This is a genomic window from Paenibacillus sp. FSL H8-0168 (genome assembly GCF_038592955.1).
Taxonomy (GTDB): Bacteria; Bacillota; Bacilli; order Paenibacillales; family Paenibacillaceae; genus Paenibacillus; species Paenibacillus polymyxa_B.
On record NZ_CP151948.1, the window covers coordinates 5,107,501 to 5,165,171 of the forward strand.

40 protein-coding genes and 2 pseudogenes (2 of these 42 only partly in view) are annotated in these 57,671 nt (G+C 42.5%); 8 read left to right on the plus strand and 34 right to left on the minus strand.

The annotated features are described in order from the left end of the window. The 11 genes and pseudogenes from ligA to rfbC all read right to left on the minus strand — a co-directional run. On the minus strand, positions 1-321 hold the 5' end (the start) of the coding sequence (gene ligA, locus MHI21_RS22685; protein ID WP_165177555.1) for an NAD-dependent DNA ligase LigA. It extends 1,695 nt beyond the left edge of the window; only the first 321 of its 2,016 coding nucleotides appear in the window; its start codon is at positions 319-321; the stop codon falls past the left edge of the window. 90 nt (positions 322-411) lie between these two features. Continuing rightward, positions 412-2,736 (minus strand): DNA helicase PcrA, encoded by a 2,325-nt coding sequence (gene pcrA / locus MHI21_RS22690; RefSeq protein ID WP_069290489.1) that lies wholly within the window; start codon positions 2,734-2,736, stop codon positions 412-414. 41 nt (positions 2,737-2,777) lie between these two features. Continuing rightward, on the minus strand, positions 2,778-3,488 hold the full coding sequence (locus MHI21_RS22695; RefSeq protein WP_342418942.1) for a heptaprenylglyceryl phosphate synthase: 711 nt from the start codon (positions 3,486-3,488) through the stop codon (positions 2,778-2,780). A 126-nt stretch (positions 3,489-3,614) separates the two neighbouring features. Further along, positions 3,615-4,487 carry a phosphatidylinositol-specific phospholipase C/glycerophosphodiester phosphodiesterase family protein gene (locus MHI21_RS22700; RefSeq protein WP_342418943.1) on the minus strand — a complete coding sequence of 291 codons (873 nt, stop codon included), beginning with the start codon at positions 4,485-4,487 and terminating at the stop codon, positions 3,615-3,617. A gap of 106 nt (positions 4,488-4,593) precedes the next feature. Continuing rightward, positions 4,594-5,994 carry an undecaprenyl-phosphate glucose phosphotransferase gene (locus tag MHI21_RS22705; RefSeq protein ID WP_061831729.1) on the minus strand — a complete coding sequence of 467 codons (1,401 nt, stop codon included), beginning with the start codon at positions 5,992-5,994 and terminating at the stop codon, positions 4,594-4,596. Further along, the gene (locus MHI21_RS22710; protein ID WP_342418944.1) at positions 5,991-6,899 is read right to left on the minus strand and encodes a glycosyltransferase family 2 protein; all 909 of its coding nucleotides are present in this window, start codon (positions 6,897-6,899) and stop codon (positions 5,991-5,993) included. The genes MHI21_RS22705 and MHI21_RS22710 overlap by 4 nt, the downstream gene beginning before the upstream one ends. Before the next feature lie 649 nt (positions 6,900-7,548). Further along, positions 7,549-8,190: a glycosyltransferase family 2 protein gene (locus MHI21_RS22715; RefSeq protein WP_238807875.1), complete on the minus strand. Its 642-nt coding sequence runs from the start codon at positions 8,188-8,190 to the stop codon at positions 7,549-7,551. 15 nt (positions 8,191-8,205) lie between these two features. Then, positions 8,206-8,493: pseudogene (locus MHI21_RS22720) on the minus strand (glycosyltransferase); the annotation flags it as partial. A gap of 158 nt (positions 8,494-8,651) precedes the next feature. Next, entirely contained in the window at positions 8,652-9,524 is an 873-nt protein-coding gene (rfbD, locus tag MHI21_RS22725) for a dTDP-4-dehydrorhamnose reductase (protein WP_165177567.1), read from the minus strand. A 1-nt stretch (position 9,525) separates the two neighbouring features. Continuing rightward, the gene (rfbB, locus tag MHI21_RS22730) at positions 9,526-10,545 is read right to left on the minus strand and encodes a dTDP-glucose 4,6-dehydratase (protein ID WP_165177570.1); all 1,020 of its coding nucleotides are present in this window, start codon (positions 10,543-10,545) and stop codon (positions 9,526-9,528) included. A 27-nt stretch (positions 10,546-10,572) separates the two neighbouring features. After that, complete coding sequence (rfbC, locus tag MHI21_RS22735) at positions 10,573-11,118, minus strand: dTDP-4-dehydrorhamnose 3,5-epimerase (RefSeq protein WP_342418945.1); 546 nt, start codon at positions 11,116-11,118, stop codon at positions 10,573-10,575. Positions 11,119-11,201: 83 nt separating this feature from the next. On the opposite strand from rfbC, the gene MHI21_RS22740 reads away from it, so the two are divergent. Beyond that, positions 11,202-13,076, plus strand: a complete 1,875-nt coding sequence (locus MHI21_RS22740; protein ID WP_341162964.1) for a hypothetical protein — start codon at positions 11,202-11,204, stop codon at positions 13,074-13,076. A gap of 59 nt (positions 13,077-13,135) precedes the next feature. Here MHI21_RS22740 and MHI21_RS22745 read toward each other — a convergent pair whose 3' ends face one another. From MHI21_RS22745 to MHI21_RS22780, 8 genes are all read right to left on the minus strand, one after another. Further along, positions 13,136-14,239 (minus strand): acyltransferase family protein, encoded by a 1,104-nt coding sequence (locus MHI21_RS22745; protein WP_341162963.1) that lies wholly within the window; start codon positions 14,237-14,239, stop codon positions 13,136-13,138. Positions 14,240-14,298: 59 nt separating this feature from the next. Then, positions 14,299-15,027, minus strand: coding sequence for a sugar phosphate nucleotidyltransferase (locus MHI21_RS22750; RefSeq protein ID WP_061831721.1), 729 nt, complete (start codon positions 15,025-15,027; stop codon positions 14,299-14,301). A gap of 13 nt (positions 15,028-15,040) precedes the next feature. Next, positions 15,041-16,177, minus strand: coding sequence for a hypothetical protein (locus tag MHI21_RS22755; RefSeq protein WP_341162962.1), 1,137 nt, complete (start codon positions 16,175-16,177; stop codon positions 15,041-15,043). Positions 16,178-16,246: 69 nt separating this feature from the next. Then, positions 16,247-20,083, minus strand: coding sequence for a glycosyltransferase (locus MHI21_RS22760; protein ID WP_342420238.1), 3,837 nt, complete (start codon positions 20,081-20,083; stop codon positions 16,247-16,249). Between the two features lie 42 nt (positions 20,084-20,125). Next, on the minus strand, positions 20,126-20,539 hold the full coding sequence (locus tag MHI21_RS22765; protein WP_013312205.1) for an adenylyltransferase/cytidyltransferase family protein: 414 nt from the start codon (positions 20,537-20,539) through the stop codon (positions 20,126-20,128). Further along, on the minus strand, positions 20,536-22,074 hold the full coding sequence (gene asnB / locus MHI21_RS22770; protein WP_341162961.1) for an asparagine synthase (glutamine-hydrolyzing): 1,539 nt from the start codon (positions 22,072-22,074) through the stop codon (positions 20,536-20,538). The genes MHI21_RS22765 and asnB overlap by 4 nt, the downstream gene beginning before the upstream one ends. Before the next feature lie 13 nt (positions 22,075-22,087). Then, positions 22,088-23,395: an ABC transporter ATP-binding protein gene (locus MHI21_RS22775; RefSeq protein ID WP_028542103.1), complete on the minus strand. Its 1,308-nt coding sequence runs from the start codon at positions 23,393-23,395 to the stop codon at positions 22,088-22,090. 10 nt (positions 23,396-23,405) lie between these two features. Further along, the gene (locus tag MHI21_RS22780; protein WP_235306448.1) at positions 23,406-24,194 is read right to left on the minus strand and encodes an ABC transporter permease; all 789 of its coding nucleotides are present in this window, start codon (positions 24,192-24,194) and stop codon (positions 23,406-23,408) included. 150 nt (positions 24,195-24,344) lie between these two features. On the opposite strand from MHI21_RS22780, the gene MHI21_RS22785 reads away from it, so the two are divergent. Beyond that, on the plus strand, positions 24,345-26,801 hold the full coding sequence (locus tag MHI21_RS22785) for an O-antigen ligase family protein (protein WP_342418946.1): 2,457 nt from the start codon (positions 24,345-24,347) through the stop codon (positions 26,799-26,801). An 84-nt stretch (positions 26,802-26,885) separates the two neighbouring features. Here MHI21_RS22785 and galU read toward each other — a convergent pair whose 3' ends face one another. Beyond that, on the minus strand, positions 26,886-27,767 hold the full coding sequence (galU, locus tag MHI21_RS22790; RefSeq protein ID WP_342418947.1) for a UTP--glucose-1-phosphate uridylyltransferase GalU: 882 nt from the start codon (positions 27,765-27,767) through the stop codon (positions 26,886-26,888). 188 nt (positions 27,768-27,955) lie between these two features. Between galU and MHI21_RS22795 the strand changes: the two genes are divergently transcribed. Further along, on the plus strand, positions 27,956-28,987 hold the full coding sequence (locus MHI21_RS22795; RefSeq protein WP_076294076.1) for a glycosyltransferase family 2 protein: 1,032 nt from the start codon (positions 27,956-27,958) through the stop codon (positions 28,985-28,987). Between the two features lie 14 nt (positions 28,988-29,001). Continuing rightward, positions 29,002-29,439 (plus strand): GtrA family protein, encoded by a 438-nt coding sequence (locus MHI21_RS22800; protein WP_257785374.1) that lies wholly within the window; start codon positions 29,002-29,004, stop codon positions 29,437-29,439. Between the two features lie 136 nt (positions 29,440-29,575). On the opposite strand, the gene MHI21_RS22805 is transcribed toward MHI21_RS22800, so the two are convergent. The 4 genes from MHI21_RS22805 to MHI21_RS22820 all read right to left on the minus strand — a co-directional run bounded on the left by MHI21_RS22805 (position 29,576) and on the right by MHI21_RS22820 (position 36,347). Beyond that, a complete protein-coding gene (locus MHI21_RS22805; protein ID WP_342418948.1) occupies positions 29,576-32,086 on the minus strand; it encodes a DUF3656 domain-containing protein in 2,511 nt (836 codons plus the stop codon). 419 nt (positions 32,087-32,505) lie between these two features. Continuing rightward, complete coding sequence (locus tag MHI21_RS22810) at positions 32,506-32,946, minus strand: GNAT family N-acetyltransferase (RefSeq protein ID WP_165177605.1); 441 nt, start codon at positions 32,944-32,946, stop codon at positions 32,506-32,508. Between the two features lie 193 nt (positions 32,947-33,139). Beyond that, complete coding sequence (locus MHI21_RS22815; protein WP_103047476.1) at positions 33,140-35,053, minus strand: stalk domain-containing protein; 1,914 nt, start codon at positions 35,051-35,053, stop codon at positions 33,140-33,142. Positions 35,054-35,102: 49 nt separating this feature from the next. Beyond that, entirely contained in the window at positions 35,103-36,347 is a 1,245-nt protein-coding gene (locus MHI21_RS22820; protein ID WP_053326213.1) for a trypsin-like peptidase domain-containing protein, read from the minus strand. 359 nt (positions 36,348-36,706) lie between these two features. Here MHI21_RS22820 and MHI21_RS22825 point away from each other — a divergent pair, with 359 nt between their 5' ends. Then, positions 36,707-38,332 (plus strand): nitrite/sulfite reductase, encoded by a 1,626-nt coding sequence (locus tag MHI21_RS22825; protein WP_165177609.1) that lies wholly within the window; start codon positions 36,707-36,709, stop codon positions 38,330-38,332. Between the two features lie 112 nt (positions 38,333-38,444). Here MHI21_RS22825 and MHI21_RS22830 read toward each other — a convergent pair whose 3' ends face one another. The 3 genes from MHI21_RS22830 to uvrB form a co-directional block, all read right to left on the minus strand. Then, positions 38,445-39,656, minus strand: a complete 1,212-nt coding sequence (locus MHI21_RS22830; protein ID WP_165177611.1) for a hypothetical protein — start codon at positions 39,654-39,656, stop codon at positions 38,445-38,447. A gap of 410 nt (positions 39,657-40,066) precedes the next feature. Continuing rightward, positions 40,067-42,928 carry an excinuclease ABC subunit UvrA gene (gene uvrA / locus MHI21_RS22835; RefSeq protein WP_165177613.1) on the minus strand — a complete coding sequence of 954 codons (2,862 nt, stop codon included), beginning with the start codon at positions 42,926-42,928 and terminating at the stop codon, positions 40,067-40,069. A 172-nt stretch (positions 42,929-43,100) separates the two neighbouring features. Further along, positions 43,101-45,092: an excinuclease ABC subunit UvrB gene (gene uvrB, locus MHI21_RS22840; protein ID WP_061829965.1), complete on the minus strand. Its 1,992-nt coding sequence runs from the start codon at positions 45,090-45,092 to the stop codon at positions 43,101-43,103. 208 nt (positions 45,093-45,300) lie between these two features. Between uvrB and MHI21_RS22845 the strand changes: the two genes are divergently transcribed. Together MHI21_RS22845 and MHI21_RS22850 are read left to right on the plus strand one after the other, a co-directional pair. Next, complete coding sequence (locus MHI21_RS22845) at positions 45,301-46,128, plus strand: flagellar motor protein (protein ID WP_342418949.1); 828 nt, start codon at positions 45,301-45,303, stop codon at positions 46,126-46,128. After that, positions 46,112-46,927, plus strand: a complete 816-nt coding sequence (locus tag MHI21_RS22850; protein WP_160789173.1) for a flagellar motor protein MotB — start codon at positions 46,112-46,114, stop codon at positions 46,925-46,927. The genes MHI21_RS22845 and MHI21_RS22850 overlap by 17 nt, the downstream gene beginning before the upstream one ends. Positions 46,928-47,163: 236 nt before the next feature. On the opposite strand, the gene MHI21_RS22855 is transcribed toward MHI21_RS22850, so the two are convergent. Beyond that, positions 47,164-47,391: an aspartyl-phosphate phosphatase Spo0E family protein gene (locus tag MHI21_RS22855; RefSeq protein ID WP_023990607.1), complete on the minus strand. Its 228-nt coding sequence runs from the start codon at positions 47,389-47,391 to the stop codon at positions 47,164-47,166. Positions 47,392-47,649: 258 nt separating this feature from the next. Next, on the minus strand, positions 47,650-49,071 hold the full coding sequence (locus MHI21_RS22860) for a DNA-binding protein (protein ID WP_342418950.1): 1,422 nt from the start codon (positions 49,069-49,071) through the stop codon (positions 47,650-47,652). A 256-nt stretch (positions 49,072-49,327) separates the two neighbouring features. Between MHI21_RS22860 and MHI21_RS22865 the strand changes: the two genes are divergently transcribed. Beyond that, complete coding sequence (locus MHI21_RS22865; protein ID WP_342420239.1) at positions 49,328-49,699, plus strand: helix-turn-helix transcriptional regulator; 372 nt, start codon at positions 49,328-49,330, stop codon at positions 49,697-49,699. Positions 49,700-49,797: 98 nt separating this feature from the next. On the opposite strand, the pseudogene MHI21_RS22870 reads toward MHI21_RS22865, so the two are convergent. The 5 genes and pseudogenes from MHI21_RS22870 to MHI21_RS22890 all read right to left on the minus strand — a co-directional run. Beyond that, positions 49,798-51,194, minus strand: a pseudogene (locus MHI21_RS22870) (helix-turn-helix transcriptional regulator). 192 nt (positions 51,195-51,386) lie between these two features. Further along, the gene (locus tag MHI21_RS22875) at positions 51,387-55,451 is read right to left on the minus strand and encodes a glycosyl hydrolase (RefSeq protein WP_342418951.1); all 4,065 of its coding nucleotides are present in this window, start codon (positions 55,449-55,451) and stop codon (positions 51,387-51,389) included. Positions 55,452-55,752: 301 nt separating this feature from the next. Further along, positions 55,753-56,136: a hypothetical protein gene (locus MHI21_RS22880; RefSeq protein WP_023990615.1), complete on the minus strand. Its 384-nt coding sequence runs from the start codon at positions 56,134-56,136 to the stop codon at positions 55,753-55,755. A 273-nt stretch (positions 56,137-56,409) separates the two neighbouring features. Continuing rightward, a complete protein-coding gene (locus MHI21_RS22885) occupies positions 56,410-56,967 on the minus strand; it encodes an rRNA adenine N-6-methyltransferase family protein (RefSeq protein ID WP_023990616.1) in 558 nt (185 codons plus the stop codon). Between the two features lie 177 nt (positions 56,968-57,144). Then, on the minus strand, positions 57,145-57,671 hold the 3' portion of the coding sequence (locus MHI21_RS22890; RefSeq protein WP_342418952.1) for a PDZ domain-containing protein. It continues 790 nt past the right edge of the window; only the last 527 of its 1,317 coding nucleotides appear in the window; its start codon lies beyond the right edge, outside the window; its stop codon occupies positions 57,145-57,147.

Consider the following 57,671-nt stretch of genomic DNA (forward strand, 5'->3'; position numbering starts at 1 on the left):
GTTCTTGGTATTGTAATCATTGACCAGCTTCACGACACGCGCGTTCCATGCACGCAGTTGTTCCATATTCTGAGCTTTATCAAGGCTCCATAATGGGGCAAGGTGGCGATGCGGTGTGAACCCTTTGAGTAACTCCCCGCCCACACGCTGTGTCGGCGAATCCGGCAGCACAAGACCGCTCGTCTGTTCAAGCGCTACCAGCTCGTCATAAAGCACATCATATTCTTTGTCGCTGATCTTGGGTTCATCCAGTGTGTAGTAATGATAGTTATATGTGTTCAGTTCAGCAACAAGCTGCTCCATCCTGTGCATTGGGTTCATGCAGGCGTATCCCTCCGGGAACTTCATCAGGGCAGAGATCCTAAGCCAAGCTGCCACTCATGAGGTTCGAGATTTAATGATGTTTGAGATTTATTCTACTTTTGTAATCGGTGCAAAGCCAGCTAACAGTCGTTTAACCCCTACTGGAGCCGGGAAAGCAATTTGAAGCTCCATATCATTGCCCGTCCCTTTTACAGCTACAATAGTTCCAATCCCCCATTTACCATGCTGTACCTTGTCTCCAGCAGCAAAAATGGAGGGACCTCCTGCCGAAGCAGCCGGAGTGGGTTTCGTGGATGAAGATGTCGTTACTGTTACTCGGGGTGACGCGGAAGCGGACGAACCACTACGGCTCATCGTATCAAACGAGCGTTCTCCACCAAAGTTGCTGCCACTACCTTTATTCAGTCCGCGCCCACCATAAGATCCGCCTACATTGCCTGAACGACGGTAGCGGTCACGTTTGATGATCGTATCCTCTTTTAACTCGTCCGGAATCTCTTCGAGAAAGCGGGAAGGCGGGTTAGCTGTGGTGCGGCCAAACAGAGTGCGCATCTGTGCGCATGTAAGGAACAGTTGCTCCTCTGCACGGGTGATCCCGACATACGCCAATCTGCGTTCTTCCTCCAGCTCTTCGTTATCCAGAAAGGCACGACTATGAGGGAATACTCCCTCCTCCATACCGACAATGAATACGATGGGAAACTCCAATCCTTTGGCGCTATGCATGGTCATCAATACAACCGCATCGCTTTGCTCTTCTTCATCGTCATTCATGGAATCAATATCGGCAATCAGCGCAAGGTCGGTCAGGAAGGAGACGAGTGACTTGTCTTCCGCTCCTTTTTCAAATTCCATGGTTACCGACAGGAACTCATCAATATTCTCCAAACGTGAGCGCGACTCGAGTGTATTCTCGTTTTGCAGCTCCAAGCGATATTGGGTGGTTTCCAGCATTTTTTCTGTTAACTCGGTAACCGACAGGTAGTCTACCATCCGACTTAAACCTTCGATCATATCGTAAAACTCTACCAACGCATTGCGCGTACGTCCTGCAAAGCCCAAATCGTCTACAACTTGAAGGACACGGAAAATTGAAACTCCACGTTCTGCTGCAGCTGCCTGCAATTTGCCGACGGTTGTGTCTCCGATGCTTCGTTTTGGCACATTAATGATTCGGATCAAGCTAATGTCGTCGTCAGGATTGGAGAGCAGGCGAAGATACGCCAGCAAATCCTTAATTTCCTTCCGATCATAGAACTTGATACCGCCCACGATCTGGTAAGGAATATCGGATTTAATCAAAATTTCCTCGACAACCCGAGACTGAGCATTCGTACGGTACAAAATGGCATGATGGCTATAGGTTTTGCCCGCATTAATATTCTTATGAATTTCGGAGGCGATAAAGTAGCCCTCATCATGCTCAGAGTCAGCACGATAAACTTTAATCTTGGCTCCGCCTTCTTTGTCAGTCCATAGTTTTTTCGGCTTGCGGCCTGTATTTTGACCAATAACTTCGTTGGCAGCATTGAGAATATTTGAGGTGGACCGGTAGTTCTGCTCCAGCAAAATGGTGCGCGCTTCCGGGTAGTCCTCTTCAAAATTCAAAATGTTGCTAATATCCGCCCCCCGCCACCGATAGATGGATTGGTCACTGTCACCTACTACGCAAATCCGGTGATGCTTGTCGGCCAGCATTTTGCACAGCATGTACTGCGCACGGTTCGTATCTTGATATTCATCAACATGAATGTATTGAAATTTCTTCTGATAGAAATCCAGTACCTCAGGTACTTCTTTAAAAAGCTGAATCGTTGCCATGATCAAATCATCAAAATCAAGAGAGTTGTTATTTTTGAGTCGTTGTTGGTACTTGGTATATACCTTCGCCACAATCCCCTCAAAATAGTCGCCAATCTTGCGTTCATACATTTCGGGAGTGACCAGTTCATTTTTAGCCGTACTCATCATAGACTGAACCGCTTTGGGTTCAAACTTTTTGGTGTCTATATTCAGATCCTTCATGCAGCTCCGAATGACAGACAATTGATCCGTAGAATCCAAAATGCTGAAATTCGAGGTGAATCCAATCCGCTCGATATCCCGACGTAAAATACGCACACACATCGAGTGGAAGGTGGATACCCATACATCTCTTCCCTGTGGGCCAATCAGCTTGGATACGCGATCCTGCATCTCACGCGCGGCCTTGTTCGTAAAGGTAATCGCCAAAATGCCCCATGGAGCCGTCTTGCGGGTCGCGATGAGGTAGGCTATTCGGTGCGTGAGCACCCGTGTTTTACCACTGCCTGCGCCAGCCATAATCAGCAGCGGACCATCTACCGCCTCCACAGCCTGACGCTGAGGCGGATTAAGACGAGCTACCGCCTCGTGTATATCTATTGATTGCATGCGTGCATGCTCCTTTCTCTGAGCTTCCATAAATTCACGTTCTATACTTCCAATTTCACAGCTACCGTCTCCAGCGCTTTCGCCAAGTCACGATAAATGATGTTTCCTACTACAATGGTGTCACAAACGGCAGCCGCTTGTAACGCGGTAGATTTATCCACGATACCTCCCCCGTATAGGACACGAGAGCGCTCCGTACTGCGATGTATTTTCTGCACCAGCTCCATATCTCCAAAAGCACCGCTATATTCCACATATACAATCGCTAGATGCATGAGCTTGTCAGCAATCTGTGCATATGAGGCGGCTGATGTAGCACCCAGCGAAGTATCTGCTCCGGTAAGCTTAGCGACCGTAGAATCACCGTTCAAAACAATATATCCTTCCGCCACAAGCAAATCCCACGGGATCATATAACCAAACTGTTCAATCGCACGTTGGTGCTGCCCTAGAATCCAATTACTGTCAGTAGTATTCAGTACCATGGGAATCATATATAGATCAAACCCTGGCACTACAGCCTCCAGATCGGACACCTCAAGCACACACGGCACCTCATAACGCCGAACTCGTGACAGCAAATCCACCGTATTTTCATAGGTAATACCTGAGGAACCTCCTACCATAATCGCATCCGTACCAGACATACACACGGCGTCAAGCGCACCATCATCCAGTTCCTTGTCAGGATCAAGCTTAAACACATGCCTCCATGATTGAATTGAATCTGCCAACACACATTCCTCCAGCATTCATTGCTTTTGTCATGATCCAGGCTAGCCGAATTCCAATATCCAAAAGCGTTCTATGCTAAGTCTATGATAGTGCTTAAAAGGTGTCAATGTTCGTATCAAATGGGAACACCTCGTTCAGACAACTCATGGTCGTAACGCATACAACCAACTGCGTTCACTAAGTTCTTTTTCCGTTAAAATATCTGTATAGAAACCTCGCACACCCATCTGTTCATACTCAGCCGCATCCTTCAACTCATTAATGGTATTTACGTAGCACACTGCTCCTGCCTGACGCAAACTTTCCACTAAAGCACCACTCACCCGATTCTCTGGTAAAGTTACTGCCGTTATATCATTTTGTTGTACAAATCGAATGATCTGGTCGTCCTTATCTTCTGTGGCATAGAGCGTATAAATAATGGATGGGTAAGGATAAATACTTCGTAACGTTCGCAACATTTCTTCATTATAAATTTGAGGAACTATACGGGACAAAAGCTCGGGATTTTTCTCCTGTGCCTGACGGGTCAGTTGCGCAAACAACTGTTTGATTTGGACAGGGTCCTGTTCTTTCGTATCGGTCACAATATAAGCATCCGGGTATGTTTCCAATAAATCCAATACATCCTTCCAATCTACTGGGGTATAGGAACCGTGTATGGGGGTGTTCTTGAATTGATGATAGCTCCAAGGTTTTCCGCCCTGTTCCGTAGCAACTGCATGTTCCTGTTGCATTTGCTCTGTAAAAGATTCTGTCCATTCATGGCGCGCCACCAATTGTCCATCCGATGTAAACATCAGGTCGACCTCGAATACGCGGCTGCCTTTTTTATAATTTTCCACAAACGCTTCACGCGCATTAGTATAGGCCAAACCATCAACGGCTCCCATGGCATGCGAAATCACACGGTGCATGGTAAAGCCAGTATGTTCTTCTGTAGATTTTCCTTTGTATGCCAGTAAAAATGTGCCGATTAACATTAAAAGAATAACCGAAACAATCAATCGTTTCATGGGGTGTCACATCCTTTTCGTACAGGTCAATACCCCACATACGCATGCTCAAAACAACTGCCAGACGCAAAAGCACCCTCCGGCTAAACCGAAGGGTGCTTCTGTATTAATACGCGTTCTTGAAACCGTTGCGAATCGTGCGGAAAATAATTTTAATATCGAATAAGAGCGACCAGTTCTCAATATAGAAGATGTCATGCTTAATCCGTTCCTCAATAGATGTATCTCCACGCAACCCGTTGCTCTGTGCCCAGCCTGTGATTCCAGGACGAACATGATGCTTCACCATGTATTTTGGAATTTCCTCACGGAACTGATCCACATAATAGGGGCGTTCTGGGCGTGGACCAACGACACTCATATCACCCAGCAGAACGTTGAAAAATTGAGGCAGCTCGTCGAGACTCGTTTTACGAATAAAAGTACCAAAACGTGTGCGTCTTGGGTCATTAGCAGTCGTCCAGCCCGTATCTTCAGTTCCAGGAGGCAGCACCTTCATCGAACGAAATTTGTACATTCGGAAGGTGCGACGATTCAAGCCCACCCGCTCCTGCTTAAAAATGATGGGCCCTCTGGATGTGATCATTACACCAATCGCCACTGCCAGCATGATCGGAGACGTCAGAAGAATCGCGAATAAAGAGAATAAAATATCGAATAGACGCTTAAACAATCGATTCCCCGCCACATCCAGTGGAATATCCCGTACATTAATCATCGGCATACCTGCAAAGTTATCAAAGTACGGACGAGCCGGCAAATAATCAAAAAAGTCAGGGATTATAAGCGTGCGTACTCCAGCCTTTTCACACATGTTGATAATCTTGGGGTACTTATCATGGGCATCCAGCGGAAGCGCCAGAATGACCTCGTCAATCATCAGACGCGACAGCGTAGCCTCCAATTGATCTAAGCCTCCAAGAATCGGGCGGAAATGCGCCGCTTCCTCTTCACTCCAATGCCGCTTATCATCCAGAAAACCCACTACCTCGTATCCTAGATCAGGATACTGTCCAAGATTATGATAAAATCGTTGGCCTAGAGTACCCGCCCCGAGAATAAGCATGAACTGCTTGTTGTACCCTTTTTGACGGAGAGCTTTAAGAACTTGCTTCAAAAAGAACCGGTAAAACAAAATAAGCAGCACATTCCCAACCATATAGATCGCTAGATAGGACCGCGAAATGTCGATTTGCTTCACGAAGAACATCACACTCAACAACACGAACAGGCCAACAATATGAATTTGGGTGACGCGGAATACGTCATCTGCAAATCGTTTTTTGCGTTTGGGCGAATAGAGCGAGAATAACATCCCCAGCACTACGGCAATCAGGCCGTAGATTAAGCTCCAGCCTCCATATACTTGAATAGGAAGCGGTTCTTTATAGGTGATCCATTCACTTTCAAATTTGAAAAACCAAGCGATCAGAAAGGACAACTGAATGACCGCGAAATCCGCCACAATATATAATTGGGTTAAAAAACGCTGATTTCTGCGTATCATGCTTTCACCTCAGTACGAGATTGTTCCCCGCTGTCCGGCTTGACCGGTGCGGACAACTTATTTTTCAGAAAGGCCATTCCAAATTTTACGATAATTCCCGCATATACAGCCATATTGGTGATCCAACTGTATTGCTGTTTATAATGCTTACGATGAAATACCCACATAGCTCTATGAAACTCATAAATAATTTTCAAAGGACGACGGCGAGCGCTGCCCCCTTTGATATGAATAATATATGTGCGCGGGTAGTAGTAAATGCCCCACCCGGCTTGCTTAATCCGGTAACACCAATCAATATCCTCACCATACATAAAAAAGGTTTCGTCCAAGCCACCAACCTGGTCAATTGTCTCCCGGCGCACCAGCATAAAAGCACCTACCAGTACATCTACAGGATACTCATCGTCCGGGCTTAGATGCCCAAGCTGATATTGATTGTACTTCGGGTTATCCGGGTAACGCTTCGACCAGCCGAAAGCGTAGTAAAAAGAAGCTGACGGCGTTGGAAAGCCACGCTTACAAGCCTTATCTAGCGAGCCATCTGGCAAGATGACCTTACAGCCCGATGCTCCCATCTCCGGATGCGTATCCATAAACTGAATCATTGTATCCAGCGTGTCCGGTTGCACCAACGTATCGGAGTTCAATAACAATACATAACGCCCGCTGGCTACTTCCATCCCCTGGTTGTTCGCCTTGGCAAAACCTGTATTATTCTTATTGGCTATCAACGTAATCTCCGGGTATGCAGCACGAATAGCCTCAACAGATCCGTCACTAGAGTGATTATCAATCACAATCACTTCATATCGGTACTGCGACTTTGACGCATACACCGATTGCAAACAATCCAGCGTCAATCGACACGTATTATAGTTGACGACCAGTATGCTTACATCCATATTTAAAACGCTCCTGACAAATTCAGTAATCTATTCTACTATCGCCTATTATAGCATACCGCGCAGACCACGGGGCGCAAAAAAGCACATAACTTGTAACCTTACATAGTTAACAGAATTTCAAAAAATTCGATTCCAGTCGCTCCAAAGTGCAAATATAGACAAACGAAACCATTTCGATCTATATATTGTTCATTGGAAGTCGTTTATTAGATTTTTGTAAAATCCTCGGTTGAGGTCTAAAATTCATCGTGGTAAGATATACATGGAAAAAGGGCTGGTGCCAGCCAGCCCCTGCGCAACCAACGCTCCAAGAGCGGACGGTTTTGGAACAATCAGGCCGAAAATAGACCCTTCCTTGCGGGGGCGGTCTATTTTCGTTTGTTAAACTCTAACAGTGTGACGATTAACGCCCCGAACGTCAGCATTAAACTGAGCGCCTCAAACACTGTCACAGGCTTCACCCCCCTCCTCGGGAGAGTTAGCCGACCGCCCTTGGCAGCTCTATCGGTTGCACGTTTCAATTATACTATATTTTTCCATAAAGGAACACGCATTCGATGGTATTTTATCTAGTATTCATTTGCACCTTTGACTATTTGACGCTTATATATGGAAAAAAGTTTCAATATTTTTTCTTTCCATACCTCTATAACTTCCTCAATACAAAAACCAACTTATAAATCCAGTTGTCCAACCGTGACTGCCTGTAAAATGGAGACTGCCAAATATATTTCATACGAGAAAACACACCCTTTTGGTAGCTGTCCAGGAATTGATCCATATCTCTATACATTTGAGGAGACATGTCTTGTCCATAAAGTTGAATAAATTGTTGGGCTTGTTTGCTTAAAATATAGCGATTTTTTCCTTTTGCAAATCTACTTAGTCTTTTCCTCCACTTGCTAACCCAGCCATCCGTAGAACCTCCCAGCACATTGTTTTGATGCTGCCGATACCAAATGTACGGATCGGGGTCAAAAACAACCTCACCAAAAGAGGAAGTGCATAAGTAAATCCACCAGTCATGCATGATAATATTATCCAAAGAAGTCGGAATTCTCTTTTTCACGAGCTTGAGTGTTTCTTTATTGATCACCATGGTACAACCTACACATACATTCTCAATGAGAGCATTATAGAAGGATACAGGTCGGGGGATGTAAGCTGGCCATACTTTGAGTGGTTCCAATGTTTGAGAGACCATTTGAGTAGCAGAACAGTACATCAGCGGTCGGCTCCCATCCTGCTCCCTGAGATGAGCCACAGCCTGAGCAAGTTTATTCGGCATCCACACATCATCCTGATCACAAAAAGCGTAATAGTCGAATGTCTCAGACGATCTTTGAATCAGATCAAAAAAGCTTTTAATAACCCCTACATTGCTCTCAAGGCATAAAAAAATCTGTTGAGGATAACGTTGCTTCAGCGCGCTCAACTTGGCAACCGTATCATCTGTCGAGCCATCATCACGAATTAGAATCTGAATTTCTACGTCTTTTTGATTGATGAGACTTTCTATCTGCTCATCTAAGTAAGCTGCTCCGTTATATGTAGATAATAAAATTTGTACGTTAGGTCTGTTCAGAGTAATGACCTCCTTCTTTTAAAATGTGCAATAGAGGGACAATATGTTGCATCTGCTTATACATTATAATGCTCATCGTCCTTAATCAACATAGGCCTTAATATAATAAAATCTCCCAATCATGAACTGATGGGAGATTGTTGATATTTATAATAAGGTTTTATTTACTCGGATGTACTAAGACACTCCTGCAAAAAATCACGCAATCCCTCACGCCAGTCGCGCAAATCATTCAATCCATTGGTTCGGATCGCTATATGCTCCATAACAGAGTTGCGTGGCCGCGCTGCAGGTCTGGGGAATTGCTCTGTGCTGCATGGTTCCAATTTCGCTGTGATCTTGGCATCTAATATTTCCGCCGCATCCTGTAAAATAGCTTGCGTAAATTCATACCAGGTACAGGAACCACTATTGGATGCATGGTATATGCCGTACTTCTCCGTTTGAATCAATTCCGCCAAAAAACGTGCCAGATCCACCGTATAGGTAGGTGAACCCTTCTGATCATTCACCACCTGGAGAAGCGGCTTCTCCTGTCCAAGCTTCAGCATCGTTTTAACAAAATTGTTCCCGTACAATCCATATACCCAAGATGTACGAACAATAAAATACCTAGAGGAAAGTGTTTGGGTCAATACCTCCCCCGCCCGTTTGGACTTCCCGTAGATACTCTGCGGATTGGTATTATCGTACTCATGATATGGCTGTTTTGCCGTTCCATCGAACACATAATCTGTGCTGATATAAACCAGCTTGGCTCCAACCTTTTCCGCAGCCATTGCCATATTACGTGTACCTGCCGCGTTGACTTGATAAGCCCCGTCTACATCAGTCTCTGCTGCATCCACAGCCGTATACGCTGCACAGTGGATTACGGCATCAGGTTGGTACTGTTCCACGATCTTCACAGCCTGCTCCAAATCCGTGATATCCAGCTGTTCCCGATCGTATCCAAGAACATCATGTCCTTGGCCCTGAAAAACGTTTACTACATCTTTACCAAGTTGACCGGATGCTCCAGTAACCAGCACCTTCATTTTACGCATCCCCCAAGCGGGAACCGTACTGTTTAGCATAGTATTGTTGGTATTCGCCGGATTGAATACGAGTCCACCATTCTTCGTTGTCTAAATACCAGCGAATCGTTTCTTTAATGCCTGTTTCAAAAGAGTGCTTTGGCTTCCAGCCCAGCTCATTCATGGTCTTCGTTGGATCAATGCCATAACGGCGGTCATGTCCTGGACGATCCTGCACATACGAAATCAGAGATTCCGGCTTGCCCAGCTCCTCTAATACTGTTTTGACGATATGCACATTTGTCCGCTCGTTATTTCCCCCGATATTGTATACTTCACCCAGTTTACCCTGATGAATGACTAGATCAATTGCGCTGCAATGATCCTCTACATACAACCAGTCGCGAATGTTCAAGCCATCCCCGTATACAGGTAGCTGTTGGTCGCTCAATGCACGTGAGATCATTAGCGGGATCAATTTTTCAGGAAACTGATATGGACCGTAGTTGTTAGAACAACGTGTGATGTTCACTGGTAAACCGAAGGTTTCATGATATGCACGAACTAGCAGATCGCCGCCTGCCTTGGATGCAGAATAAGGACTATTAGGCTGCAACGGAGTTTCCTCCGTAAACAATCCTGTTTCTCCCAAAGATCCATACACCTCATCTGTTGATACCTGTACAAACTTGGTCACGTTATATTTCTTGGCTGCATCCAGTAGCACTTGCGTACCCAATACGTTTGTTTTCACAAACACTTCCGGTTCCAAAATACTTCGATCCACATGTGACTCCGCTGCAAAATTAACCACCACATCAATCCCCTGCTGCATCAGTTGGTCAATCGCTTGTGCGTCGGTAATATCTGCTTTGATGAAGCTATGCTTGGGGTTATTTTCAATGGATTTCAAATTTTCCAGGTTACCTGCATAGGTAAGAGCATCTATATTTACAATTTCATAATCTGGATGCTGTTTTAACATGTACAATACAAAGTTACTGCCTATAAATCCGGCCCCGCCGGTGACAAGAAGTTTCATACTGACCTCCTAAATCTTATTATTCCTCTAATCAAAATTAATGTCAGCGTCGGCCAGTGCCGGATGCTTCTGATCCTTCTCTGAAAGAATAGCATGAGAAGTTGGCCAATCAATCCCTAGTGCTGGATCATTCCACAGAATTCCACGATCATTTTCAGGTGAATAATACTCGTCTACCTTATACAGCACTTGAGTGTTCGGAACAAGCGTACAGAACCCATGAGCAAAACCCTTGGGCACCAGTAGCTGACGTCTATTATGTTCACTTAAGATTACCCCAACCCATAGACCGAATGTTGGAGAACTTTTACGAATATCCAAAATCACATCGTAGATAGCTCCAGAAAGCACACGAATGAGTTTGGTCTGTGCTTTAGGATTAAGCTGATAATGCAAACCACGAATCACACCAGCTTCTGCAGACAAGGATTGGTTATCTTGAATAAAAGCATGGTCTATTCCGTTTTCTTTCATGATCTGTTCATTGTAACTTTCCATAAAAAAACCACGGTGATCACCATGAACCACGGGTTCAATGATTTTTGCACCTGAAAGTACTTCCTTTATTATCATTCACGAAACCTCCAACATCTTGAGTATATACTTTCATTTATGATTACTATAAAATTAATAAGCACACTATATTGGGAGGGAATATGCTTTTGAATTTATCGAGAGTTAATAAAAATTTTGTTTGGTCCTATTTGGTTTTGACGTGGCTACTTATCCCGATTCTAATACTGTTTAAAGTCGATTCTTACTATATTTCCATATTATTCGGTCTAAATATTGCACAGTCGTTTGTCATAGGTGCTACATACATTTTACACATTAGTGGTATCTTAACATATGCCAAGAAAGAAATAATGGTGCAGTACCTAGCTTTTGGCGGTTATCTAGTTGGAATAATATTCATTTACGCCTTCCTTCAAAGGGAACATTTCATTTATTATTGGGACTTTTCAGCCTATTGGAATACATCCATACAATTTAATAACCTTTTAAGTACAGATTTTATAGCAGCTTCTAAACAAATCTATGCAAGCATTTTAAGAGATGATTATTCCGTTTTCCCAACAATCTTTCTCTCTTTACCATTAAAGTTCTTAGGTACAAGCTACATGAGCTATGTCTTGGCAATCTATACCTGCTTCTTGTATCCTTCTTGTTTAATACTTTTCTTATTATGTATCAAGATTGCTGATCAAATCCAGTTAAACACAAAATTGAACATTTTCATGATCTTTGTACTTACATTTACCTTTCCAATTATGATAGCTCCTATGTTAGGTGGATATCTGGATTCTATAGGACTTATTTTTATTTGCTTGTCGCTTGTTATCTTATTTAATAATGACTTTGAACGCTTAAATTTAAAAGCAGTTTTACTCTTAGCTGCTTGCTTGGTATTACTAACATTCACAAGAAGATGGTATGGGTTTTGGATCGTATCTCTTTTTGGCTCGATCAGTATCGCTTTTTTGCTCAAATGGATTCTAGAAAAAGAGTTTCGCTTCAAGCAGCTCTTGCAGGTTATTTTAAATTTTTTCATTATAGGATCTTCAAGTGCATTATTTCTTATTATATTCTTCAATGAATTTATTCAAAGAGCCCTAACCAATAACTTTAAAAACGCCTACTCAGCTTATTATTTTGGTGACGTCTTAAGTAACTTACAGAATTTATTTTATCATTATGGTGCCTTCATTTTTCTGATAGCTCTTGTTGGTTGCATAGGCTTGTTATTTATTAGTAAAACTAGGTATATATCAATCTTTCTAGTTACAAACTTGTTTATTACGTACTTTCTTTTTACAAGAATTCAAAGCTTAGCTTCTCAGCATTATTATCTTCTTACCGTGAACGTATTAATTTTATTTATTTGTGGCGTTATTCTTATTCTAAACTATTTGTCCAAGATAAAATATGCAAAAAATGTTTTCTTAGTTATTCTAGTTTATTTAGTCGCTTGTAATTTCTTGGTAACGTTCACTAATGTAAATGCACGTCCTGTTACCTATTTTTCTTCTTTATTCAGTGACTTTAAACAAACACCTAGAGTAAGAACAGATATACCTGTTTTAAAACAATTAACGACTTATCTTAAGGAAATCTCATCAGAGCAGCATAAAGTATATGTTCTGTCTAGCTCTGGAATTCTTAATGATGACATACTCAGACAGATTGAAATGCCTGACAATAGCAACGCTCTTCCATTTATGAATCTGACCCATCACGTTGATTTAAGAGATGGTTTTCCAGTGTCGTTTTTTGAGTCCGATTATGTCGTGATCGCATTACCTACACAATACCATTTAGGTGAAAGTGGTCAAAAAGTTGTAGGTATACTCGCAGAAGAGGTTATGAACGGATCTCTTAAAAATAATTATAAACCTTTAAAGAGCTATGCCCTTGATAATAACGTTAAAGCCATAGTCTTGAAAAAGACATCATCCATCACGAAGGAAAAAGTTGAACTAATACGTTCACAATTCAAAAAAATATACCCTGATAATCCAGATCTTTTCTAATTCAATACAGATGTCGATGCATACAAAAAAGCCCTCGATTTTTATTCGAGGGCTAATCGTTAAACAATCTTACTGGCAATTGTTGCTGTTTTATTAGAACTACCAGAACTAAATTTTTTGCCAATCAGGAAAGGTAAGAATCTATTAAATAGTTCAATAAAAAGAATACAACTTAAGAAGACAAGCAAGGTAGAAATAACAACAAATGAAATTCCATCTAAATACATATTTGTTGTAACAGAAAACTTCTCGTAAAAATTCACATTCTCCCAGAAGCTAAGTATTAATCCATGCAGACCAAATATAATTAAAGAGTTTTTACCAAAATAGGACAGTAAACTAGATGACTCAATTTTTTTGGATAAGTATATATAAAATATTAAACTAGCCAATACCGACAGATAAAATAATACAAAATTATGTCCATAGTAATTTCCTGACATGCCTGGTTTATCATTTATTAAAAATAATAAAAGACCCAGAAATCCCGCTGCGTAAGCAAAATATGGTTTGTTAATTCTAATTTTTTCAATAAAATATTGTTCATTCAATTTGAATATATAACCACAAATAATTAAAGAGGCTGCATTAATTGACGTGCCAAATGACCAAGGAAGTGCATGTGTGTCAAGCTTGCTTAAGAATGCACCAAGTATGGTTAGCAATATCCAAAATATATACATATAACTTCTTTTGGACGAAATTTTCAAGACCAAGTACGAAATGATCTGGGCTAAGAAGAGACAAGGTAGAAACCAAAGAGACATGTTTAGAATACCTAAGTGATCTCCATCTGCATATAAAAAAGTTTCAATAACAACCATTGGATCGAGCGTTCCGACAATCCCCATCCAATGCATCCAACCAAAATACAGTAGTGAGCATATATACAGAGTCGTATATGGTAAAAGGATTGTTTTGATTTTAGACCACAAAAAACTACTAAACTTATACTTCTGAAAATTAGAAGTAAACCCAGAAGCAAAAAAGAAAAGAGGCATATGGAAGGAATAAAAATAGCCTATAATAAAGCTCTTATCCATCATTTCATTACCTTTAAAACCATGGGGCACCAAATGTGAGAATACTAAAAAAATAATCGCCAATCCCTTTAGTACATCCACCCACTTTATTCTAGTTGGAAGAGCTTTTACAATTTGCATTTAAATAGACTCGCTTTCTTAATTATTTAGCATAAGGTATCTTTAGTTCTATGATAATACTAAGAAAACAGCTCATAACCCATTTCACTTACTAATTTGTTAGCAAGCATCAAAGAACTATGTGTTCCCGCATCAGTCCACCAGTTCTCTAAAATATCAAATGTAAGTTGATTTCGTTGAATATAAGCGTTATTAACATCTGTTATTTCATATTCTCCTCTTGCTGAAGGAGTCAAGGTCTTGATGATATTGAATACAGAGTGATTGAACATATAAATGCCCGTAACTGCATAATCACTCTTAGGAACCTCTGGCTTTTCTTCAATATTTACAATGTTATCGCCTTGTAGTTCTGGTACTCCATAGCGATTAGCATCAGGCACTTTATGAAGTAATAATTTCGCTCCTGATTCTTGAAGTTTGAATTTTTCAACAAACGATGATATATCATCTTTAAAAACGTTGTCCCCCAAAATAACAACCATCTTGTCATTGCCAACAAAATGCTCAGCTAAAAGCAAAGCCTGTGCAATCCCCCCGGCTTCATCTTGCACTTTGTAAGTCAGAGTAACTCCAAGGTCGACACCACTTCCTAAGAGATTGACCACATCTCCCATATGTTCTTTTCCAGTAACGATTAAAATATCATTTATATTCGCCTTTTTGAGTTTATCAATAGAGTAATATATCATCGGATATTTACCAATCGGCAACAAATGTTTGTTTGTAACTTTAGTAAGGGGGTATAATCTAGATCCAGTCCCTCCAGCTAATATAATCCCTTTCATATCTAAGTTCCTCCTATTGAAGCTCTTTTATAAGCAGCCCCATAATGGTTTTTGCACGAGCTTCCCAATTATTATGGACTACGAAGTTTTCCAGTTGCTCTTGATCATAAAAAGGGCGTTGTAGGGTATCTATATCCATTAGACATTTTCTTATTTCCTCTAAACTATGATATAGATAAATCCCTTCCTGATTTAAGAGCCTTGTTTCTTCGCTATCCACCGCTAATATCACTTTATTAAAACTCAAATACTCATAAACTTTTACTGGATTGATCGTATCAATTCTATCCGAATTCCTCAAAAAGGGGTATAAACAAATATCAAAAGCATCAATAATTGCACCAATTTCTGATTTAGGAACAGTCTCATAATATTTAATCCTATTATACTGTTCAAAATTATAATTCAGGTTATTTCTCCCAACCAAACATACAACAAATTTCTCATCAAAATCAGTAATAGCCTTAACCGCTTCTACATCAAACCAGTGGTCAATCGCTCCCACATAGCCAAAAATATAGTAGCCCTCTTGCTTTAAACGTCTCATTTCATCAGCAACCAAGCTATCTACATTTATGTTTAGTATAGCTGTATCCACAGCATTTTTCACTAAATAAGATTGTCTACACAATGTTTGAGAATGCTTATGCAAATGATTACTTGTAGAAATAACCAGATCCGCCTTGGCAAGTAATTCAAGTTCCCACTTTTCGAGTAATTTCTTCATTAATGCATTGTTAGTTAGAAATACATAGTCGTCCATTCGATCAAACACAATCTTCTTATTATTATTTGATTTAATAAGAGGATAAAAGACTGGACTTCCTAACCAAATGATATCTGCACTGGAAACTAGATCTTTCAACTGTCTTTTTTCAAACCATTGATTCAAATGGAATATGTCTAAGCTTTCAAAGCTTCTAGGGAATCTCAGACTGCCCGAAGGCCTGAATATTTGAAGACTATCATTAATGACTTGATTTCTTCTCTTATAATCTGAGTTCTGCCTTACAATACTATTAAGTATGCTAATGGAGGGTTCTACAAAGGTGATCTGAACCCCCGGCATTTTAGCAAGCTCTTCGGCCAAATGTTGCGGACGTTGTTTTAAATCATTCCAATAGATTGGAGAGAAATATAAAATTTTCATTTAACCGCTCCATACTAATAAAGGCGCCCCTTATTTTTTATAAAAGAGGCGCCTTTAAAGTTTTATTAATTATCTATATGCTCTTGCCAACTGTTTTCGGGAATTTATATCGTTTTCCTTCATTTGTATTAATTCTTCATACGCTTCAACTGTGTATTGTTTATACAGAATATCAATTTCAACGTCTCGATTTTTAGTCGGAATCTTCTGCAAATGATCTAATTCAGCTTTAACAATTTCGAGGTGATTCTTATCTGCCTCAATATCCGATTCCATCGGCGCATACAGATCCTTTTGCAATTGGTAATTAGTCAAAATACTGTTTCGCATTGTCTTTCTAACATGCTCAACAGTATATCGGGAGGTGTCCACATCATGAATGACCTTCATTTTAGGATTAAGACCAACCTTATAGCCGATTTCTCTCATAGCAAAAGATACAACAATTTCTTCTCCTCCAGCGTAATTGTTTCCTTTACGCCCATAGGCGCTTCTAAAGCCCCCAATTCGCATTAGCGCAGCATGTCTAACCGCAAAATTGGCTCCATAAGGGAACTCCCACTGAAAATTAGAATCGATAATTTCTTCGCCTTCCACTATAAGCTGGCTCCAGTATGCTTCAGTACCTGGTTTAACCACTTCAGGCCGTTCCTCATGTAAATTGAGTATGATATTCCCACCCATGACCCCGATATCGGGACGATCTGAGAACCCTCTGATGGTTTCCTCAAGCAAGTTAGAGTTTGCAATAGCGTCATCATCAATATAGAGTATGACCTCTCCTTCTGCCCCAAATAAACCAACATTACGTGCAAAGGAAAGACCTTTTAATGGAGCCTCCATATATCGCAGGAAGGATTCGTCAATATTATAGGTTGCTCTGAAATCACGAACCAAATGATGAATCTCATCATTCAAATAATCATTATTTACAACGATAATTTCATAGTCTGCTTTATCCAACGACTGTTCTATGACAGATTTAATCGCATTCGATAGCTTTTCACTCCGCTGGTAAGTACAAATAATAACTGATAATCTCTTATTATAAGCGGGTTCACTTTCAATGACCGCCTCAATACGGTACAAGTGATCGTTCTTAACCTTCGTATTTATAAGAGAGAACAGAACTTCCGTATCCTGTGCAAAAAAGTCATAATTGCTATCTGTTTCATTATTCATTTTATCCTTTATTTTCAGATCCCACGGATAGTCAGCTACAAATGTATCTGTTGTATGCTCTGATTTATCTATAAGCAGTGCATACATAGACGATAAAGCATTAGAATCAATAAATTCAAAATCATGGACTTCGCCTGTTTTTATATATAAATAGCAAATAGGCGTTGCCAAATTAAGACCAATAATCGTATTCACTTCATCTCTTCCAACCACAGTATGTCCTTTAGCAAGAACATACTTCTTAAACTCACCAACTTCAGTAGCATCTCCCTCAATGATCCATACTAATGGGGTCAGATAAAAATCTCTTCTAAAATCATCAAGTACCATGAGTTTATATCTGTTAGAGGTGATGCCCAGTTCTTGATCTAAAGCGGTCAGTGACTTATCATGCCAGCGATAATCATATATAGGCTCATCGAACGTCACATGTTTGAGCTCAAATAGAGAGTTCACTCTCATCCAGTAATCATAATCTTCAAGGGTATGCTTATAACTAGAATAGTCACCCAATAACTGGGTTACCTTGGCCCTATACATAAAAGCTGCACCAATCGTATTGTTAGGATATACGTTTAACTCCAATGCAGACTTAGGCAGCATAACATTGCCACTGAACTGTGGTTCTTCATACCAGCCATGGTTGGAAATCACTTGACCAGCAGAGTCGATTAACCTCATGTTCGCATATACCATACCAATATTTTCATCACTTTTAAGATCAGCTACCATCTTCTCCAGGAAATTTTCAGGGAGGATATTATCTGCACTTGTCCACGTATGATATTCACCCTTGGCTAGTTTAAAACCTCTGGATAATGTTCTTGGTATTTTACGATTTTCCTGATGAACTACTCTGATACGATGATCTGCTTTAGCATACTCATCAATAATTTCTGCCGTTGAGTCTTTTGAACCATCGTTAATAATAATGAGTTCAAAATACTTGTAAGATTGCTGCAGAATACTATCAATAGCTTTTGATACATAATCCTCACCGTTATATACAGGAAGGACGACCGATATAAGATCCTTCTCAAATTTAATCTCGAACTTATCAAGCTCCAGAGAAAATGAGTTATCTTTAGATACTTTATAATTGTAAAATTTATACTCATACCAGGTTAATAACTGATTGTAATTCCCTTCATCTTTGCGTAGATCAATCGGCTGATCCCCCGCGTTCGTTCTTTTAAGCTTATGCGACACTTTAGATTTTATCTTTTTCAGTAAGATAGTGGTGCCATAACTTTTCCATACTCTATATCCCTTAAGAACATATATCATTTTGGACTTGTGTAAGATATGTTTAAGTTTATTCGCCATTTTCCACCTTTTAGAGTTATAAATATTGTGAATCTCTGTAGACAGTCTTCCATTATATTCTTCCAACTCACTGAACTGGGTGTTCAATTCATTATATTGACCAAATAGTTGTCTATATTGATGATTTAATATATCCAAGTTGTTTTTTTCATTATTATAATCCTGTGTAAGTTGAACATATTTCTGTTCTAATTCGTCTTTCTTTTCAGACAGAGATTTAAAATCTGCTGACATGCTACTTATTACATTTTCCTGATGATCTCGCGTTTGAATCAATGTGTTAATCTGATCCATATGCTCAACAATGTGTTGTTTTTGCTGCTCTATTTCTTGGCTTTGAGCATGATTATGAGCTTGTAATTCATTAAATTCATTATTCAGGCGTGTATGCCCTGCTCTATAAGCATGGTCCACGTCATCTTTTAGAAATCTGCTAATTACATCCATACACTTATCTATCGTCTCTCTTCCTTTAACCGGAAACATCTCTAAAGTAAATTTCCTTCTTTGTTGTATTAGTTGTTCATCTAAGATTGCATTAAGTAAGGTTTGTTTAATATTGCCGTTATCGCTCACAAAAGGAACAATGTTTTGCTGAACTATTTGTTCTTCCAAAGGTAAAATCCCCTCGAAAGATTCTGTTTGGGGATGTTGGAATATTACAATTGGAGTGTCCGTAAACAGCGCATCAAATATAGCCCCAGAGCCGTCAGACAATATCACATCAGCTTCCTCTATTAAATGAACAAGAGAAGCCTTGTGATCAAGCACATTAGGAACATGAGACTTAACTAGACTAACCCGATCATGCTCCAAAAAAGAAGTGCCATGATGCAATTTCACCTTCATATTAAAGGTATCTGACATTTCTTCAATATGGTTCATAACAAGCTCAATAGACGACTCATTCCCATACGTAGGCAAATAAAGCAAATTATATTTATCCGTTTCGCGCTTCTTCCTTTGAAATTTGGCGTATTTAATCATTCCTACGATTTCAGTCTGAGTGTACGCTGCCAGAACCGAGGAATCATACAGCCCATTACAAAAGATAAAATCGAAATTTCGACTCCATGTGTCTAAATTCCAGTTTGGCTTAGCCATTCCATACTGATATCTAAACTTATAATCGGACTTAACTTCCAAATAATAAGGAAGATAAGGATAAAAAGCTATTTTATATGCCTTGTCAGGTACAGAGCTTGTTAGAGTCACTTTTATACCATTGTTCTTCAAATAATGATAGGTATCTAAGGACATGTCTCCCCAATCTTCTTCTTCAATGTGAGGGACATAAATATCACAAACGATCTGCTTTCTTTCACACTCCTCAATTAAAGGCTTAATCGTTTCATATAAAACTAGATTGTGAATGACAAAAGCTATAGATCTGTTCATATTCACTGCAAAACCTCTTCCTTTCAGGCAAAAATCTTATACTTATTTTCTTAATTTCAGTAATGTCTCATTCAGTAAAGTCGATGATGTACTCTTCGTATAGGGAAAATAAATAATTTTCACTCCAACTTCCTTAAACTGCAACTCATACTGGTCCCAACGTTCATTTTGAAACCAATCATCACCAACGAACATTACGTCATATTTTAATTTTTGCCAAACCTCAAATTTATCCATGGAGTCCTGAGGAATTACAGTATCAACAAAGCTGATGTTTCTGACAATCTCAATTCTTTCCTCAAAAGGAATTACTGCTTTTTTATACTTATAGGAAACTAACTCATCTGTTGTCACGCCAACAATGAGTTTATCACATAGTGATTTAGCATTTCTCAACAAATTCAAATGCCCAATATGAAATAAATCGAAGACTCCGGAAGTATAGCCGATAATCATAAGATTTCTCCTAACGTAGTTAAATTGAAGTTAAACCATTTGTCGAATGTCGTTTTCCCTTCAATTTTCTCAGAAGATAGGACTCTTTCAAGTTGAACAGGAAAACCCACCTTTTTTCTGTTTACAATCTCTGCAGGGACAATATCTTTAAAAATTCTCTTGAGAGGAGCCTTAACAACCCCATCCTTCATTTTGTACATAGAGTTTACACCTGCAAGCCTTTCAATTAATCTATAGTCCAAGAAAGGGGATCTTGCTTCTACGGAATTTAACATTGAGGCACTATCCAGCCTTTTAAGTAACCCTCTCAAGTGGGCTTGCTGGAAGAATGCAGCTACGATTTTTTGAGGTGACTTTAACTTCATGAAAGGTGCTAAAGCGTCTTCTACAATCTCTATATCATCTTCAGATCCGTAGGTGTAGAGTTCACTAAAGGCTCGGATATCAAAGTCTGTAGCGCTACTAGCCCATCTGAAAATACGGTCATACCCAAAGAAAAGCTCATCAGCGCCTTCTCCGCTTAATATGACTGTATTTTTAGCAGATGCTTGCTGAGTCATATGATACAGTAACACTTCGTTGGGCACAGACAGAGGCTCTTTTTTTACAGTTATAAGCTCTCGAGCTAATGATAAAAAGTGATCAGGTTCAAACAATATCGGATGATGAATGGTATTGTATCTTGTTGCTGCGATTTCAGACCACTGAAACTCATTATAATCTTCAAAACCAACAGTCCAAGTATGCTCTACTTTGGCAAGTGCGGTAATAATCGTGCTGTCCAATCCCCCGCTTAGGTAACTTCCAATTTCAACATCTGCGATCTTACGGTACTCTACTGCAGAGCGAATTAGAAACTCAAGTTCCTCATCGGAAGGAGGTTCTTTTTCAGAGTAATCAATTTCCCAATATTTAATAAATTCGCCATTCTCGTAATAATATCCTGGTGGAAACTCTTTTATTTCATTATAGATAGTACGATCATTAAAAAAGCATCTCATCTTTTTATATTGTCTTACGGCTTCTTGATCTATAGAAATGTTGTGGACTAATGGGAGCAATGGAGCAATTTCAGAACTGAAAATGAACTCTTCCCCATATCTGTTGTAATAAAGCGGTTTTACTCCCATACGATCTCGTGCTACAAAAAATGATTTCTGCTGGACGTCTAAAACAATAAAACTGAACATTCCATTAAGCCAATTCAACATTTGGGGACCATATTGAATATAAAGCTTCAATAAAAGTTCAGTATCTGAGTTTGTTCTCATTCGAATTGAATAATTGGAGGCTAATTCTTTATAATTATAAATCTCTCCGTTAAATATAATCACATATCTTCCGTCATCAGAGAAAAAGGGCTGATCACTTCTCCGATCCAAATCTAAGATACTTAATCTGTTATGCCCCAGCATAAAGTTTTCACTCTGATATACACAAAGTGGGGCCGTAGGCCCCCGGTGTTTCATTATATTTAAAGAATTAAGAAATACTTCTTTATTTATGGCTACATTAGAAAACAAAATCCCACACATTTTATCACCAGCCTTAATTAATGACTTGCAAATCTATTGTGTTATCTACAAATATTAATCCTGGTACGTAATTATTCTCTGGCTTAGGAACCTCAAAAACAGCTGCTATACTTACGCTATCCAAATAAAGAGGCTCAAAAGGCTTAGGCTTCAAACCAATAGAAATGGTGTATTTACCACTTTCAGATAACAGATTACGGAAATTAAAGTTAACCTCCAGAATGCCTCCCGCTTGCATTTTCGGAACTAATTTTGCTTTATTATAGATATTCATGCCAAACACATCGACACCAGTATGGTTTCTAACCATGTAGCCAATGGTTCCCTCAGAATCTATATCTTTATAATATTGTGCCAATAAACGCAAAGTAACCATTTCGCCAAAAGGGACCTGGTTAACAACTTCTCCATTGACTAACAAGTCCGCTCTTATAAAGCGCGCATCTCCCGTTCCAGAACGAAACTCATTGGCACGTTTTGCAAAAGCAGGGTCCTCTTCTAATAGCAACAGCGAACTCTTTTTATCTGTTTCAGAATTAACAAATACATCCAAGGATTGAACACGTTTCATATCTGCAATTTCCTGGTTAACAATGTTTTCATAAATTTGTGCTACACGTTTCACTGGACCAATTTCGACCATGTGTCCTTTATCAATCAGCAGCGCTGTATCACAAAAACTTTTAATGGTATCCATGGAATGTGAGACAAATAAAACCGTACTTTTTTTGGAGAGCTCCTTCATTTTGGTAATACATTTTGCCTGAAAATAAATATCTCCAACAGACAAGGCCTCATCCACAATCAAAATATCTGGATCAACATTGATAGCTACTGCAAAGGCTAAACGGGCAAACATACCACTGGAGTACATTTTGACTGGTTGATTAATGAAGTCCCCAATATCCGCGAAGGATACAATAGATTCAAGTTTACCATCCATCTCTATTTTGCTATACCCCATAAGGGTTCCGTTCAAGTATATGTTTTCCATTCCTGTTAGATCCGGATTAAAACCCGCGCCCAATTCCAAAAGAGCAGCAACTTTCCCATTCACTTTAATGCTTCCATTGGTGGGAGTAATCACGCCTGTGATCATCTTTAAAAGAGTCGATTTTCCAGAACCATTTTTACCAATAATACCAATCGCTTGTCCTTTATTTATGGAAAAGGACAGGTCACTGATGGCCTTAAATTCAGAATGATACTTTTTTTTAAAGGGATGAACGGCCTCTTTTAATCGCTCATTGGGATTATCATATATTTTATATATTTTAGTGACATTATTAACTTCCACAGCAACTGATTCTGTTTGATTCATCATTTTCTCCTCACAATACATCTGCAAAATGAGATTTCATTTTCTTGAAAATTTTGATTCCTATAGTACCTGCGATAATCACAATAGCCCAAAAGTAGATCGTCATTGATGGATGCTCCCAGAACCATTTGTGATCAATAAAAGTATCACGATATCCTTCGACGATATAAAAAACAGGATTTAGTTTAAAGAAAAACTGATACTTATCTTCAACAATATTTAAATTCCAAAAGATCGGCGTAAGCCAAAAGAATAGCTGAATAAATACCGCAACAACTTGACCAACATCCTTTACAAAAACAACTAATGTCGCTGTTATGTAAGAAATGGACAAGGAAAGAAAAATCGTGGCTAATAAATAATAAAGGATTTGAATGTTATAAATCGTAAATTCAACATTGTATATTTTAAACATAATGAAAAGAACAATGATAAAAAATACATGTACAAAAAGAGCAGACAAAATTTTCACCATCGGCAGCAAACCAACTCGGAAAACAATCTTCTTTACCAAATAATTGTTTTCTATAATACTATTGGTTGCAGTTGCTAAGCTTTCAGAAAAGAATAACCAAGGCACCATTCCTGTTAATAACCAAAGTATAAAGGGAGTATCTCCAATAGGTACATTTTTAAAACCAACCTGAAATACGACCCAATAAACAAGTATAGATACCATAGGATGTATAAAAGCCCAGAGTACCCCCATAAACGAACCAAGGTATCTAGATTTAATATCTTTTTTAGACAATTCCCAGAGTAACTTTAAATTTTTTGATAAGTTTTCAGTTAAATTCATACGAGTGTGTCACGACCTTAAACATGGTTTGGTAAGTCTCTTACAATCAAGCAGTGTAAAAAATTGGTAGATTCTTTGTTGCGATATGGCTCTAACAGCTACGATATGCTAAAATGTTGACGTATCTACAAGAAAAGGAGATTGTAAACCTTGTCGAATCCAGTATACGGGAAACAGGCCAAAACGTCGACCCGTGACGATAAAAGGCCGGCTATGTTTTGGGTGTTAATTGTTGGCATGATTTTGTTTTTAGCTTGGGCTCCCTTCCAGGCTGCACTTTTTAATGGGCAAATGCTCGATTTTGAAAAGCCTCTCTATTGGGCTGTTATCATCGCCTCGATTCTGTTGATCCTGGCAATCGTATCTTATTATAAAAAATTCAAGCTGGAAGAGCAAAGGGATTGGCTGGCTGTATTAGTACTGCTGCTTCCCCTGTCTTATGTGCTTTCACTGACTTCAGCAGCTTCGCATTACCTGGCCATGAATATGGTGGTGGTACAGTGCATATATGCCGCTCTGTTTATCATCTCAATCTATCTACTCCAGGATCGCTTAGGCAATAAGATTATTCACAATCTGATTATGACTGTTGCTTATGTCATTGTAGGCTTTGGCTTTATTAACTGGTTCGGACAGTGGGTAATTGCTGGCAAGATGGTAGGCTGGTTTACCCAATATGTATATCAGTATCGTTATACCAATGCAGTTATGACAGATACAAATGGTCTCCGGCTGACATCCGTGTTTCAATATGCGAATACATATGCGGCCTTTCTAATGGCTTTTCTATTCGCTGCCGTTTTTTGTTTAATGAAATCAAAATCATGGTATGGCAAAGCTACTCATGGTTTCATGTTGGTGCCCATTCTGGTCTCGCTGTTCCTGACCTTATCACGGGGCGGTCTGGTTATGCTGCCAGTCGTGTTCGTCCTGCTCTTGCTTTTCCTTAAACCTGCACGCCAAATTATATGGATTTTGCATTGCGCCATTGCTGGTGTAGCGTCAATATCTATCTTGTCGCCGATTACAAATATGGGATTACAACTCAATAAGACCTACAACGGCGGAGAGGCTGCCAAGGCTTGGGGATTACTTATTGGAGTCTCCCTTGCTGTAGCTGTTGTACTGTGGCTTGTTGAACGTTATCTGGCGCCGAAGTTGGAAAGTGCCCTCACAGGCTGGACTTCCCGTAAGTTATCCAACCTGTGGCTGCCTGTCGGATCAGTTGTCGTGATTGGCTTGCTGGCTTTTCTGTTTATTGGAACTGGCCTGCGCAGCGTACTACCAGAAAACGTCCAGGTCCGGTTTGAAAATATCAATTTCCGGCAGCATAGTGTACTAGAACGACTTGTATTCTATCAGGATGCTGCCAAATCGATTAAAGATCATCCTGTTATTGGCACCGGCGGCGGCGGTTGGGCTACTTTATATGAGAAATACCAAGACTATCCTTACACAAGCCGTCAGGCCCATAACTTCTTCATGCAGTACCTGGTTGAAGTTGGTATTCTCGGTTTTGTAATTTTCATGTCATTTATCTTATTTATTTTCTACAAATATATCCGTAACTATATTAGACAAAATGATGAAGAACGGGATTCTCACTTTCTGTATCTCATTTTGGCGCTCTCGATCTTACTTCATAGCTTGCTGGACTTTAATCTGAGCTACGTGTTCATGGGCATACTGATATTTATGAGTCTTGGTGGTATGGCCGCTGCTATGGACAGCAAACCTCTTAGACGCTTGTCCATGAGTACTTCTGGTTTCCGAATCATGTATAGTGCAGTCATCGGCATTCTAAGCATTGTGGTGCTTTTTGCAGGTCTCCGCTTCGTGCAATCGGCCAATGCTGCCACATCTGCCAAACAGATCATGGCGGTCAGCACATCTTTTGAGGAAATCCAAAGTGCCATTAATAAGGATCTTGAACTTCGTCCTACGCACCCAGATTCGGTTATAAGATTGGCTGCACTGTACAAGAATGTGTATGATCAAACGAAAAAAGAGGAATTTTATAATGCTGCAATAGAGGTACTTAATACGGGCCTGAAGGCAGAACCGTATAATAAAATCATGTATAACTCCAAAGTTAACCTTTTAAAAGCAAAAGGTGAGCATGAGCAAGCCTTCAGTATTTTGGAAAATAACATTTCCAACTTCAAATGGGACAATGACTGGTACAACATGTTGATTACTCAAGCTTACTCTATTGGTGATAAGGCACGTGAACAGAAGGACACCGCCAAGGAGCAGAAATATTTCCAAGCAGGCCTTGCTGCTTACCAGCAGGTTCTGGATGGGGTAGCTCATATTAAAACGGTTCCACCTGAAATTCAGTTGACACGTACTTTTGAGGTAACTCCAGGTATTGCGCTCAGCACTGGCAAAATTGAATTCATGTCAGGCAAGCCTGCAGAGGCTGCAAGCATCCTCAAAAACGGCTTGAAAGACGACCTGAGCGACGCTACAAATCGTGAGATTGCTCGATATTATATCGTCGCTCTGCAAAAGCAAGGGCAGGATGACAAAGCATTGTACGATAAACTAATAAAAGCTGATCCGAAGGAGAAAGAGCAAATTGCTCAGTTGAAATCGGAGAAATAGTAACACAAAAAGAGACTATCAGATGATGTTATATCATTCGATAGTCTCTTTTTTATTTTGAGAAAGAGAGGTTTGGTGAGGTGTTTATTTTTGTTGGTCAATCTTTTCAATAACCTGTCTCATATAAGCCAGAACTTCATCCTTGATTTCGCTATGCTGCAGAGCATAATGAATAGTAGTTTCAATGAATCCCAATTTCTCGCCAACGTCATGGCGATTCCCGTCAAATTCGTAGGCCAGGATCGGATTCTTCTCTCCCAGTTTGGACAATGCGTCCGTCAACTGAATTTCACCGCCTACTCCTGCGGATTGTTGACCTAGTATATCAAAAATATCGGGCGTCAGGATATAACGTCCCATGATCGCCAAGTTGGAGGTTGCTTCTTCCTTCTTTGGCTTTTCTACCAATCGTTCCGCCTCAGAGATTTTGGAAGTAATTGCATGACCTTCAACTATGCCGTAACGATGTACCTCGTTCCAATCCACTTGTTTTACACCTACAACAGAACGCTGATACTCATCGAACACGTCTATCATCTGTTTGAGGCACGGATTCTCAGACTCAACGATGTCATCCCCTAAAAGGACGGCAAAAGGTTCGTCACCGATAAACTTACGTGCACACCAGATGGCATGCCCCAACCCTTTAGGTTCCTTTTGACGAATATAGTGGATATCTGCCATCTCCGATGGTTTACGCACTTCATTGAGCAGATCCCATTTTTCCTTCGCAGTCAAATTATGCTCCAGCTCAAAGGAGTAGTCAAAATGATCCTCAATCGCCCTTTTGCCTTTACCAGTAACGATAATGATATCCTCTATACCAGATGCAACAGCCTCTTCAATAATATATTGAATTGTTGGTTTGTCTACAATGGGAAGCATCTCTTTAGGCATGGCTTTCGTAGCAGGAAGGAACCGGGTTCCTAATCCCGCAGCAGGAATAATCGCTTTACGGATTTTCATAGGTTAAAACTCCTTTTCAACAAAACTTACTAAATTATTCAATAATTCGATTAACGTTTGTAAATTGCTAATAGTTTATTATAGCACTTAGTCATTGCAATGTTATATAATTTAAGTAAACCATATTATAAACTAAAAAGGATAGAAATTTGAGTACCAGATATGCCAAAATTTAAGGAGAGAGTTCTTTGGATTCAATAATCAGTAACCCTGTTTTAACGTTAGTTATTCCCTGTTATAACGAAGAAGAGGTACTGCCTGAAACTATAAGCAGACTTACGGTCATTCTTGAGGAGTTGGCAGAGAGCCAGCTCATTTCTAAACATAGTAAAATGTTGTTTGTTGATGATGGTAGCCGTGATAAAACATGGGACATCATAGCATCATATAATCTAAAAAATCCTTTTGTCAGTGGTCTCAAATTGGCGAAAAATGCCGGCCATCAAAACGCCCTATTATCTGGGTTAATGGAAGCTAAAGAGACATCTGATTGTGTGATATCCGTTGACGCTGACCTGCAGGATGATCTCAATGCCATCCGAGAATTTATAATAAAGTTCAAAGAAGGTTATGACATCGTATATGGGGTTCGAAAAAGTAGAACCACCGACACATTCTTCAAGCGTTCAACAGCCCAAGGCTTTTATCGTGTTATGAGTAAAATGGGAGTCAATATTGTATACAATCATGCGGATTACCGTTTAATGAGCAAAAGAGTTCTCCAGGAATTAAGCAACTTTAAAGAGGTAAATCTCTTTTTACGTGGTCTAGTTCCGTTAATAGGTTATAAGTCTACTGAAGTTTATTACGATCGACATGAACGCTTTGCAGGAGAATCCAAATATCCTTTAAAGAAAATGCTCGCTTTTGCTTTCGATGGAATCACTTCATTTAGTATAACCCCAATCCGGCTTATCTCAGCGGTAGGTTTTGCAATGTTTGGCATAAGCTTATTAATAGCTGTGTATACCATTATTAGTAAGCTCCTTGGAACCACTGTCTGGGGCTGGTCTTCTTTAATGTTGTCCATCTGGTTCATAGGTGGTCTGCAACTTGTAGCACTGGGGCTCATTGGCGAATATATCGGTAAAATATATAAAGAGGTAAAACAAAGACCCAAATATATTATTGAGACCCTATTAGATTCCCAGAGCACCCTAGATACTGAAAACACAAAAAAAGTGAAAAATAGTGAGAGGGAAGCTGTGGCTGTCCAATAAACAGATGCGAACAGGTGACTAATTTGACTTTATTTCAGAATAGCTTTTTCCGTTTTCTTGTCGTAGGTGTCCTAAATACAATATGCGGCATGTCCGTCATGTTCCTGCTCTTTAATACTTTAGGGACTAACTACTGGTTATCGACCTTTATTGGTAATTCTGTAGGTGCCACTGTAAGCTATTTCTTAAACAAAAGATTTACTTTCAAAAACAATGCAAGCCATGGACAGACCATTTGGAAGTTTGTCTTTATCATATTGATATGCTATTTACTATCGTATTGTCTCAGCTATCTAATCAGCCACTTCCTGATCTCAAGTCTGAGTATTAAAAACAATGCAATTTTAGGCAATCTGTCCATCCTAATCGGGAATATCTTCTATACTTTAATTAATTATGTCGGGCAAAAATTCATTGTTTTTTCCAAAAAAACGAAAGTCCAGAAAGTATAACAATACGAGATTCATAATATTTCAAATGGACTTATTGATAAAAATAGGGTATGTGCTCTCAAAGCACATACCCTATTTTTTCTTTTTCTACGTTCAAATATCAAAATAAATAACTGTGATAACCTATAGCATCCTTTTACTTCACCAGCTGCCCACGTGTAACACCCAACTGATTCGTCGCTTTCAGCGTCTTCCATACTTGTGTTCCACTGATTTCTCCGCGCAGGGCACGGTTATAGAGATCAATAACCTCATGCACTTGCTCCGGTGTCTCCTCCAAAAATTCCACGCGGTAACGGGACACGCCCAGCCCCAGGAAGTTGGACAGATATTCCGCGCCGGATTGCTCAATCGCGTTGTACACCGTGTTGCGGCAGCCTTCGTCCACACGGACCGGATGAGACATACCAATTCGATCACGCAGGGATGCGCGATGGTCCTCACATGGACGTCCACAGTTAGTGTAGTCGGTGCCTTCACTCATAAAGGTGCAGTATACGCAATGTTCAGTATGGAACATTGGCATATGCTGCTGGATCACGATCTCCAGCTTATCAGTACGTGTACGTCTGAGCATATCGACCATTTGCTGAATGTTCAGATCGTACGAAGGCGTAACCAGGTCGCAGCCGGAATCCAGGAACAGATCAGCCGCTTTATGGTTGGCTATGTTCAGCGAGAAGTCACCAATCAATTGCGGGTGATGTGCGTCCGGGTTCTCCAACCGATGTCGCAAGTAGAAATACAGTGCCCCTGGATTGCGTACCAACACAGCATCCGGCTTCAAGCGCAGGATGTTGTTGTGGTAGCCATTTTCACCCGGCATGTGAATACGCGGGGTCGCCAGCGCAATTCGGCGGCCTGCAGCGTGCACAGCCTCTACAGCTGCCGGGAATTGCTTGATGAACTCGAAGTCGGCGTAGATGAATTCCACGCCGGCCTCGAGCGCAGCCTCCACCTGAGGGAGGCTGCGGCACAACGCGGTCAGCTCTGCCTGACCGCGTGCCACAGACGATGCCGGAGCCGATGCATCGTCATACACCTCGACCGCCCGTTTCGTGTACACGGGCGGTTTGGGACGCTCGCCCGCGAGCAGTTCCACCGCCTGACGGCGGATACCGTTCAGCTCGCGCATCGGCACGATGACGTCCCCATGCAGATGGACGTCCAGTTCTTCCAGCTGGAACACCGTTCCGCCCAGTCGGCCGAACTGCTCTTCGAGCAGTTCATGCGTCATCGGACGCTTCTGGGCAATTTCGAGTTCCAGCTCGGAGTCCACGCGGACCGTTGTGCCTTTCTGCACGTCGGTCCACCATGTCGACAGCGGCTGCCCTGGGGAGCCGCTGACCCGCACATGTACCGGGAAGACCCGGTACGGCTTGTCCGTGTCGTACGACTGGCGCAGACGTTTGTCCAGCGCTGGGTCGTTGGTCTTCCAAATGCGGTCGCCCACGTGCACACGGCGCAGATCCACATCGTTGCGTCCCGCTACGATGTCGATGATCCAGCCTTCTCCGGCTTCGCCTTCAATCTTCACGCCTTTGCGGCGGATATCGTATACGCGTCCGCCTTCTTCTTTTTGCGTGGGATCTCCCGCATCGAATACAATCCCATCGCCACGCTTGAGCGGGGCATCAATACGGCATACTACGCCATCACGAAGGATTTGTTCCACTCGGCCCAGATACACCCCACGGCTTTTCGGAAACGTACCGTCAACCAGCTTCTTATTATTGGTTCCTTCGAGAAAACCGTGCGTAAAGCCGCGTGAAAAGCTCTGCTGCAGCTCGCGGATATCTTCTTTGCTGGTCTTGGACGTATCGCCATCAAAATACTTATCAATGGCCTTGCGGTACTTGCTGACCACATTTGCCACATATTCAGGTGTTTTCAGTCGCCCTTCAATTTTAAAAGAAACAACACCCGCGTCGATCAGTTCAGGCATCAAGTCAATCGCTGCCAGATCCTTAGGTGACAGCAGATACGTCACATCTGCCATTGGTTTCTGCTCTCCATCCACCATCAGATCGTAAGGCAAACGACATGCCTGTGCACACTCACCACGGTTAGCAGAGCGGCCGCCCCACATTTCTGAAGTCAGGCATTGGCCAGAATAAGATACGCATAACGCTCCATGTACGAATACCTCCATTGGAAGTCTCGCCTGATCGCCTATCTTTTGGATCTGTTTCAGGTTGTTTTCGCGTCCAAGCACGACCCGTTCCATATTGTACGGCTTTGTAAACTCTACCGCTTCCGGCGAAGTGATCGTCATTTGGGTAGAACCATGAATCGGAAAATCCGGTGAAATGTCGCGGATCATTTTCACCAGGCCCATATCCTGGACAATTAAGGCATCGACTCCAGCATCAATACAGGCATCGACCAGCTCCTTAGCGTCCTCCAACTCGTTTTCAAATACCAATATATTGAATGTTAAAAAACCTTTAACCCCATAGCTATGCAAAAACGCCATAATTTCAGGCAATTCCTCCATGCGGAAATTATTCGCCCGTGCTCGTGCGTTGAACTTTTCCACCCCGAAAAAGATCGCATCAGCCCCGTTTGCCACCGCCGCACGCATACAATCCCAGTCACCGGCTGGTGCCAGAAGCTCAACATCTTCTCTTCGTACTGCTGATTTCATTATTGCCCTCCCCATATGCTGAAAACGAATGATCCCCCGAGGAATAATCGTTGTTTTCAGGGCAGCTATGCTGCTTACTTGGTAATCTCATGGATGTTCCATAGACTCATTCCAAAGCTGATCATGGTCAGGGGAATGGAAGCCTACTAAGAATCATATTTTAAATCCTATCCGTCTCTATCATCTTGTCCGATCATCCACACACTGAACCATCGGTTCCTCGCGTGAATTACATCCAACTCAAAAAATCCGCATCACAAACATCTGCGGCAGAATCATTCTTATCTTGTAACTAATCTAGTGTACCAGACTGCGACCTAAGCTTCTACACTTTCCAAGCGATTCCTTTAAAAAATAATACTAAAAACACCTCCAATCCCGTCAAGCGGTGCTTTGGAGGTGAGTCATCCTATCATTAACTAGGCAAACCTATACTTCGCAAGCATTTCTCCCCAGGGTGATATTCCCTTCTCCCTGAAGCCTGATTTACTGTATAGCTTTCTAGCTAGTTCATTGTCTGGTTTATACCCAATCATGATAACATCCGTCCTATCACTGGCTTTCCTTATTTCGTCGATAACCAGCAACATCGCATTGTAGCCATAACCTTGACCTTGAAATCTTTCGTCAATCATAAATCGGTAAACCCAGTAATTTCCGTCATCCGGGTCTAAACCATACATTGTAAAACCAATTAATTCGTCATCATTATAAATTGCTTTAGATAAAAATCCATCTAAAAACTGACATTCCGCAATCGAAAAAAGGTTAGATACCATAAATCTTTTTTGCTCAGGTGTCGGTTCAAGTTCGGCACATGCTTCCCAATTATGTTTGTCGACTGCTTTTAGCGTAATCATTTTGGATTCCTCCTATACGGGGAAATCCGTATAGACTTCCCTAGTGCTTACTTCACTCATTATAAGATTGGCGGTATTTGGCGGGCGCCAGTGAAGCGGGCCATTTGAATCCGAAGAAGCGTCAGCGCTCGTAGGCTCAAATGGCCCGCGTAGCGCTTCCCCCACAACCTCGCTAATCTTTTACCTACACCTTCTACTTCACAAAATTAAACGAATTTAACGTCGAATCCAGTGCGTTAGACTGTACAGCCGTGTTGTTCGCATCATTTAATGTTGTTGTCACAGTATACGTTTTTCCGTCACGTTCCAAAACCAATTGGTGGCCCGTGTAGCCAATGCCTTCCTCTATACGATGGAATGTAAAGGACACTGCCGGAACACCAGCAAACGTTACGTCCTTAACTTCCTCAACTTTGAGGTTTTTGTAGTTCTTTGCTTGCTTATCATAGAAGTCCTTGAGCTGGGATACCGTTAGTTCAAATGATTGGTCGTTGTCGATTTTGATGGAAAAACGTCCTCCGGTAAACTGGTACTCTACATCACCCAATTCAAATTGATCGCTAATCGCGGTCCAATATCGTGGGATATTCACCGTATATTCATAGGCTTTTGACGTCTTTTTGACCGTTTTCGTTTTGTCCGTCAAATAGTCGTCTTCTTCCAACTGTCCAAAGTTACTTGCTACGGTTTGAAAATCGATTTGAAGCGAGGAAATGAGCGCATTGAACTGATCATTTCCTTTGCTTACTTTTTCAGGCACTGCGTATTCAGCCAAATAGCGGTATCCATTTTGCTGAATCAGCACATTGTACTCTTTGACCCATCCATCGCCAAAATTATAGCGGTACTCCTGTACTAATCCTTGAACGCCTGCAACCTCCAGCGGATACGTCTTCTGTGCCTCATAAGCCGTAGACACAAATGAATCGCTCAGCCATTTTTGCAGTTGCTGGCCCCAGTTCTCCAACTTTCCATCCGCTGGAGCCGAGGTTATTTTCATGCGGAAGCTCGATCCATCATTACTTTCATATTGCATCCGTTGATCGTCCATTTTCCAGCCTGCGGGTATGCTGAGTGACACACCGTAGTCTGGATTTCCGGCCTCGCGTGTGCCTCCTACGACAGTGGACAAGTCTTTAATACTTTTATCCTGCGCATTAAAAGAGGTCTTGAAGGAATTTAACAGTCCCGCATACTGAGCCAGATCTTTATAATTCGTTGCTTTAGCATCGGAAAAATAAACTACATACAATCGCCCGTTATCATAGTACTGACGATTTTCCCACAGTACGCCGTCCCCATCCTTCGTAATGACACGAGCATAAGGTACCTTCGCTTTCGGGAAGGATTTTCGATCGATCACAGTTTCTCCCGTTTCCTTGGCTGCCTGCACTAATTGTTGCAACAGATCGTCCGCATTCAGTGGAACCGGCTGTGACGCTGTGTGCACCTCCATATAGTAGGCACTGTTCTCATCCATAAAAGTGGAGATACTCTCATCTCCACCTCCCTGACCGATGACGAGACCTGTTGGATAGTTCATAGACCAGCCATAGTAACTGTTCCCGATCTGCGTCTTGCCCTCATCATTATCAATGTTCGGTGTCTCTTCAGCTACCGTGCCCGCCTCTTCTTGTGCTTCCATCCGGATAATGATTCCGGCGCCGTTCTTCTCCAACTTACCGCCAAGCCCTTCTGCTACTTGACGCAGAGGCACCATGAGAATACCTGATGACATTTCCGGTGGAGCTGGAAGTGTCACCTTGTGACCTCTCACCCAAGCAGTACGGCTACCAATGGTCAGCGATACAACATGAGTTCCGCTAGTGATTTTAACCACATTATCTTCAGCCAATCGAATTTTGCTGTTAAATGCCTTTTTAAAAATACCAGCTGGAACCATCAGTGCACCACTTTTTGAATATGGCTTCGTAATATTGGCATTATGGCCGTTCACGATGGCTGTATTGCTGCCGCTTTGCAACCGCAATTCCAGCATGGTTTTATCATGATCTGCTGCAACTGCTGGCAAAGCGGAAAGCAGAAGGGACAATGCGACAGCGCCGACCCCCAGCTTACGCATCATTTTTCTTTGAATATGCTTCACAGTAAATCTCCCTTTAGCTTTATTTTATAGATTCAAGTGCCGTAATTGTTCACTTTCCAGTAGTTGCCCCTTGAGCTGGCTCCGATGTTTCCTTAGGAAGCGCTACGCCGCCATCTTCAGCGGCCTCCGAACCGTTCGAATCTTCACCATCTTCTCCAGACTGAATGGACTCATAGATTTCACCATTATCCTGTGTCAGTACTAGCTTGCGCTTCACAATATCACCGTCCGACTGCATTAGTACACTCACCGTTTGACCTGGTTGATAGTTTTTAAGCAGCTCATTGACATCAATGGCCGAAGCCACACGCTTACCGTTAATGCTATACAGCTCATCGCCTTCCTTGATTTTGGCCTGAATGGCATTGGCTGAGGTAATTTTCGTAACTTTCAGAGGGTCCTCGGTAGGTAATCCAACGATAGCTGACCAGCTCTCTTCCAGACTCAGACCAAGACTGGCGCGCCGAACCTCTCCGTATTTGAAAAATTGGCCGATGACATATTTCACCGTATCCGACGGAATCGAAAAGCCCATATTTTCAATGCCGACCGCCGAGAATTTCATCGTATTGATTCCAATGACCTCACCCTTGAGATTGACCAGCGGACCGCCGCTGTTACCAGGATTGATCGCGGTATCACTTTGGATCAAACGATAAGCAGCGTTGACACCACGGTTCAGCCCGCTAACAACACCTGAGGTTGCCGAATTGCGAAGTGAAAAGGATATAGGCGTACCAATAGCCACTACCTGCTCACCTACCTGTAGACTGTTCGTTGAAGCTGCCAAGGTGGCGGGTTTGAGGCCGCTTGCCTTGATTTTGACTAATGCCAAATCACTGATCGGATCGCTGTAGCTGTCGGTGATTCCGTAAGATTTTCCGTCCGAGGTTACGACCACGGCATCACCTAATCCTTCGATAACATGTGCATTCGTCACAATCCATCCATCGGTACGAATGATAACACCCGTGCCGTGAGCCAGGTTGTATCGATCTCCTCCTGCCACGGTCTCTCCCGTGGCTGAACGGCCAATGATACCGACCACAGAAGGAGATACATTTTTAACCACCTGCGGCACACGATCGGCCGATAACGTATATGTACCATTTGCGCTGTTATATGCGCCGCTGGTTCCTAATGCTTTATTCATATCGCTTACATTAACATAGACCCCACCATTAATGACTTTGGCCTTTAACGCAGTCCCACTGCTGGCTGCACCTGCCGTTCCAGAAATACATAGAGCGCTGCCCAAAGCCAGAACAACTGCCCTTTTCCCCATCTTACGCATATACTCACCATTTCCTCTCTTACATGACCCTGTTCTATCAGTTAGTCCAAATCTACCATAGAGGGGACACGTATACAATCGCTTTAAGCCCTATCTTTTTCTAAAAGGCGCCGTTTGCTACATCCCTGTCCTCTCATGCTATTTATATTATAAATTTTCCAAATCCTTATATCAAAAAAATAAGCAAAAACGATAAATAATCGTTATACCGTTTAGGTCATTCCTTCGTTTACGGGCATAACCAACTGTGATACCATCACATTATATCTTAGTTTTATTGTCGGAAATAAAGAATAAAATCATGAATCCTCTATCCAAAACACTAAAGTATAAATAAGCACCTACAGGAGGTTAAAAGAATGGCCTACGAACCAATCTGGAACGCTCATCCCGATAAGCTTAACAAATTCGAGTTAGTCAAGCTGGAAAAGGACGGTCTCGACGTTATCCGTACCATTATTGAAAACTATGCCAACGAAGGCTATGACTCGATCTCTGCGGACGATATGGACCGTTTCAAATGGGCTGGGGTATATCAGCAAAAGCCCAAGGATGGTCATTTCATGATGCGGGTCCGCATCAACACAGGGATCATGACTTCAGCACAGGCACATGCATTGGCGGACATATCCGCGCTATATGGACGCGGTCTTGTGGATGTCACCACTCGCCAGGCGATTCAATTTCACTGGCTGACGGTCGAAAGCTTGCCCGATATTTTCGAAAGACTGGAAAAAGTCAATTTGTATTCCTTTGAAGCCTGTGGAGACTGCCCGCGTACCATTGTCGGTAATCCGCTGGCTGGCATCGATCCCAATGAATTGGTGGATACCCAGGAGATTGTAGATGAAGTAAACCGCTTTTTCTTATTAAATCGAGACTTCTCCAATCTGCCACGTAAGTACAAAATGTCTATCTCCGGTAATACGTACAACAATGCACAGGCTGAAATTAACGACCTGTCCTTCACTCCGGCCACCAAGATCCTCGACGGAAAAGAAGTGATCGGCTTCCATGTGATGGTTGGTGGAGGTTTGTCCGCCAAGCCACATATGGCACAGTCTCTGGATTTGTTTGTTCGTCCTGAGGAAGTACTGAAGGTTGCTATTGCTGTCACCACCATTTTCCGTGATTACGGCTATCGGGAAAAGCGGCACCATGCCCGCTTGAAATTCCTCGTTGCCGATTGGGGCCCAGACAAATTTCTGGCTAAGCTCACCGAGTACATCGGTGAAATGCCCGGACGAGGCGAGGACAAAACGATTGGCTGGCAAGCCGCCTATTTTGACGGTGTGCATCCTCAAGCTCAAAAAGGTCTGAACTATGTCGGTCTGAACGTGCCTGTCGGTCGCCTTAGTGCTGATGAGTTACATGAACTGGCCGACCTGGCTGACCGCTATGGCGATGGTCAGATTCGTACCACGATGTCGCAAAATATTTTGCTGAGCGGCGTGCCGGATGAGCAAGTGGATGAACTACTGGAAGCCCCCGTGCTGCAACGCCTGACACCACAGCCCAAGCATTTTATGAGCCGTACAGTATCGTGCACAGGAAATGAGTTTTGCAATCTGGCGATAGTGGAAACCAAAAAACGGGCGGTTGACGTTGCCGAGTATTTGGATCAGCACGTACAATTGGATGAAAAAGTGCGCATTCATTTTATCGGTTGCCCGAATTCCTGCGGTCAAAAGCATATTGCGGACATTGGTCTGCAAGGCTCGCTTATTAAGACACCGGAAGGCTTGGTCGACGCGTTCGATATCGCTGTCGGCGGAGCGCTTGGAGCAGGCGCCCAGTTTAACAAGGCGCTCAAAGGTCGCGTACGCGGGGATCAGGTTGGACCTGTACTGGCAGAGCTCATTCTGTTCTACAAAGAAAATAGGAGCGCTGGCGAAAGCTTTTACGCATATGTACAGCGTGTAGGTATTCCGACTTTCCAGGAAAAGCTGTCTGCCATTTTACAATCCAGCCACGTTGCATCCTAAATATAGAGTCTATTAACAGCCTGCTTGTATCACATATACAAGCAGGCTGTTTCTTATCGTCATACAACCTCGCAATATCCTTTCCCTCAATTTCACAAAAAAAGACACCGGATTACTCCGGTATCAATATTTTCGCAAAATCCAGTACTGTTGGCTTATGAGCTCCTGTTGTAGATGTCACCACCACGTAGCCTGAAGGTATCTTGTATATCAATCCCGTATCGTATCGGATGCCGAAGGAATTATCCTCCTTATAATGAGTCCTCGTTTCCCACACCTTCGTACCGTTTCCTTTCAGGCCTGTAATGGTGATGCCATGCATCTTCGTGGTTTTACCCAGTGGATCATATTGATCACTGAACTGGACATACAACTGCTCCTCAGGCAGATACACCCGGTCAGCCGCATAGTCCTCTGTATTACTAAATAATTGCAGACCATTACTAAGCACCTGTGTACGCTTGCTGTTTCCTTTAAGCCCTGTTACAGCAATATGACCGCTCGGCAACTCACGTACTGCGGCAATTTCTTTACCTGATCCTAAGTCCAGATGGATGTCACGAATATCGCGACCATATACATCTGCTTGTACCCCAACGGGACCATCTGAGCTGTTCAAAAGCGCATAATATCCATTGTGACTGCCGACCAGCCAACCCGAGGTCACTCCGGCCGTCGTTCGATTCCATTGTAGATCGCCAGTTTCAGTGTATTTGAGTACAGTGAAGGACTGCTCCGCAAGGTTTAGATAGGAGACCAGGAAACTGCCATCCTCCAGTGTCTCCAAACCAACCTGAGAATCCTGCCCATGAGAGATCAAGCCATCTGTGGGTAATGTTTTGGACCACAAGGTGTTTCCACCCTCGTCCAATCGTGAAGCCTGCACCTCTCGTATTCCGTTCGGTTTTGTATAATCAATCAGAAACAGCAAGCCACCATCCGACGTCTCCCGCTGGACTCCCCTGCTGCTTGTTCCGGGTTGTACGTTCAGGTCCTGCTGATGTTTCCATATAGCCTCCACAGAACTGTCCAGCTTGCCATATGTGACGTGTACTACACTTGCTTCTGTATCGTCCTCGACGTTCAGCATTAAAAACCCACCATTCGCTGCGGGTTGAATGTAATCATGAGCGTTTTCTAAATCCTTAATACTGCCAATTGCTGCACTTGTTTCGATTTCGGCTTGTTTGGGCGCAAACGCCTCGGACACCTCGGAGGCATAGGACGGTGCAGCACTATAACCCATCAAACATGCCGCCAAAGCAGCTCCTGCTGCCCATGTATACACACGTGTACGTAAAACTCTACTTTGCTTAACCTTCAAGCGTTCCAGCTCCCTTCATGACTTCCTCAGAGATGTTGTATGAACCTTAGATGTGATAAAACTACAGACGGTTTCGCTTCAACTTGTAATGGTTGTCACGCGGGCACGGAACTTCGTATGATGCTATATAATCATGATTTATATATTTACCTCTTCAAGCCCGAGCCTAAACATTCAAAACTCCAAAATTTAGAGCCTACTCAGAGACTTTCTGTCGATGAATATACGTATAGATTTATTATTCCAGCGCTTGGTAAACTATGTGTCACATGCTTTAACGCAGGAATTTGATAAAAGTTTTCTTTTTTTACAAAAAAAATAAAACCCTGCCAAGGCGAAGGCATCAATACAGTAGCTCGTATTCTGCCTTCCTGCCTATGCAGGGCTTTTAAAACTATGTTAAACGGTATCTATAGATCGACTGTCTGAAGCGCTTGGCTACGCTCTGTATCCCGTTCAAGGATCGGCTTTAAGTATCGACCTGTATAGGATTCTTCGACTTTCACAAGTTGCTCCGGTGTGCCGGTAGCCAAGATCGTTCCACCGCCGCTTCCGCCTTCTGGTCCCAAATCAATCAGATAATCGGCTGTTTTAATCACATCCAGATTATGCTCAATGACCAGCACCGTCTCTCCTGAATCAACCAAACGATGCAGCACCGTCAATAATCGGTCAATATCGTGAACATGCAGACCGGTTGTCGGCTCGTCCAAAATATAAATGGTTTTGCCTGTGCTGCGACGATACAATTCGGAGGCCAGCTTCACACGCTGTGCTTCACCGCCAGACAAGGTAGTCGCAGGCTGACCCAGCTTGATATACCCCAAACCTACATCCATCAGTGTCTGGATCTTGCGATGAATCTTCGGAATATTTTCAAAAAACTCCGTTGCATCCTCTACCGTCATCTCCAGCACATCGGCAATACTTTTCCCTTTGTATTTAACCTCTAGGGTCTCCCGGTTATAACGCTTGCCTTTACACACTTCGCATGGAACATACACATCCGGCAGAAAATGCATCTCAATCTTGATGATGCCGTCGCCTCTACAAGCTTCACAACGACCTCCCTTAACGTTAAAGCTAAAGCGGCCTTTCTTGTAGCCTCGTACTTTGGCCTCGTTCGTCTGCGAGAATAAGTCACGGATATCATCAAATACACCAGTATACGTTGCAGGATTGGAACGCGGTGTACGGCCAATTGGCGATTGATCGATCTCAACAACCTTTTCGATATGTTCTAGTCCGCGAATTTCTTTATGCTGCCCTGGACGTACTCTCGCCCGGTTCAGATCACGCGCCAACGTTTTGTACAAAATTTCGTTGACCAGTGTCGATTTTCCAGAGCCGGATACACCAGTAACAGCTGAGAAAACACCCAGCGGAATTTTGACATTCACATTTTTGAGATTGTTCTCCTTGGCTCCGCGAATCTCCAGCCATTTATCAGCAGGCTTGCGCCGCTCGGTATTGACCGGAATGAACTTACGTCCGCTCAAATACTGCCCGGTTAAGGAATTCGGGTCTTCCATAACTTCCTGCGGAGTCCCCTGCGACATGATCATCCCACCATGGATTCCAGCTCCTGGCCCAATATCAATGATATAGTCCGCCGCCATCATCGTATCTTCGTCATGCTCCACCACAATCAACGTATTGCCGAGATTCCGCATATGCTCCAAAGCACTTATCAGACGGTCATTATCTCGCTGATGCAGCCCGATACTAGGCTCGTCCAAAATATAAAGCACACCCATCAGACTGGACCCGATCTGTGTCGCCAGCCGGATACGCTGTGCTTCACCGCCTGACAACGTGCCTGCCGCACGACTTAAAGTCAGGTATTCCAGACCAACGTTAACGAGGAATCCCAGACGGCTGTTAATTTCTTTTAAAATGAGATTGGCAATCGACTTCTCCTTCTCACTCAGCTCCAGTGTATGGAAAAAGTTTGAAGCTTCACCGATAGACAAAGCTGTCACAAAAGCTATATTACGCTCTTGAATGGTTACCGACAGACTTTCTTTTTTCAGTCGGTGTCCCTTACAGGTGTTACATGGCTTTGCACTCATAAAGCCTTCAATAAATTCACGTATACCTTCAGAAGCCGTATCACGATAACGACGCTCCAGATTGGGGATAATCCCCTCAAAGGTCACATAGGCTTCCTTACGTTGACCAAAATCATTCTCATAGCGGAAACGGATCTTCTGCTCACCCGTTCCATGTAAAATGAGGTTCATTTGTTCTGTCGTCAATTGACTAACAGGAATGTCCTGCGGAATACCGTAGTGCTCGCATACTGACTGTAAAAATTGAGGATAATAAGTGGAAGTTCCACCACTCCAAGCCTGAAACGCTCCATCTTCCACACTTTTTTCAGGATCGGGAATGAGCAGATCAGGATCAACTACCATTTTAACTCCTAACCCATCACAATCTGGACAAGCGCCGAACGGACTATTAAAGGAAAACATTCTTGGAGACAGTTCATCTATGCTGAATCCACAAATAGGGCATGCAAAGTTGGAGCTGAAACGCAACTCCTCTTGCCCCATAATGTCTACAAGCAACTGCCCACCTGAAAGATTCAGTGCCGTCTCAATAGAGTCAGACAGACGCGCACGCACATCTTCTTTAACTACGATGCGGTCTACGACCACTTCAATCGAGTGCTTCTTGTTCTTTTCCAGCTCAATCTTCTCAGATAATTCACGTAGTTCTCCATTCACACGTACCCGTACAAAGCCCTGCTTGGCTATATCCGTGAACAGTGTTTTATGTTCACCTTTGCGGCCGGATACCAATGGAGCCAGAATCTGAAGTCTTGTCTTTTCAGGATACTGCAAAATGCGGTCTACCATCTGTTCAACGGTCTGTGAAGTAATTTCAATGCCATGTTCAGGACAATGAGGATGACCCACCCGAGCAAACAGTAACCGCAGGTAGTCATAGATTTCGGTAACCGTTCCGACAGTAGAACGCGGATTCCGACTTGTTGTTTTTTGGTCAATGGAAATGGCAGGAGACAGACCGTCAATCGAATCAACGTCTGGTTTCTCCATTTGCCCGAGGAATTGACGGGCATACGCAGATAAAGATTCCACATACCGCCGTTGCCCTTCCGCATAGATCGTATCGAAAGCCAGTGACGATTTACCTGAGCCGCTAAGCCCTGTCAGGACGACGAACTTGTCCCGTGGAATCGTCACGTCAATATTTTTGAGATTATGCGCGCGTGCGCCTTTGATGATGATGCTTTCATTCGCCAAATGTTTCATCTCCTTAGCCGTAGTTCACGTCATGCTATATCGCATTGGATTATCCCATGGAAGTGATATATCGCAAAGAGAACGACCACATAGGCCGCCCTCACTATTTTTAAAAGCAAAGCAATCAAACATTTTATTTTCATATGTTTTGCTTCTAGCTTATTCTCAATGTTTAATCAGCTCGCAACTCCAGCAAAGCATCACGCAGCTCGGCTGCCCGCTCGAACTGTAGGTTCTTGGCGGCATCTTTCATCTCTGCTTCCAGACGCTGAATGAGTGATTGACGCTCCTTCTTGGAAAGTTTACCCGTCTCATTAGGAAGGTAATCATTCTTAGACTCTGCCACCTTGGTTGCTTCAATAACATCACGAATCTTTTTACGGATGGTTTGCGGGGTAATCCCATGTTCTTCATTATACTGAATTTGGATCGCACGACGACGTTCCGTTTCCTTTATCGCTTTATCCATAGAATCGGTAATCTTATCGCCGTACATAATAACACGACCGTCACTGTTCCGTGCTGCCCGTCCGATCGTCTGAATCAGAGAGCGTTCAGAACGCAGGAAGCCTTCTTTGTCCGCATCCAAAATCGCGACCAGCGATACTTCCGGCAAATCGAGGCCTTCCCGCAACAAGTTGATCCCGATTAGCACGTCGAAGGTCCCTAGACGAAGATCCCGCAAAATAGCCATCCGCTCCAACGTCTTAATCTCGGAGTGCATATACCGAACCTTGATGCCTACTTCTTTTAAATAGTCAGTCAAATCTTCAGACATCTTCTTCGTAAGTGTAGTCACCAGCACCCGTTCTTCACGTTCTATGCGAAGCCGTATTTCACTAATGAGATCATCAATCTGCCCCTTGCTCGGACGCACCTCAATAATCGGATCAAGAAGCCCGGTAGGACGAATAATCTGCTGTACCATCGTTTCGCATTTCTCCATCTCATAAGGTCCTGGAGTAGCCGATACATAGATGATCTGACTTACCTTGTCCTCGAACTCTTCAAACTTCAACGGGCGATTATCCAATGCAGATGGCAAACGAAATCCATGTTCTACCAGTACATTCTTACGTGCTTGGTCACCGTTATACATGGCACGAATCTGCGGCAACGTAACATGGGACTCGTCAATGACGATCAGCATATCATCCGGGAAATAATCCATCAGCGTATATGGTGTCGCTCCTCGCTCGCGGAATGTCAGTGGACCTGAATAATTCTCGACGCCGGAACAAAAACCAACCTCTTTCATCATCTCGATATCATAGCGGGTACGTTGTTCCAAACGTTGTGCCTCTAAGAGCTTCCCTTGCTCCTTCAACTCCGCTAATCGCTCTTCAAGCTCACGTTCAATGTTGACCAACGCTACCTTCATCGTATCCTCATGAGTAACGAAGTGAGATGCCGGGAAAATGGCAATATGATCACGTTCACCGATCAATTCACCCGTAAGCACATTAATCTCGGTAATTCGTTCAATTTCATCCCCGAACAGTTCTACACGTATAGCGTGTTCCCCGTGGGAAGCTGGGAATATCTCGACAACATCCCCCCGTACACGGAAAGTACCCCGCACGAAGTTGATATCGTTCCGCTGATATTGAATATCGACCAAGCGGGACAAAATCTGATTGCGGGGTTTCTCCATGCCGACTCTAAGTGAAAGCAGCAGGCTTGAATATTCTTTCGGGGAACCCAGACCATAAATGCAGGAGACACTCGCTACAATAATAACGTCACGACGCTCAAACAGAGAGCTTGTCGCTGAGTGGCGCAGTTTATCAATCTCCTCATTAATGCTGGAATCCTTCTCAATATACGTATCGGAAGACGGGATGTATGCTTCCGGTTGATAGTAATCATAGTAGCTGACAAAATAATCGACGGAGTTATTCGGAAAGAACTCTTTAAACTCACTCGCCAGTTGAGCAGCCAAAGTCTTATTATGTGCAATAACCAGCGTAGGCCGATTCAGCTTGGCAATGGTCTGTGCGATGGTAAACGTCTTACCTGTTCCCGTAGCACCCAATAGCGTTTGATGCTTCTTTCCTTCTGCAATTCCCTCTACCAATTCAAAAATGGCCTGAGGCTGATCGCCTTGAGGTTGGAATTCCGACTGAATTTCAAAAGTCTTATCGCTAACAACGATATCACTCATTGCCCTGCATCACCCTTATCGTCTAAAATGGAAACATCATGATTTTACACCAGTCGAGCTTTAACGTCTTTACCTGTAACTCTATGTCGATATTTCCCGAGCAATGATACTTGGGAAATATGGTTGGATAAGAATGTTTGTTCCCGTATTATACCTCTTTCTTACCGTGGATGCAAACGATAAGTCTTGAATAGGAGTGAATTAAATTTTGGATATCACCATCGTATTGGGCATCATCGCCGGAATCATAGCATTAATCGGTGGCTTCTTATGGGAAGGCGGCGAATTTACAGGGCTGCTTCAAGGTACATCGGCTCTCATTGTATTTGGGGGAACTTTCGCCGCAGTTGTGATCAGCTACCCAGCTTCCAAGCTGAAGACGATCCCCACCGCTCTACGAATGGCATTTAGCCGTGAGGACAATCCTACGAAGCAATATATAGAAGATTTGGTTTCCATGGCTGCCACCTCACGCCGATCCGGTGTGCTTGCGCTAGAGCGTACTTCATCAGAGCATCCGAATGCATTTTTGCGTGAAGGTCTTCAGTTGGTCATCGACGGCACCGAGCAGGAGCAGATCAAACAGATTTTAGAGCTTGAGTTAGATGCCATTGAACACAAACATGAAGGATACGCCAAAATATTCGAATCCGCAGGCGGTTATGCCCCTACGATGGGGATTATCGGTACTGTCATGGGCCTGATCCATGTACTGGGCAGCCTGACCGAGCCTACTGCGCTTGGTCCGTCCATTGCTGTTGCTTTTATCGCAACACTATATGGCGTTGCTAGCGCCAATCTGATCTTCCTGCCCATCGCATCCAAAATAAGAGCTGCCAGTGAGAGTGAAATTATCACTATGGATTTGCTGCTGCAAGGTATTTTGGCTATCCAAAACGGAGAGAATCCAAAGCTTGTACGCAAAAAGTTGGAGTTCTTTATCCGCTCAGAGCAAAAAATAGATCACAAACCGCCTCGTCGCTCACGCACAGAGGACGCTTCTCCAAAGGAGGACTTCCATGAGAGCGCGCGGTAAGCGCCGTGGGGGTCAAGGAGGCGGCGGAGACCATCGTGACCGCTGGATGATTACCTATGCCGATCTGATCACCCTGCTGCTCATATTTTTCGTTGTGATGTATGCCATGAGTAGTCTGGATGCTAAAAAATACGATGTCGTTGTTCAATCCCTCCAGGATACGTTCCACAAGGGAGATTCTATTTTGGAGCAAGGCTCGGGCATTACAGGTACTGCCGATCGTTACACCAGCAAAAATCCACCCACGACCAAGCAACCGGCAGCCAATAAAAAGGAAGCTGGATCGACAAAGCTCACCGAACGTGAACAAGCATTCCGCACGCAGGAAAAAGAGCTGCAAAATCTAATGGGTGTCATTCAAGAATATATTACGGACAACAAACTGGAAAACCAGATTTTCGTGTCAGATCAGCCGCGTGGTATTGTCATTACACTGAATGACCGCTTTTTATTCGATCAAGGTAGAGCTGCACTCAAGCAAGGCTCTGCCAACACGCTATCCAAGTTGGCCAGTCTATTTCGAGATTTGAAAACACCGATTAGCATTGAGGGCCATACAGACAACATTCCGTTCACGCGCTCCTCTAACTCATCGACGTATAAGGACAACTGGGAGCTTTCCGGTGCACGGGCACTGTCCGTACTCCGATTCTTTCTCGACAGAGAGCAACTTTCACCCTCAGGATTTCAGTATGCGGGTTACGCAGATACCCGGCCGGTTGGTGACAATAGCACCGAAGCTGGACGACAAAAAAACCGCCGTGTCGAAATCACTGTGCTGCGCCAGCTTCAACAGTAAAACCCAAAAACCTCCTGAGTCACGCAATAACGTGAATCGGGAGGTTTTTTTGATACATATTCATCATTAATACATGGCCTCCGCTCTGATGTAGACGCAGAACAATAAACCGTACGAACAACGTGGATAAGAGCGGCGTACTAGATGCAATAGAGATTATTTTGTTTATTCTATATCCCACTATGTATTAGAAGCCCTGGTGAAGTTAGATTCTATCTTTTCATGATACTTGAAGATTAGTAAGATAGGACAAGCTCGTGTTGCTTCTCTTGTATTTGTGAACTTTGGGGGATGCTCTGTTGTCTACGATAGCTATATTTCCAGTCGCTGTACTTATTAAGGAGTCGATCCAACTCCATGGACTTGATTAACACCCGCCGATCCTTCAATCCCACCTCATTCGCCAAATCATTTAGTTCCTTCCGCTTTTCTTCGATGCATTCCTCCAATTGTTTCCATTTCACATCAATAAACCTCCTGTTCGGTGTGGTATTTACATCAGTTTACAAGCTGATACCTTCCCTACAGGTTAAAAATATAATAAAACCCAATTCATCCCTTTAACGGGGCGAATCAAAAAAGCCAATTCAAAGGAATTGGCTTAGAAGCATAATTTCTAATTCTACTAATGTCCATTTCCATGCCCATAAGTGCTATAGTTCCCATTTCCATGCCCGAATATATCCAAATTAGTATTAAGCGTTTTTCCAAAACTAACAAAACTAATTAGACTTAGTGCCAACAAGGAGAACATCGTTAATTTTTTCATCATTTAATATCTCCTCCATTATAAATTCATAATTCTTTCTATGCTGAGATGTGGAGTCTTTTCTGAACTTTTCAAACAAAGCAACACATTCTACAAACTTTGTTTTATTATTAATATTTTTATAAAATTTCAGACTTTCTAAAATAGAATCAAGACCTTGATCGATTTTTTCATTACCAAAATAGTAAATTGCCAGTTTATAATGTAAATCAGCATATCTGTCCACAGTTGGCGCTAGCTGATAATATCCACTATCCAAAAAGAAACTATCATTAAAATCTCTAATTTCCTCTGAGAAATCGGAAAGTATCGCATCAATACTAAATTTATATTTAATAGCAGACTCAACAATAGTAAGCAAACCAGGCAATACTTCAAGGGGATTTTTCTTAAGAAAATTAACATACGAAGGTAAACTCCCCTTTTCACCCATTAGAACCTTTAAGTTAAGTTTATTTGCTTCTGCCCATAATTTGAGAAGTTCAACTTCTTCTAACCCTAATTCATCTAGTCCTTCAAACCAGCCTAAATCAGCGTAACCTTCAATGTATTCCATTGCTTTTTCATACATTCCTTGTAGTTCCAAAGCATTGCCTTTAAGTAAATAACCTTGTCCATAATAAACAACAAGCGGCCTTTCGGTCTCTAATTGTCTATACTTATTTATGTTTTTTCGCTTCTGAATTTCATTTTTATATACAGTTGTTGCTAAGTTTCGTAGCTCGTCAGCATACCTTTCCACCTCTTTCCATTGGTGAAGACTAAAGTAGATATTAGCCAACTTCAACAAAGCATCTAAATGATAATTTTCAGGAAGTCGGTTACGATAGGGGATGAATCTTAAAACCGCTTCCAAGTTCCTTTCTAAATCTTTACCTATCGAAGCTACAAATAATTTATAATGACTGATTGCCAATCTCTCAGAATGTTGGTACTTTTCATTTTCAATAACACATTCATAGAAAGGAATAGCTTCCTTTAGCTTTCCTTCCTCATACAACTCTTCTGCTAAAGTGAAAATTGTAGGAATATGATTAAGATCCTCCATTAAGCGTGAGAGCACTTTCTCCACACACCTCAGATTTCCTACTTCAACACAACGTATAAGGAATGGTTTAACTCTTTTCCAATGAGGTCTTCCATCGTAAAAGCATTCATCCACATACAGGTCATACAACCAGCCCTCTGGATAATTAAATGCTTTGGTAATCAAGTCCATTTGTCTTACAGAGATAGGTTTAGGCGGATTGCCGTTAAGCATAGCACTAAATATGCCCCGGTTAAGCCCCGTAGCTTGTCCAAAACTATTAAAAGTGTAGCCACCAAGTTTTAGTTCTTTCTCAATTTCCGAACGGATCGTGGTTGCATTTTCCAATAAAAACACCCCCGGCGTATTCAGATGATTTTAAAAAATCACCCTCCTCGACAATCAATTACAATATACTAGAAATTATATGAATAAATTGGATGACGGTCAACCCCTTTTCTACACTGTTTTATTATATTATGGAATTTGATGTTTATTAAAATAGTTCTTACAAGAACTAAATATCGAATAATTAAGGTAATTTAATTACCTCCACGCTTAATCCAGCTTTGTCTACACTCATACTATAGGAGTGTGGGTGTCTATGGAAACAACCAAACTATTAGGAACGAAAATCCGTCAATTTCGAAAATTGCGGGGTATTACACAAGAACAGTTAGCAGAAGCATCCGATTCAACAGGTTCCTATATCGGCAAGTTGGAGCGCGGTGAGGTCAATGTACAAATTAAAACTTTGGAGAAAATAGCCGAAGCGCTAAACACCAATGTATTTGCATTTTTTGATTTTAATCCTTTTAAAGAACTCAAAAGTCAGCCCTGGATATGGGAATGCGTTCATATCCTTTCCCAGCAGAGTGAAGCGGATCAGAATAAAGCTTATCGTATTTTAAAAGAACTGTTTACCTCTTCAGAGCGTGAGCTTTCTGAAAATAACTTCGATGATTCAGACAACTAACTAAAAAATTAACTTTTTCCCGAGTAGTCATACACGTAATAGGTCAAAAGGACTATATAATTTACTTAGAGTAGTAGATTATATAGCCCTTTTGTATTCTAAAAAGTCATTTCCTTGATATTGTTCTCCACTGCTTTAATCACTTTTTCATATTCTATCCGTTGTTCATGTGTCGAATGATCCTTATATTTCTCAAACAACAACGTGATAGACTTGATATAGTAAGCCTTATCGTTTAACTGTGAAGTTGCCTTTAAACTATTCAGCATACAGTCTATTGCCTCAGAATAGTTCCCTTTATTAAAATAGTAGCGACTAAGCTCAAGAAAAAAACGGGAATAGTTTGCTAGATTATAATTCGTCTTGTAATAAGAAATATTTGTACGTAAATCTCTAAACTCATTAATATTCTCTCCAAAAAGAATTAAATATTCGTCTATCATATAATTATAAGTATTGGCAGACTCTAATATGGTTAGTAACCCAAGTAATATTTCCTGAGGATTATTCCTAATAAGTTCTACATAGGCAGGTAAATTAGTCATATCTCCCATCAGAATTTCTAAATTCAAACGGTTTGCCTCTGCCCACATTTCAAATTTCTGTGCCTCTAAAACTCCCACTTCATCTAGCCCTTTAAAAGAAGTCAATTTTTCATAGTAAGGTATAAGTTTCATTGCTTCTTCATACAGCCCTTGCTTTTCAAGGGCAACTCCCTGTAATAAATAGGCTTGACCATAATAGACGATTAGATGTCTTTCTGTATTTAGAGGCTTGATTTCATGTTTTTTCAGCCTAGTTAGAATCTGCTGTTCAAAAATATTTTTGGTGATCTCCTCAAGTTCTTTAGCATATTGTATAGTTGTCTCACAATCATCAACTTGGTAGTACACATTTGCCAGCTTTAATAAAGCGTCCAAATGATGAGATTCAGGCAAATTTTTGCGATAAGGAGCAAATTTTATAGCTTGTTGACGATTATTCTCCAGATCTTTGTTTAAAGAACAAGAAAATAGCCTGTATTGGCTTATAGCTAACCGCTCCGAATAACGATATCTCTCATTTTCAATTACACACTCATAAAAGGGGATAGACTTCTTTTTCTTTCCTGCTTCGTGTAGTTCTTCTGCAAGCTCAAATATCGTCGGTACATAGGACAAGTCCTCGGTCAGTCTCCACAATACCTTTTGAATACAGTCTTTTCTCCCTAACTCTACACAACGCAATAAAAAAGGCTTAATCCGTTTCCAGTGCCTTTCCCTTCGTAAAAGCATTCATCTATGTATAACTCATACAGCCAGCCTTCGGGATATCCCAATGCCTTGGTAATCAGGTCCATCTGCCGAACAGAGATTGGCTTGGGTGGGTTACTGTTCAACATGGTGCTAACTGTACCACGGTTAATTCCAGATATTTTACTGAAACTGCTAAATGTATATCCCCTTTGCTTTAGTTCTGTCTCTATCTTCGAGCGGATCGTAGGTGTATGTTCCATGCTAATCCCTCTCTTTAGCTTGAAAAATTATATTTTTCATCTCTTCTAACGTTATAAGGTAATTTTGGTTCGTGATTCCTTAAACCTGAATATAATAATCAAACACATCTCTTGGAGTATTTTTGTACAAAAAAATGAGCAGGTGGGATACTAAATCCCCCTGCTTATTTCAGCGATAGTATTTATATCATTTTAATTAGCTGTCGGTTCGGTTCCCCAGACAAGTATGCCGTTATGGTACAACGTAGCTTTCGCATGATCGGCGAATGAAGTTTGCGTGCCTTTGTACGAGTAATCGTCACTTTCGTTATAGTTCGACCAGTCTGCTTTATGAATACGGGTTTGAATTCCGCTCGTGCTTCCTCCAGGTGCTAACACGCCTGCATCCGAGTTAAAGCTGACTTCCAAATAATAATCAGCGCCTCCTACAGCTTTATCCATTTTAACCAACTTACCATTCAGCTTCGAGCAGCTCAGCGTCGCATAGTCGCAGTTGAATGTCTGCGTGCGGTCGCCGTCGATCGTGTAGTAGTAGCGAATTTTCAACTCGTTGATCGGTACGGAGGTTGTACCTTTGTTTACAATTTGGAAATGCGGGTTCAAATGATTGTCGTTCACATTTGTATCCGCTGTGCGATACTGGAGCACCAATCCCGTTGTCGGCTGCTGAGTATCCGCTTTCGGCGCTGCGCTAGCCGTGTTCGAAACCGTTTGACCTGCATCGTTCTTCGCTACGACTTGGTAATAGTACATCGTGTCTGCTGTTACGGCTGTGTCGGTGTAGCTGCTTCCGTATACATCGCTCGCTACTGTGGCGAAAGCGCCGTTTTCAGCCGTCGAACGCTTCACTTCATAGCTTGCCGCATTCGCCGATGCTGTCCAGCTCAGCTTTACTTTCGCCGTTTCGCCCGCTGCGTTCAGCGTGAAGCTGCCCGGTACTGATGGCTGCTCGGTAATGCCATACGTTTTCAAGTTAGTCGGGAGCTTTTCAAGCGTAATGACGTTCGGATGATTATACACTTTTTTCAGATGCTCAAGACTGTTTTGTTTGCCGTCTCTCAAGAAATCCCCATACCATGTAGCGAACCAGCTCCAATGGGCTTGATACGCCTTCATCAGGTCAGGGTCCGGGATAGGTCCGTTTTCGCTCATGGCAACTAGCTTTTTATCCTTGCCTAATGTAACAAGGTCTTCATATTTTGCAATTTGCGGGCTGTAGTCGCCTGCTTGTGGATAAGAGTCGAAGCTCAAAATATCCACATACTCATCTCCCGGATACCAATCCGGAGCAACAGAATTCCATACCCAGATCAGATTGTTCAATTTGTGCACATTCGTCAAACGATCATGCATCAAAATATACAATTTTTTAACAGGCTCAGGGCCTTTGGCGCCCCACCAGAACCATTTGCCTTCCGCTTCGTGCAAAGGACGGAACAGGACAGGAACTTTCGCATCCTGCAACTTCTTCAATTGCCCTGCAATCACATCGATGTCGCGAATAAGCAATTTATAATCTTCGGACTCTGGATGATTCATCGCATATTCTATATCGAATGTAGTCGAATCGGCATAGAAGCCTCTCCACCATTCTTTTCCCTGTGTATCGATCAGACCTTTCGGCGCATTCCAGTGCCATGCAAAGGTAACAATTCCCCCTTGCTTATCCCATTCAATCGCCTTTTCCGTCTCTGTGGAACTAAGACCGTGTTCCGCTCTACTTGGCGAATAGTCGATCAGGTCAAGCGCTGCAATTGCCGGCTTTTTACCTACATTTGCTTGAAGCCAATCAATTTCGGGCATATCCTCTTGACCGGAAAGCATATTCTTCCCGTATTGATCAACCAGATAGTTCATCAATGCTCTTGCTTCTACCGTCGCATTCGGATTGGTGAGCGTTTTGGTTACTGCATGTGGTGGACGGTCAGCAGCTGGCTCCAGCTTGACGTAGTCAATATCATACCAGCCCCAGCCTGTTTCAAAACCGATCGTATTCGCCCCTGCATTCAACAGAACCTTACCACCGGAGGTTTCTTTAAAATCAGCCGATTTCCAAAGTACCAGCTCGCCAGACGCTTTGCCGTTTAAAGAGAAGTTGGTGCGTTTGTCATCATGAGGCGAACGGTAGCCGATTGTAAGATTGTACAAGCCTGCCGCCTCTGCCTGAATCGTCATCGTCAGGGAATCCCCTGCATTGTGGAAATTGGTTACATAACCAGTACCGGAGAAGCCGGTCCCGCTGGATTCCACAATGGTTCCCTTCAGCGTGCCATCTTCGGCTTCATAGCGATCCTGTCCGTCTACAGGCGTTCGCGGAACCGCTTTCAAAACATTGGATTCGCTCGTTCCCGCCTTTGTTTGTGCGGTTATTTTATAATAATAAGAAGTGCCGTTCGTTACGTTCGTATCCGTATAAGACGTTTCGACCAAGTTGGATGCTACAGCAGCAAAAGGACCGTTTTCATACGTTGCCCGCTGTACACTGTAACTTACAACTCCGCTGGAAGCGTCCCAGGATAAATCGACTTTCCCATCGCCAGCCTCAGCCCTCAGGGCAAAGCTTTCAGGACCTTCCACAGGTGGCACAGACGTATCATTGCCAGCAGTCAACACGATGTGATAAGCCGTCAAAGGCGGTACTGTATAGGTAAAGCGGTTGCCTGAAATTTGCGTGATTGGCGCTGCTCCCTTAATTTGCGAGCTATTTTTGTCGAAGCCCCATACTTTACCGGAACCGTAAGTCGTCTCGCCGGAAAGATCAAATTGGGCGTCGAATGCACTGTCCATGCTTTTATTCATGACAACGAGGTGCAGTTCTTTGTAGGATGCATCCGTTACGGAAGCATGCACCGAGCTATTAACAATATCCGACGTTTGCGCATGAACGCTGATATCACCGAAAGTAGAGCTTTTTCCGTCATAATTGCGGTAAAGCTTGTAAGCGGCACTAACGTAGTTGTTGGCACCATCCTTCAACTTCCAGTAGTTTGCCATATAGACGTCGTTTTTGCCCAAGATGCCCAGCACATCAGTCATAGCGATACCGCCGGAAATATCATTTTCGCCACCATAGCTATACTCAGTCAAAGCCAGCTTGGTTCCCGGGTAATACTGATTCACCGACTGCTTTAATCGAGGCAGTAAAGGCAAGAATTCACTGTTCCATTGAGCAATCCAGCTATCTTCCTTGTAGGTCGGGTCCCACAAGGTACGAGGCGCCTGCATTCTGGCTTTCTTCGTTTCGTCATTGCCTACCTCATTTGTAATTCGTATGCCTCCACCCATCGCTTCAGGATACCAGTGCACATCGAAAACATCCAGCAATCTCTTGCCTTCAGCTTGCGAGCTGAGGCGCATTTGATCGAGGTAATAGTCCACGAACCAGCTATAGTTGCCTTTTACAGAGTTCCAATCAGGTGCAGTTTGAAGATCTTTATAGGCGCCAAAACCGTAAAGGACGGGCCCAAAAATTTCCGCACCCGCGTCAACCGCCTTAACGGCTTTGGATAAACTTACCGACCGCTCTACCAACTCTTTCGCTCCGACCTTTTCACCATGAATGCGCGGATGCGTATGCGACCAGAGAGCGGGTTCATTGTCGAGCGAGTATCCTTTCACACCTGTTTTTGTTGAAGCAGAGCCATACTTTTTCACTAAAAAGTTGACGAATTCATCCGCATAAACCTGATTGTCTTTCAGATCAGGCTGCAATTGAAACGGCGCATTTTTAGCGTTTACGACCTCATTCCACCGAGCGGAAGGAGCCTTTTCGCTTTCCTGCACACTTCCGTTTCCATCCTTGGCCACATAACCGGCCATCGGCAGTGTGACTAAAGAATATGTGTCCTGCTTCAGCGATTGATCGTGAAACGAGGTTGCCACCGCACCTGGCTTTTCACATTCGGCTTTTGTCAATCCGGCGTTGTCGCATAAATAGCTATCGCTGGACTGCATCCAGTCGCTTCCTGCATTGGACATATTGTTTTCCCAGTTATATCCGGTCATTCGATTGCCACCAAGTCGTCTGGCAGTCAGATTCTCATCGCCTGACAACTCCTGATTCGTACCGTAAATATAAGGGCTAATAGGCTTACGATCCTTGGATGTATCGACTTTAATGGTAACAGTCTTTGCCGTTTGACCGTGAACTACAGCTGGAGCCGGTACAGCCCCCACTGCTATAATCGTGCATGCCATGACGATCGGCAGCCATTTGGAACGCTTGGACAAAATACCCCTGCAATTTTTCCCCTTCATGCCTCTTCCTCCCTTCAATTTAAAAAGAGCGGCACCCATACGAATGCCCCTCCTTGAGGCTTTAAGGCCCCTTTCCTGTCCCCAAACGAGCTTATCGTTCCGTTGCAGCGTCATATCCCTGCTTGAAATGTTCCAGCCGAAGACAACACCCTCTTTCTTTGAAACTGGATTTATAATATTACCTTAACACAAAGGTATATTGACATTTTTAACTACTATTTTAATTAGATAGTATTAATTTCTTAAATAACCATATAGCTTGAGTATCCCAATAGCTCTTGCTCATCCACACTCGTCTTCCCTAGCGCACTTTATCCTTTTGAATAAGCTTATAATAGATGCGTGCAGGCTCTGACTCTCCAGTGGATAAAATGTATTCTGCCAAAGGCGCGCACAGCTTTTGGAGATAGAAGGAGTATAGCAGCTCGGCCGTGTCAAAATGAATTTTCAGCACTTGCTTCATCAAGCCTTCGAATTTGGAGTAATCCAGTTCTTCCGGGGTAATATCAAACGGGTACTCAGGAAAGGTTTTTTTCTGAATTTCAACAAATTGCTCCCTAAGCTTCGGTTGATTACCTGAACGGGCAGCCGAGAAATTCATCATAAAAAAAGATACAAAATCCGTCTCACGATCACTTAACTCATAGTACTCACACCAACGCATGAATATCAGCGGTTTTACCATATATAAATCTCCTTTAACAAAAGTTCAGATTTATCATGAATCTTACAAAAATCTAGCAGGTTCCATCTTATGTAATATATAGGTTAAGCCCCATTTTAAAATATGATTCCTTAAATGAATTTTGCTTTTTAACATATCCCCTTCTTATATATCCATAAAAGTGCACAACAAAAAAAGACCGTTTCAGCATCTCAATGACGCTGACCAAGTCTTCTCATAATCATCCGTATATTCACATTCGTATTTATTCTAATCCTCTACATAGCTGCAAAGTTACAGGCTGCAAGTGAACACATAAGCGGGCGGAACATTGCAGTTTACCTTTTTAATCTGAATGTCAGCAAAAAAGGTGCGAAAAAAATTGTGTTTGACCTTGCTGTACTGGAACGTAATAAATTTGCCTTCCTGGCCCAAAACCTCAGCCGTTTGTCCCAAAATGAGGCTGGATAATGCAGCGGGCAAGCTGGTGAAAGGGAGCCCTGACACGACATAATCCACTTTTGGGACCTCATACTGTCGTATATACTGAGCTACATGCTCAGCCGATCCATGAATAATGTGTACCCTCTCCAAGTGTCCGTACTTGCTTTGTAGCGTTTTGTAAAACGATTCATTAGCTTCAATCACTAAAAGTAGCGTTTCTGGACGCTTGTTCAAAATAAGCTCTTGCGTAAACACACCGGTTCCTGCACCATATTCAATAATGCACGATGCTTTGTCAAAGTAAATCGGTGTGGCAATTTGTTTGGCCAACTGTCTTGAGCTGGGTATAACAGCGCCTACGCTGCGTGGATGCCTGATGTACTCTCGAATAAAGTGGATCGCGTTCATCTTTTCCTCTCCCTGCTTGTCACACATGATAGGCATTCGGTTCATCAACGCTTCTTATTACATATTCATTGTATACCGATCAGAATATTGATTTCAAGCAGGCTACTGTCGGCATATAAAAAGAGCGTAGCCTTATTCGACTCTAATCAAATAATGACTACCCTCTTGTTGTAACATCTATTTGTCCATGGTATCCAAATGTGCCTTCTCTGCCTGCGATGCCTGTCCAGCTTTACGTTGGCGTGCGCCTATGTGCATGGCAACAATCCGGTAGATGGAGGCTGACTGTATGGATACGGCCCAGCTCGCGTCTGCATCAGGTGCAAGCACAACCCCTAGCTGGTGATGATCGCCATCGTACATGCCTCGCTGCACAAACTTGCTCTCGCCCTGCAGATTGCGTACCTCCAGCTTACAAAAAGCAGAGTTGATCCGCAAGGCCTGGTGTAACTCGGCACGGGTATTCACAACAATCCCATTCACGCGGTAAATGGCCTCGCCCGGCAGTATGCCCATGGCTGTCGCCGGACTGTCTGGCAGCACAGCGAGAACACGCATCCCTTGCTCCGGATGAACAAACATCGGGCTAAGACGACTTTCCTCTATATTACCATACCAGATCAGCGCCTCATGAGCCAGAAAGGAGAATAACGCTGCTAACAATATCAGCGGACTCCACCATGCAGCCAGCAAGCTCAGCAGAA

Coding starts and splice junctions, on each gene's coding strand:
- pcrA (WP_069290489.1), bottom strand. CDS start 2,736: ATGCAATCAATAGATATACACGAGGCGGTAGCTCGTCTTAATCCGCCT.
- MHI21_RS22695 (WP_342418942.1), bottom strand. CDS start 3,488: ATGCTGGAGGAATGTGTGTTGGCAGATTCAATTCAATCATGGAGGCAT.
- MHI21_RS22700 (WP_342418943.1), bottom strand. CDS start 4,487: ATGAAACGATTGATTGTTTCGGTTATTCTTTTAATGTTAATCGGCACA.
- MHI21_RS22705 (WP_061831729.1), bottom strand. CDS start 5,994: ATGATACGCAGAAATCAGCGTTTTTTAACCCAATTATATATTGTGGCG.
- MHI21_RS22710 (WP_342418944.1), bottom strand. CDS start 6,899: ATGGATGTAAGCATACTGGTCGTCAACTATAATACGTGTCGATTGACG.
- MHI21_RS22715 (WP_238807875.1), bottom strand. CDS start 8,190: ATGCCGAATAAACTTGCTCAGGCTGTGGCTCATCTCAGGGAGCAGGAT.
- rfbD (WP_165177567.1), bottom strand. CDS start 9,524: ATGAAGGTGCTGGTTACTGGAGCATCCGGTCAACTTGGTAAAGATGTA.
- rfbB (WP_165177570.1), bottom strand. CDS start 10,545: ATGAAACTTCTTGTCACCGGCGGGGCCGGATTTATAGGCAGTAACTTT.
- rfbC (WP_342418945.1), bottom strand. CDS start 11,118: ATGATAATAAAGGAAGTACTTTCAGGTGCAAAAATCATTGAACCCGTG.
- MHI21_RS22740 (WP_341162964.1), top strand. CDS start 11,202: ATGCTTTTGAATTTATCGAGAGTTAATAAAAATTTTGTTTGGTCCTAT.
- MHI21_RS22745 (WP_341162963.1), bottom strand. CDS start 14,239: ATGCAAATTGTAAAAGCTCTTCCAACTAGAATAAAGTGGGTGGATGTA.
- MHI21_RS22750 (WP_061831721.1), bottom strand. CDS start 15,027: ATGAAAGGGATTATATTAGCTGGAGGGACTGGATCTAGATTATACCCC.
- MHI21_RS22755 (WP_341162962.1), bottom strand. CDS start 16,177: ATGAAAATTTTATATTTCTCTCCAATCTATTGGAATGATTTAAAACAA.
- MHI21_RS22760 (WP_342420238.1), bottom strand. CDS start 20,083: ATGAACAGATCTATAGCTTTTGTCATTCACAATCTAGTTTTATATGAA.
- MHI21_RS22765 (WP_013312205.1), bottom strand. CDS start 20,539: ATGATTATCGGCTATACTTCCGGAGTCTTCGATTTATTTCATATTGGG.
- asnB (WP_341162961.1), bottom strand. CDS start 22,074: ATGTGTGGGATTTTGTTTTCTAATGTAGCCATAAATAAAGAAGTATTT.
- MHI21_RS22775 (WP_028542103.1), bottom strand. CDS start 23,395: ATGAATCAAACAGAATCAGTTGCTGTGGAAGTTAATAATGTCACTAAA.
- MHI21_RS22780 (WP_235306448.1), bottom strand. CDS start 24,194: ATGAATTTAACTGAAAACTTATCAAAAAATTTAAAGTTACTCTGGGAA.
- galU (WP_342418947.1), bottom strand. CDS start 27,767: ATGAAAATCCGTAAAGCGATTATTCCTGCTGCGGGATTAGGAACCCGG.
- MHI21_RS22805 (WP_342418948.1), bottom strand. CDS start 32,086: ATGAAATCAGCAGTACGAAGAGAAGATGTTGAGCTTCTGGCACCAGCC.
- MHI21_RS22810 (WP_165177605.1), bottom strand. CDS start 32,946: ATGATTACGCTAAAAGCAGTCGACAAACATAATTGGGAAGCATGTGCC.
- MHI21_RS22820 (WP_053326213.1), bottom strand. CDS start 36,347: ATGCGTAAGATGGGGAAAAGGGCAGTTGTTCTGGCTTTGGGCAGCGCT.
- MHI21_RS22825 (WP_165177609.1), top strand. CDS start 36,707: ATGGCCTACGAACCAATCTGGAACGCTCATCCCGATAAGCTTAACAAA.
- uvrB (WP_061829965.1), bottom strand. CDS start 45,092: ATGAGTGATATCGTTGTTAGCGATAAGACTTTTGAAATTCAGTCGGAA.
- MHI21_RS22850 (WP_160789173.1), top strand. CDS start 46,112: ATGAGAGCGCGCGGTAAGCGCCGTGGGGGTCAAGGAGGCGGCGGAGAC.
- MHI21_RS22865 (WP_342420239.1), top strand. CDS start 49,328: ATGGAAACAACCAAACTATTAGGAACGAAAATCCGTCAATTTCGAAAA.
- MHI21_RS22875 (WP_342418951.1), bottom strand. CDS start 55,451: ATGAAGGGGAAAAATTGCAGGGGTATTTTGTCCAAGCGTTCCAAATGG.
- MHI21_RS22880 (WP_023990615.1), bottom strand. CDS start 56,136: ATGGTAAAACCGCTGATATTCATGCGTTGGTGTGAGTACTATGAGTTA.
- MHI21_RS22885 (WP_023990616.1), bottom strand. CDS start 56,967: ATGAACGCGATCCACTTTATTCGAGAGTACATCAGGCATCCACGCAGC.